Source organism: Pseudomonas sp. Colony2 (genome assembly GCF_019382755.1).
Classification (GTDB): Bacteria; Pseudomonadota; Gammaproteobacteria; order Pseudomonadales; family Pseudomonadaceae; genus Aquipseudomonas.
Genome location: NZ_CP080030.1, coordinates 1,200,173 through 1,252,630 on the forward strand (window position 1 = coordinate 1,200,173; position 52,458 = coordinate 1,252,630).

Here is a 52,458-nt window from a genome sequence, read left to right on the forward strand (position 1 = left end):
GCTTGGCCCTGTTCCCGCTGGTCCATCCCGTCCCGCCCTGCTATGATTCGCGCGCCCTTTTTACGGGTATTCCTGACTAAAGTACTAGGTCTTATAGTTGACTTAAATACTCGGGAATCGCATACTTGCTCCCATTCTGAAACACCTTGGTACTTGTCCATGAGACTGACTACAAAAGGCCGATACGCGGTGACCGCCATGCTTGACCTGGCCTTGCACGCGCAAAATGGGCCGGTGTCCCTGGCCGATATCTCCGAGCGCCAAGGCATTTCCCTGTCCTACCTCGAGCAGTTGTTCGCCAAGTTGCGCCGCAGCAATCTGGTTTCCAGCGTTCGTGGTCCAGGCGGCGGCTATCAATTGTCCCGCGAGATGCAGGGCATCCAGGTCGCCCAGGTGATCGACGCGGTGAACGAATCCGTCGATGCCACCAAATGCCAGGGCCTGGGTGATTGCCACGCAGGCGACACCTGCCTTACGCACCACTTGTGGTGTGACCTGAGCCTGCAGATCCATGAGTTTTTGAGTGGTATCAGCTTGGCTGATCTTGTGACTCGCCGTGAGGTGCAAGAAGTAGCCCAGCGTCAGGACCAGCGCCGTTGCAACACCAAGGCGCCGCGTCTGGACAAGATTGAAGCGTCCGCCGTCGAGTGACAGCCGAAGAGCTAACGGCGCGCCAGCCAGCCTGATTTAGGAGAAAGTCCATGAAATTGCCGATTTACCTTGATTACTCAGCGACCACCCCGGTTGATCCGCGTGTCGCGCAAAAGATGAGCGAATGCCTGCTGGTTGACGGAAACTTCGGTAACCCGGCGTCCCGTTCCCACGTTTTCGGCTGGAAAGCTGAAGAGGCAGTGGAAAACGCTCGTCGCCAGGTCGCTGACCTGGTGAATGCCGACCCACGTGAAATCGTCTGGACCTCCGGTGCAACCGAGTCCGACAACCTGGCAATCAAGGGTGCGGCGCATTTCTACGCGACCAAAGGCAAACACCTGATCACCACCAAGATTGAGCACAAGGCTGTCCTCGACACCATGCGCCAACTGGAGCGTGAAGGTTTTGAGGTTACCTACCTTGAGCCAACCACCGACGGTATCGTGACCCCTGCGATGATCGAAGCCGCGATGCGTGAAGACACCATCCTGGTTTCCGTGATCCACGTGAACAACGAAATCGGCACCATCAACGACATCGCCGCCATCGGCGAGCTGACCCGCTCCAAGGGCGTGTTGCTGCACGTCGACGCTGCTCAGTCCACCGGCAAGGTCGATATCGACCTGTCGAAACTGAAAGTCGACCTGATGTCGTTCTCTGCCCACAAGACCTACGGCCCTAAAGGCATCGGCGCCCTCTACGTGAGTCGCAAGCCTCGCGTACGTATCGAAGCCACCATGCACGGCGGCGGTCACGAGCGCGGCATGCGTTCGGGCACCCTGGCGACCCACCAGATCGTCGGCATCGGCGAAGCGTTCCGTGTGGCCAAGGAAGACATGGCTGCCGAAAACGTGCGCATCAAGGCCCTGAGCGATCGCTTCTACAAGCAGGTCGAGCACCTTGAAGAGCTGTACATCAACGGCAGCATGACCGCCCGTGTACCGCACAACCTGAATTTGAGCTTCAACTACGTCGAAGGCGAGTCGCTGATCATGGCGCTCAAGGACCTGGCGGTTTCGTCCGGTTCGGCCTGCACCTCGGCTTCCCTTGAGCCGTCTTACGTCCTGCGCGCCCTGGGCCGCAACGACGAACTGGCTCACAGCTCGATCCGCTTTACATTCGGCCGTTTCACCACCGAAGAAGAAGTCGACTACGCCGCGCAGAAAGTCTGCGAGGCCGTCACCAAGCTGCGTACCTTGTCCCCGCTGTGGGACATGTACAAGGACGGTGTCGACATTTCCAAGATCGAGTGGGCGGCACACTAAATATAGAAGCCGCCACCCAAAAGGCTCTGTAAAGACGTGGCGGAAAACGCAGGCGTATTTGCAGGGTTCCAGAGCGGCCCTGATGAGTGAGGATTCAGTACCATGGCTTACAGCGAAAAGGTCATCGACCACTACGAAAACCCGCGCAACGTCGGCAAGATGAACGCGGAAGACCCTGATGTCGGCACCGGCATGGTCGGCGCTCCGGCGTGCGGCGACGTTATGCGCCTGCAGATCAAGGTCAACGAAGCTGGCGTTATCGAAGACGCCAAGTTCAAGACCTACGGTTGCGGTTCGGCCATCGCCTCCAGCTCCCTGGCGACCGAATGGATGAAAGGCAAGACCCTGGATGAGGCTGTGACTATCAGCAACACCCAGCTGGCCGAAGAACTGGCCTTGCCGCCAGTGAAAATCCACTGCTCGGTACTCGCAGAAGACGCTATCAAGGCGGCCGTTCGCGACTACAAGCAGAAGAAAGGCTTGATCTAAGCAATTTGGCGACGAGTAAGGAGTCACGATGGCTATCAGCATGACAGAAGCGGCTGCGCAGCACATTCGCCGCTCCCTGAATGGGCGCGGTAAAGGTGAGGGGATTCGTCTGGGTGTTCGCACCACGGGCTGTTCCGGCCTTGCCTACGTGCTGGAGTTTGTCGACGAGGTGGTCGAGGAAGATCAGGTGTTCGAGAGTCACGGCGAAAAAGTGATCATCGACCCGAAAAGCCTGACCTACCTGGACGGCACCGAACTCGATTTCGTCAAGGAAGGGTTGAACGAAGGCTTCAAGTTCAACAACCCCAACGTACGCGGTGAATGTGGCTGCGGCGAAAGCTTCAACATCTGAGGCTGATCGTGGGTACTCCTTGTCATTTCGCTTTGTTCGAGCTGCAGCCGAGTTTTCGACTGGACCTTGAACAGCTTGCCACGCGCTACCGTGAATTGGCGCGTGGGGTGCATCCGGACCGCTTCGCTGACGCTTCCGAGCGTGAGCAACGCCTGGCGCTGGAGCAATCAGCCAGCCTCAACGAAGCCTATCAGACGCTCAAGAACCCTCCCAAACGCGCGCGCTACCTGCTCGCGATGGGCGGTCGCGAGCTGCCGCTTGAAGTCACGGTCCAGGACCCTGATTTCCTGATGCAGCAGATGCAATGGCGCGAGGAGCTTGAAGAACTGCAGGACGAGGCTGATCTGGCCGGAGTCGCAGTGTTCAAGCGCCGTCTGAAAGTGGCCCAGGATGAACTCAACGAAAGCTTCGCAGCCTGTTGGGATGATGCAGCGCAACGTGAACAGGCCGAACGCCTGATGCGGCGCATGCAGTTCCTCGACAAGCTCACCTACGAAGTGCGCCAGTTAGAAGAGCGCCTCGACGATTAACCCAGTGCCGCCCAGGTTGCACGCCTGATATACAGATAAGTCCTGATTACCATGGCCCTACTGCAGATCGCCGAACCCGGTCAAAGTCCTCAACCGCACCAGCGTCGTCTGGCGGTCGGGATTGACTTGGGCACTACCAATTCGCTGGTCGCTGCATTGCGCAGCGGTCTTTCCGAGCCGCTGCCCGACGCGGATGGCCAGGTCATCCTGCCGTCTGCCGTGCGTTATCACGCTGACCGCACCGAAGTGGGCGAGTCGGCCAAGCTGGCGGCGTCTACCGATCCTTTGAATACCGTGCTGTCGGTCAAGCGCTTGATGGGTCGTGGTTTGTCCGACGTCAAGCAGCTGGGCGACCAGCTTCCATACCGCTTTGTCGGCGGCGAATCACATATGCCGTTCATCGACACGATCCAGGGCCCGAAAAGCCCGGTGGAAGTGTCGGCCGATATCCTCAAGGTCTTGCGCCAGCGCGCCGAGACCACCTTGGGTGGCGAACTGGTAGGTGCGGTGATTACTGTTCCTGCATATTTCGATGACGCTCAGCGCCAGGCCACCAAGGATGCGGCGAAACTTGCCGGCCTGAACGTGCTGCGCCTGCTCAACGAGCCGACCGCAGCCGCTGTGGCTTACGGCCTGGATCAGCACGCCGAAGGCCTGGTGGCTATTTACGACCTGGGCGGCGGTACCTTTGATATTTCGATCCTGCGCCTGACCGGCGGTGTCTTCGAAGTGCTGGCTACCGGTGGCGATACCGCCCTGGGTGGCGATGACTTCGATCACGCCATTGCTGGCTGGATCATCACCAGCGCCGGCTTGTCTGCCGACCTGGACCCGGGTGCGCAACGTAATTTGCTGCAAACTGCCTGTGCCGCCAAAGAAGCGCTGACTGACGCTGCGTCGGTTGAAGTTTCCTACGGTAGCTGGTCGGCTCAACTGACCCGCGAAGCGTTCGATTCGTTGATCGAACCGATGGTCGCCCGCAGCCTGAAAGCCTGCCGCCGCGCCGTGCGTGATTCCGGTGTCGAGCTGGAAGACGTGGTCGCCGTGGTCATGGTGGGTGGTTCGACCCGCGTGCCGCGTGTTCGTGAGGCGGTCGCTGAAGCCTTCGGCCGTCAGCCGCTGACTGAAATCGACCCGGATCAAGTGGTGGCTATCGGTGCCGCGATCCAGGCCGATACCCTCGCCGGTAACAAGCGTGATGGTGGCGAACTGCTTCTGCTTGACGTGATCCCGTTGTCCCTGGGGCTGGAAACCATGGGCGGCCTGATGGAGAAGGTGATTCCACGCAACACCACCATCCCCGTTGCCCGCGCCCAGGACTTCACCACGTACAAAGATGGTCAGACGGCCATGATGATTCATGTGCTGCAGGGCGAGCGTGAGCTGATCAGCGACTGCCGTTCCCTGGCGCGCTTCGAATTGCGCGGCATTCCGGCGATGGTGGCTGGTGCGGCGAAGATTCGCGTGACCTTCCAGGTCGACGCCGACGGCTTGCTCAGCGTTGCCGCTCGCGAACTGGCCTCCGGCGTTGAAGCCAGCATCCAGGTCAAGCCGTCCTACGGCCTGACCGACGGTGAAATCGCCAAGATGCTCAAGGATTCGTTCCAGTACGCCGGTGACGACAAGGTCGCCCGCGTGCTGCGTGAGCAGCAAGTCGACGCCCAGCGCCTGCTCGAAGCGGTGCAGGGCGCCCTGGAAGCTGACGGCGAACGTCTGCTGGATGCCGAAGAGCGCATGGTCATCGACCTGCAAATGCAGGAACTGGCTGAATTGATGAAAGGCACCGATGGTTACGCCATCGAGCAACAGACCAAGCGCCTGTCGCAAGTGACCGATGCCTTTGCCGCCCGTCGTATGGACCAGACGGTAAAAGCCGCCCTGGCGGGCCGCAACTTGAATGAACTTGAGGATTAACTGATGCCGCAGATCATTTTTCTGCCACACGCCGAGCATTGCCCGGACGGTATGGTTGTGGAGGCTGAGACCGGCAAGTCCATTCTCGAAGTCGCTCACGATAACCACATCGAGATCGAAAGCGCCTGCGGCGGCGTTAACGCCTGTACCACGTGCCATTGCATCATCCGCGAAGGTTTCAATAGCCTGGAAGAGGCTGATGAGCTGGAAGAGGACTATCTTGATAGGGCGTGGGGCCTTGAGCCGACGTCGCGATTGAGCTGTCAGGCAAAAGTGGGAACAGAAGACCTCACCGTCGAGATTCCGAAGTATTCGCTCAACCATGCCGCCGAAGCGCCGCATTGATTCAAGGAAATGTCATGAGCCTGAAATGGGTTGATGTACAAGAAATCGCTATACAACTTGCTGAAGCTCACCCGGATGTCGATCCTCTGTCGGTGAACTTCGTCAAGTTGCGCAACCTGGTGATGCAGCTGCCGGAATTTGACGACATCCCGGATCGGGGTGGCGAAAAGGTTCTTGAGGCGATACAAGGCCTGTGGATCGAAGAAGCAGACTGAATCGCCTTTTTACGCAGTTAGGCAATACCCAAGAACCCGCGTATAATTCGCGGGTTTAATTTTTCGCAAATTACCGTTTCTGGAGTTACACCATGGCTGTTCAACGTACTTTCTCCATCATCAAGCCTGACGCTGTTGCAAAAAACGTCATCGGCGAGATCACCACTCGTTTCGAAAAAGCCGGCCTGAAGGTTGTAGCTTCGAAACTCAAGCAACTGTCCAAGGCTGAAGCTGAAGGCTTCTACGCTGAGCACAGCGCTCGTGGTTTCTTCGGCGACCTGGTTGCCTTCATGATCTCCGGCCCTGTTGTTGTTCAGGTTCTGGAAGGCGAAAACGCTATCGCTCTGAACCGTGAGCTGATGGGCGCTACCAACCCTAAAGAAGCTGCTGCCGGCACCATCCGTGCTGACTTCGCTGAATCGATCGACGCCAACGCCGTTCACGGTTCGGACTCCGAAGCCGCTGCTGCCCGCGAAATCTCGTACTTTTTCGCTGCTACTGAAGTAACCGCTCGCTAAGCATTGGCTTAAAAGAGCGAAGGTGAATCCATGACTACATTGACTGCAAAAACCAACCTGCTGGGTCTGACTCAACAGGAAATGGAAAAATTCTTCGACTCAATCGGGGAGAAGCGTTTTCGTGCCGCTCAGGTAATGAAGTGGATTCACCATCTTGGCGTCGATGATTTCGACGCCATGACGAACGTCAGCAAGGCCCTGCGCGACAAGCTCAAGGCCATTGCCGAAGTTCGCGGCCCCGAAGTGGTCAGCGAGGACATTTCCACCGACGGCACCCGTAAGTGGGTGGTGCGCGTGGCGTCCGGCAGCTGCGTCGAGACCGTGTACATTCCCCAGGGCAAACGCGGCACTCTGTGCGTTTCGTCCCAGGCAGGCTGTGCCCTGGACTGCAGTTTCTGCTCCACCGGCAAGCAAGGTTTCAACAGCAACCTCACCGCCGCCGAAGTCATCGGCCAGGTGTGGATTGCCAATAAATCGTTCGGCAGCATCCCGGCGACCGCCGACCGTGCCATCACCAACGTGGTGATGATGGGCATGGGCGAGCCGCTGCTGAACTTCGACAACGTTGTCGCGGCCATGCACCTGATGATGGACGACCTGGGCTACGGTATCTCCAAGCGCCGCGTGACCCTGTCGACCTCCGGCGTGGTACCGATGATCGATGAGCTGGCCAAGCACATCGACGTCTCCCTGGCGTTGTCGCTGCACGCACCGAATGACGCATTGCGTAACCAATTGGTGCCGATCAACAAGAAGTATCCGCTTAAGATGTTGCTCGAATCTTGCCAGCGCTACATGGCGACCTTGGGCGAAAAGCGTGTGTTGACCATTGAGTACACCATGCTCAAGGACATCAACGACAAGGTCGAGCACGCGGTCGAGATGATCGAGTTGCTCAAGAACGTACCGTGCAAGATCAACCTGATTCCGTTTAACCCGTTTCCCCATTCTGGCTATGAGCGGCCGAGCAACAACGCCATCCGCCGTTTCCAGGATCAACTGCACCATGCAGGCTTCAATGTCACCGTGCGCACCACCCGCGGCGAAGACATCGATGCGGCATGTGGCCAATTGGTAGGACAGGTGCTGGATCGCACCCGTCGCAGCGAACGTTATATCGCCGTGCGTGAATTGAGTGCCGCCGACGATATGCCGCAAAGCGCCGCGACTCGAACCTGAGAGAGGATCTCTATGCCCTTGCGCCTTGCGCTGCTTTTGCTTGTTGCCAGCCTCGCGGCTGGCTGTGTTTCATCGGGCCATGACAGCCCGTTGCAAACCGGCAAGGGCCGTGACGAAGCGCGAGCTGCCTATGTGCAGCTGGGCTTGGGGTACTTGCAGCAAGGGATGACCGAACAGGCCAAGGTGCCGCTGAAAAAAGCCCTCGAGCTGGATGGCAGCGACGCCGACGCCAATGCTGCGCTGGCCTTGGTGTTCCAGGCCCAGGCCGAGCCCGAATTGGCCGATCAATATTTCCAAAAGGCCCTGGCCACACGCCCTGGCGACCCAAGACTGCTGAATAACTACGGCAGTTTTTTGTTTGCGCAGAAACGTTATGCCCAGGCATCCGAATATTTCCAGCAGGCTGCGGCCGATACCCTCTATCCTGAGCGTTCGCGGGTTTTCGAGAACCTGGGGGTGACCTCAATGCTTCTCGGCCAGCGCGACACCGCACGCCAGCAACTGGAAAAAGCCCTGCACCTGAACCAGCGCCAGCCACGGGCCTTGCTCGAAATGGCTGAGTTGTCCTTCGAAGACAGGCATTATGTGCCGGCACGTGACTATTACGAGCGTTTTAGCCTGCTGAGCGGGCAAAATGCACGTAGTCTATTGCTCGGTGTGCGCCTGGCGACGGTTCATGAAGAACGCGACAAGGCCGCACGTTTTGGCCAGCAACTCGAACGACTCTATCCCGGTACGCCGGAATATCAGCAATACCTGTCGGAGCAATGATGAAAGCGGCGCACCCGGAAGTTGTAGCAGCTAATCGTGGAAACCCAGGCGAGACCTTGCGTCAGGCCCGCGAAAGCAATGGTTGGTCGCTGGCAGAAGTGGCCCTCAAGCTCAATTTGACCACGACTTCATTGGGCAACCTTGAAGCTGGCGCATTCGACAAGCTGCCAGGGCATACCTTTGCCCGCGGCTATATCCGCGCCTACGCGAAGTTGCTGGGTATCGACCAGGCTGCATTGGTCCAGGAATTCGACCAAATCACCGGTACCGATTCCCAGGGCAGCAATGTCCATGGTCTTGGCCGCATTGAAGAGCCTGTGCGGGTTTCCCACACCATTTTGCGCATTGTCAGCCTGTTGCTGCTCATCGCCGTGATCGGCGGTGGTTTTGTATGGTGGCAGGATCAGACCGCCCAGCGTGGCAAGGACTTGTCCAGCAACGCCATGGAGCACGTCGAAGTCGAAAGCGCCGACGGCACCACCCAGATTCATCCGTTGGATGAGCCGGAAGACCAGGCCGTGGCCCAGGGTCAGGCGGCGCCTGAGGCAGAGCCAAGCGCCGAGCAGCCTGCGCCCGAAGCAGGTACTGCCGCCGCAGTGGCACCCGTCGCACCCGCTCCAGCGGTTGCAGTGACGCCTGCTGCTCCAGCTCATACGCCAGCAACGCCAGCAGTACCGGCGCAGGCTCCGGCAACAACGGCTCCCGTCGCCCCGGCGATTTCCGCGCCAACCACCCCGGTACTGATCGCCGGTGATGGCCGAGTACAAATTACCTACGTCGCTGACTGCTGGACGCAAGTCTCCGATGGCAACGGCAAGGTGCTGTTCAGTGGTCTGAAGCGTAAGGGAGATACACTTGACCAGGGCGGCAAGCCTCCTTTGACGCTGCGTCTGGGCTTTGCCCGTGGCGCGCAAGTGGCCTACAACGGCCAGCCTGTGGACGTGGCGCCGTTCACCAGTGGCGAGACTGCTCGCCTCAAGTTGGGACAATAAAGTCATGCACGGCGAATCTCCAATCAAACGTCGCGTATCGCGCAAGATCTGGGTCGGCTCGGTGCCGGTGGGCGGCGATGCCCCCATCGCAGTACAAAGCATGACCAACAGCGACACCAATGATGTGGCGGCCACTGTCGCCCAGATCAACCGCCTGGAAGCGGCGGGCGTCGACATCGTGCGGGTTTCCGTACCGGATATGGACGCTGCCGAAGCCTTTGGCCGCATCAAGCAACTGGTCAAGGTGCCGCTGGTCGCCGATATTCACTTCGACTACAAGATCGCGTTGCGCGTGGCCGAGTTGGGCGTCGATTGCCTGCGGATCAACCCGGGCAACATCGGTCGTGAAGACCGGGTTCGCGCCGTGGTGGATGCCGCCCGTGATCGCGGGATTCCAATTCGCATCGGCGTCAACGCCGGCTCGCTGGAAAAAGACCTGCAAAAGAAGTACGGCGAGCCGACGCCGGCCGCACTGGTCGAGTCCGCGCTGCGCCACGTAGAACACCTTGAACGCCTGAATTTCCAGGACTTCAAGGTCAGCGTAAAGGCTTCCGACGTGTTCATGGCGGTAGAAGCGTACCGCCTGCTGGCCAAGGAAATCGTCCAGCCGCTGCACCTGGGTATCACCGAAGCCGGCGGTTTACGCTCAGGCACAGTGAAATCTGCGGTGGGTCTCGGTATGCTGCTGGCCGACGGGATTGGCGATACTATTCGCATCTCCCTCGCGGCAGACCCGGTAGAGGAAGTGAAAGTCGGTTACGACATTCTCAAATCCCTGCATTTGCGTTCCCGTGGCATCAACTTCATTGCCTGCCCGAGCTGCTCGCGGCAGAACTTCGACGTGGTGAAAACCATGAACGAACTGGAAGTACGCCTCGAAGACCTGCTGGTGCCGCTGGATGTCGCGGTGATCGGCTGTGTGGTCAACGGGCCGGGTGAGGCCAAAGAGGCCCATGTGGGCCTGACCGGTGGTACGCCAAACCTGATTTACATCGACGGCAAGCCGTCGCAGAAATTGACGAATGACAATCTGGTGGATGAGCTGGAACGGCTGATCCGCCAGAAAGCGGCCGAAAAGGTCGAAGCTGACGCAGCGGTTATCGCGCGCGGCTGATCGAACGAATTTAAGGATTTGATGTGAGCAAGTCTCTGCAAGCCATTCGTGGCATGAACGACATCCTGCCTGAGCAGACGCCCCTGTGGCGCTACTTCGAGGGCACTGTCGCGCGCCTGCTGGATAACTACGGTTACAAGCAGATCCGCATGCCGATCGTCGAGTTCACCGAGCTGTTCAAGCGCTCCATCGGTGAAGTGACCGACATCGTCGAAAAAGAGATGTACACCTTCGAAGACCGCAACGGTGACTCCCTGACCCTGCGTCCGGAAGGTACTGCCGCGTGTGTGCGTGCGGTGCTCGAACATGGCCTCACCGGCGGTGGCCAGCCGCAGAAGCTCTGGTACATCGGCCCGATGTTCCGCCACGAGCGTCCGCAGAAAGGCCGTTATCGCCAGTTTCACCAGATCGGCCTGGAAGTCTTCAACCTCGACGGTCCGGACATCGACGCCGAGCTGATCGTGCTGACCTGGCGCCTGTGGGGCATGCTGGGCATCCGCGATGCGGTCAAGCTTGAACTCAACAGCCTGGGCACCAGCGAATCCCGGGGCCGCTACCGCGAAGCCCTGGTGGAATTCCTGTCGGCCCACCTGGACAAGCTGGACGAAGACAGCCAGCGTCGCCTGAAAACCAACCCGCTGCGGGTACTGGACACCAAGAACGCCGAGACCCAGGCCGTACTGGTGGACGCGCCGAAAATGGCCGACTACCTGGACGACGAGTCCCGTATCCACTTCGAGGGCCTCAAGGCTCGCCTGGATGCAGCCGGTATTCCTTACGTCATCAACCCGAAACTGGTGCGTGGCCTCGATTACTACAGCAAGACCGTGTTCGAGTGGGTCACCGACAAGCTCGGCGCCCAGGGCACGGTGTGTGCCGGTGGTCGTTACGACGGCCTGGTCGAGCAGATGGGCGGCAAGCCGACCACCGGCGTAGGTTTTGCCATGGGCATCGAGCGGCTGATCCTGCTGCTGGAAACCCTGGAGCAGGTTCCCGAAGAAATCTCCCGTCAGGTGGACGTGTACTTCTGTGCCTTTGGCGAGGCGGCCGAACTGGCTGCCCTGGCCCTGAGCGAGAAACTGCGCGACCAACTGCCGAACCTGCGCCTGCAAGTCAATGCCGGCGCCGGCAGCTTCAAAAGCCAGTTCAAGAAAGCCGACAAGAGCGGTGCGTTGTATGCACTGATCCTGGGTGATGATGAGTTGGCCCAGCAAGTGGTAAGTTTCAAACCCCTGCGTGGTCAGGGTGAACAACAAAGCATTGCCTTTGATGCGCTTGCAGCGCACCTGGCCACCTGCATCGTGCAGGGTTGAAGCTGTCAAACAGCCGATTTAGCGATTAAGGAGTATTGGGGTGTCGAGTACTGATGATGACCAGCTGGCCGAGTTCAAAGACTGGTGGCAGCGCAACGGCAAGCCCCTGGTCACTGGCGGCTTGCTGGCTTTAGTAGTGGTGTTCGGCTGGCAAGCCTGGCACAAGTATCAGGCTAACCAGTCGCAAGGCGCCTCGATTATCTATCAGCAACTGCTGGAAACCACGCTGACGCCAAACGGCAAGCCTGACCTGGCCCAGGTTGCAGACCTGGCCGGCAAGCTGAAGAGCGAATTCGGCGGTAGCACCTACGCGCAATACGGCAGCCTGTTCGTCGCAAAAGTTGCGGTCGACAACGGCAAGCTGGATGACGCCGCCTCCGAGCTGAAAGCCATCACCGACAAGCCGGCCAACCCGACACTGGGTGAAATCGCACGTCAGCGTCTGGCTCAGGTACTGGCGGCACAGAACAAGGCCGACGAAGCACTGAAACTGCTCGACGGCGATGCTGACAAGGCATTCCTGGCCACTCGTGAAGAGCTCAAGGGCGACCTCCTGGTCCAATTGGGTCGTACCGACGAAGCCAATGCTGCGTACCAAAAAGCCAAGGCGGCGCTGTCTGATGAAGCGGCGGTCGGTGGCTTACAAATCAAGCTCGACGACTTGGCCAAAGGGGATGCGTGACGTGATCCGTTGGAAACATGCAGCATTGCTGGCTCTGGCCGTTTTGGCCGCGGGTTGCAGCAGCAACAGCAAAAAAGAACTGCCTCCGGCCGAGCTGACCAGCTTCAAGGAAGAAGTGGTCCTGCAAAAGCAGTGGAGCCGCTCCATTGGTGACGGTCAGGGCGATCTGTACAACCTGATGGTCCCGGCGATCGACGGTGACACTATCTACGCCGCTGATTCCACCGGTGTTGTGGTCTCCATGGATCGCATGAACGGCGACGTCAAGTGGAAGAAAGACCTCGAACTGCCTGTGTCCGGTGCCGTTGGCGTGGGTTCTGGCCTGGTGATGCTCGGCACGCTGAAAGGCGACGTCGTGGCACTGGATTCGAGCACCGGTGAAGAGAAATGGCGCGCTCGCGTGACCAGTGAAGTGCTCTCGCCACCGGCTACCAACGGTGACGTGGTTGTCGTGCAGACCCAGGATGACCGTGTGATCGGCCTCGACGCCGCCACCGGTAACCAGCGCTGGTTGTATGACAGCACGCCGGCGGTCCTGACCTTGCGCGGTACCAGCGGTCCGGTTGTGACCAGCAACCTGGCACTGGCAGGCCTGTCGACCGGTAAAGTGGTCGCCCTGGACACCCAGAACGGCGTGCCGGCCTGGGAAACCCGGGTCGCGATTCCTCAAGGTCGTTCGGAACTGGACCGCGTAGTGGACATCGACGGTGGCTTGCTGCTGTCGGGTGATACCCTTTACGTCGCTACTTATCAGGGCCGTGTTGCGGCGCTGGACGTGCAGAGCGGCCGGATCAACTGGCAGCGTGATGCTTCCAGCTACGCCGGTGTCGCCCAAGGGTTTGGCAGCGTCTACGTAAGCCTGGCGTCCGGCACCGTTGAAAGTGTCGACGAGCGTTCCACCACTGCATTGTGGAGCAACGACTCCCTGGCCCGCCGTCAGTTGTCGGCACCGGAAGTGTTCTCCAGCTACGTAGCGGTAGGCGACTTTGAAGGTTACCTGCACCTGCTGAGCCAGGTGGACGGTCGCTTCGTGGGTCGCGAACGTATCGACAGCGACGGCCTGCGTGCCCGTCCGCTGGTGGTAGGTAACATGCTTTACGTGTATGGCAACAGCGGCAAACTGGAAGCGCTGACCATCAAGTAATGGTTTGACTATGCTTGGGGTAATTCCCAGGCGGCCCTGCTTCGGCAGGGCATGCGGCGCTTTCGAGCGCTGCCCCGAGCACCAGCCGCTGCCTTGCAGCGGCTTTTGTATTTTCTGAAATAACGAAGTGGAGAGCCGCATGGTTCCCGTAATCGCCCTGGTGGGCCGACCGAACGTCGGCAAGTCCACCTTGTTCAACCGCCTGACCAGGACTCGCGACGCCATCGTCGGCGACTTGTCCGGTCTGACCCGTGATCGCCAATACGGTGAGGCAAAGTGGCAAGGGCGCTCCTACATTATTGTCGACACCGGTGGTATCTCCGGTGACGAGCATGGCATGGACGAAAAGATGGCCGAGCAGTCGCTGCTGGCCATTGAAGAAGCTGATGTCGTGTTGTTCCTGGTGGACGCCCGCGCGGGCTACACCGCTGCAGACCAGATGATTGGCGAGCACCTGCGCAAGCGCAACAAGCGTTCCTACGTGGTGGCCAACAAGATCGACAATATCGATCCTGAAATGGCCCGCGCCGAGTTCAGCCCGATGGGCCTGGGCGATGCGATCCCGATCGCCGGTGCCCACGGTCGCGGCATCACCCAGATGCTGGAAATCGCCCTGCGCGACTTCCCGCGTGATGACGTGGATGAAGTCGAAGGCGAAGAAGAAATCGTTGCCGAAGGCGAGGAAGCCAAGCGCATTCCTGGCCCAAGCGAAAAAGACGGTATCAAGATCGCGATCATCGGCCGTCCGAACGTCGGCAAGTCGACCCTGGTCAACCGCATGCTCGGTGAAGACCGGGTAATCGTCTATGACGAGCCGGGCACCACTCGCGACAGCATCTACATCCCGTTCGAGCGTAACGACGAGAAGTACACGCTGATCGACACTGCCGGTGTGCGCAAGCGCGGCAAGATCCACGAAGAAGTTGAAAAGTTCTCCGTGGTGAAAACCCTGCAGGCGATCAAAGACGCCAACGTAGTGATCTTCGTCATGGACGCCCGCGAAGGCGTGGTAGACCACGACCTGAACTTGCTGGGCTTTGCCCTGGAAGCCGGTCGCGCCCTGGTGATTGCGATCAACAAGTGGGACGGCATGACGCCGAGCGAGCGCGACTACGTCAAGGTCGAGCTGCAGCGTCGCCTGTTCTTCGTCGAGTTTGCCGATATCCACTTTATATCGGCACTGCACGGTACCGGCGTGGGTAACCTCTACGCCTCGGTGCAGAACTCGTTCAAGTCCGCGGTTACCCGCTGGCCGACCAACCGCCTGACCCAGATTCTTGAAGATGCGGTCAGCGAGCACGCGCCGCCGATGGTCAACAACCGTCGGATCAAGCTGCGCTACGCTCACTTGGGTGGTGCCAACCCGCCGATTATCGTGATTCACGGTAACCAGCTGGAGAAGGTGCCGAAGTCCTACGTGCGTTACCTGGAAAATACCTACCGCCGCGTCTTGAAACTGGTCGGTACGCCGATCCGTATCGAGTTCAAGGGTGGCGAGAACCCGTACGAAGGTAACAAGAACAGCCTCACCGACCGCCAGGTAAACAAAAAGCGCCGGATGATGACGCACCACAAGAAGGCCGACAAAAAGCGCCGCGACAAGCGCTGATCCTGATCGGTTGAAAAAGGGCTCTTTCGGAGCCCTTTTTTGTGCTTGGCGGTTGACCCTTCGCGGCATGCAGCTTAAAACTTGGGGCTCACCGCAAGGGGCGCACCGATGATCACCAGCAAGCTGCCGAATGTCGGCACCACCATCTTCACCACCATGTCGCAACTCGCTGCCGAAACCGGTGCGCTCAACCTGTCCCAGGGCTTTCCCGACTTTAACGGGCCCCAGGAGTTGCTCGATGGAGTGGGCAGACACATTGCCCTGGGCCATAACCAATACGCCCCGATGACCGGCCTGCCGGTACTGCGCCAGCAAGTGGCGGCCAAGATCGCCCGCAGCTATGGCGCAACGGTGAATGCCGACAGCGAAGTGACCATCACCCCAGGCGCCACTGAAGCGATCTTCTGTGCGATCCAGGCGGTGATCCGCAGCGGTGATGAAGTCATCGTGTTCGATCCGGCCTACGACAGCTACGAGCCTTCTGTGGAACTGGCAGGCGGTCGCTGCGTACACGTGCAACTGGGCCTGGATGATTTCGCCCTGGACTTCGAGCAACTGCGCGCTGCGCTGTCGCCGCGCACCCGCATGATCATCCTCAACAGCCCGCATAACCCCACCGGTGCCCTGATCAGCCGTGCCGAGCTGGACCAGTTGGCCGAGTTGATCCGCGACCGCGACATCTACCTGGTCAGCGACGAGGTCTACGAGCACCTGGTGTTCGACGGTGTGCCCCACGTCAGCGTGTTGGCCCACGAAGAGCTGTATCAGCGTGCGTTTGTGGTCAGTTCGTTCGGCAAGACCTACCACGTCACCGGCTGGAAAACCGGCTACGTAGTCGCGCCGCCAGCCCTCAGCGCCGAGCTGCGCAAGGTGCATCAATATGTCAACTTTTGCGGCGTGACCCCGTTGCAGTACGCTTTGGCAGACTTCATGGCCGAACACCCGGAACACGTCGAGGAGCTGCCGGCTTTTTATCAAGCCAAGCGCGACCTGTTCTGCGACCTGCTGGAACCGTCGCGTTTCAGCTTTACCCGGGTGGCCGGTACCTACTTTCAATTGGTGGATTACTCACAGATTCGCCCGGACCTGGATGACGTCGCCATGTCGCTGTGGATGACCCGCGAACACGGCGTTGCGACCATCCCGGTCTCGGTGTTCTACCGGAACCCACCGCAAGGCCAGCGCCTGGTGCGACTGTGCTTTGCCAAACGCGAGGAGACGCTGCGTCAAGCAGCCGAGAAACTATGCGTGATCTGAGTGCACTGCCCAACCTGAACATCGCCCTGGTGCAAACCACCCTGGCCTGGCACGACCGCCAGGCCAACCTGGAGCATTTTGAACTGTTGCTGGAACAGGCCAAGGGTGCCGACCTGATCGTGCTACCGGAGATGTTCACCACCGGTTTCTCGATGGAATCGGAAACCCTCGCCGAGCCTGAAAACGGCCCCACCCATCAATGGCTGCAGGCCCAGGCGAAGAAGTACAACGCGGTGATCACCGGCAGCGTGATCATCCAGGCCGCCGACCGCAGTCACCGCAACCGCCTGCTGTGGGCGCGACCGGATGGTGAGGTGTTGCACTACGACAAGCGTCACCTGTTCCGTATGGCCGGTGAACACGACCACTACACCCCCGGCGAGCGCCAGGTGCAGTTCGAACTCAAGGGGTGGCGGATTCGTCCGTTGATCTGCTACGACCTGCGATTCCCGGTGTGGAGTCGTGACGCCCAGGACACTGACTTGCTGCTGTACACCGCCAACTGGCCGGGCGCACGTCGCCAGCACTGGAACCGTCTGCTGCCGGCACGGGCCATTGAAAACCTGTGCTACGTGGCGGCGGTGAATCGGGTGGGCACGGACGGCAAGGGCTTTGCCTACACCGGCGACAGCCAGGTCGTGGACTTCCAGGGCGAAAGCCTGCTGAGCGCAGGGGAGGCGGACGGGGTGTTCCAGGTGTGCCTGGACGCAGCGGAATTGGCGGAGTACCGCACACGCTTCCCGGCGAACCTGGATGCGGACAGCTTCGAGTTCACCTGAAGGATTTTCGCCGCCTTATAGATTGCCTTCGCGAGCAAGCCCGCTCCCACATTCGACCTGCGCCACCTGAAAGAACGCGGTCAAAATGTGGGAGCGGGCTTGCTCGCGAAGAGGCCCTGAAAATCACCACAAATTCCAATAAAAAGGCCCCTGGATTCTCATCCCGGGGCCTTTCGCATTTCAGCGGTCAGTGCTTACGCCGCTTTCGCTTCCAGCTGGCTCAACGAGCGGTTCAGCGCGCTGAACACCGCCTTGAAGCTCGCCGTGGTGATGTTTTCATCAATGCCCACGCCATGCACCGGACGCTCACCGTTCACCCGCAGCTCGATGTAGGCCGCTGCCTTGGCATTGGTGCCGGCACCAATCGCATGTTCGTTGTAATCCATGATCTCCACACCAATCGGCAGCCCGGCCACCAGCGCTTCCAGGGCGCCGTTGCCCTTGCCGTGCCAGCGCAGGTTGGTTTCGCCCTGGCCTTTGCCGGAGACTTCAACTTCCACCGAGCTGTTGCCGTTCTCTTCCTGCAAGCGATGGCTGACCAGCGCGTAAGGAATGTTGGCTTGCAGGTATTCACGCTGCAACAAGCTGTAGATCTGCGCGGCCGTCATCTCCAGGCCCACTCGGTCGGTTTCGGCCTGTACCACCTGGCTGAACTCGATCTGCATGCGGCGCGGCAAGCTGATGCCGTATTCCTGCTCCAGCAGGTAGGCGATGCCGCCTTTGCCCGACTGGCTGTTGACGCGGATCACCGCCTCGTAGCTGCGGCCGATGTCGGCCGGGTCGATCGGCAAGTACGGCACTTCCCACAAGGCGTCGTCTTTCTGCTGGGTGAAGCCCTTGCGGATCGCGTCCTGGTGGGAGCCGGAGAAGGCGGTGTGAACCAGGTCGCCGACGTACGGGTGACGCGGGTGAACCGGGATCTGGTTGCACTCTTCGACAACTTTGCGGATGCCGTCGATGTCGGAGAAGTCCAGCTGAGGGTCGAGGCCCTGGGTGTACATGTTCAGGGCCACGGTGACCAGGTCGACGTTACCGGTACGCTCGCCGTTGCCGAACAGGCAGCCTTCGACACGGTCGGCGCCGGCCATCAGGCCCAACTCGGTGGCGGCTACGCCGGTGCCACGGTCGTTGTGGGTGTGCAGGCTGATGATCACGCTGTCGCGACGGTTGATATGACGACCGAACCACTCGATCTGGTCGGCATAGATGTTCGGGGTGGCGCACTCGACGGTGGCTGGCAGGTTGAGGATCACCTTGTGCTCAGGCGTCGGGTTCCAGACCTCGATCACCGCGTCACAGACTTCCTTGGCGAACTCAAGCTCAGTGGCGCTGAACGTCTCTGGCGAGTATTCGAAGGTCCACTGGGTTTCCGGCTGCTGGGCGGCGTATTTGACGAACAGCTTGGCCGCGTTGACCGCGATCGCCTTGATGCCATCCTTGTCCTGGTTGAACACGATGCGGCGGAACGACGGCGAGGTGGCGTTGTACAAGTGAACGATGGCTTTCTTCGCCCCGCGCAGGGATTCGAAGGTGCGTGCGATCAAGTCTTCACGGCCCTGGGTCAGCACCTGGATGGTGGTGTCCTCGGGGATGTGATTGTCTTCGATCAGGGTGCGCACGAAGTCGAAATCGGTTTGCGACGCAGCCGGGAAGGAGGCTTCGATTTCCTTCACACCGACGGCCACCAGGGTCTTCCAGAAACGCAGCTTTTTCACCGCGTCCATCGGTTCGATCAGCGACTGGTTGCCGTCGCGCAGGTCGGAACTGCACCAGATCGGCGCGGTGGTGATGGTTTTCGAAGGCCAGGTGCGGTCCGGGATATCAATGGTCGGGAACGCGCGGTACTTCGAAGACGGGTCTTTGAGCATGCTCATCGGGAAATCCTTTGTCTAGGGGCCGAGAAAAGGCGGCCTGCCGTAAAACTGTTATTGGGGATAAAGCAGAAGACGAGGCAGATCGATTCAGCCTGGCAGTCGTGCGCTGACTAGGCACAGGCTGCGGTGCTGGCGGAGCTGAATGAGGGTGTGAGAGGTTTTCATAGGTCCAACCCTAACCGCCGGGGTGAAAGATGGCAAGCAGTCGGAAAAAATTGAGAGAAGTTCTGCTATTGCTGAGGAAAACGAGATTTTATGGTTGAGAATTGTGCGCGGGGTTGTTTTGTTTGCGCACCCGTTGCCGGGTGCGCAATTGAGCATCAGGGCTGAAACGCGCCGATAAAGATCGCCGGATCCACCCGTGCGTCGTTCAGGCTGATGTTCCAATGCATATGCGGCCCGGTCGCCCGGCCGGTGGAACCGACCTTGCCCACCACCGCACCACGAGCCAGTTGCTGGCCCACGCTCACATCAATCTTCGACATATGGCAGAACATGCTGATAAAGCCCTGGCCATGGTCGACAAACACGGTGTTGCCGTTGAAGAAGTAGTTGCCGGTCAGGATCACCTTGCCCGCTGCCGGGGTCTTGATCGGCGTGCCGGCGCCCACGGCAAAGTCCAGGCCGGAATGCGGATTCCGCTCCTCGCCATTGAAGAAACGTCGCACGCCGAACTTGCTCGACAGCGGCCCGTTCACCGGCTTGTCCAGCAGCAGGTTGCTCGGCGTGTTCGGGCTGAAACTGCGATAGGCCTTGAGCTGGACTGCCAGCTCGCCTTCGATGCGCTTGAGTTGCGCCGGGTCCGGGTTCACCTGGCTCTTGTTCTTCAGGGTGATGTGCTGCTCGGGGTATTTCTTGAAGCCCACGACAAACGGCAGGTTCTGGCTGCCGCTGGTGATGCGTTGGGTGCCGGGCTTGACCGTCAGCGGGATGCCCACAATCGCCAGCCAGTTGTTTTGCTCCTTCACCACCAGCACCGGGCGGTTCATGTAGGTGGCTTTGGGCGCCGTGGCCGAAGTGCCGAGGTCGACCACCGCCACGCCACCGGGCACCGGCTTGTTCAGCAGGCGGGTGATGTAGCTGTCGGCATGGGCGTTAAAGGTCAGGCACAGCAGCATCAACAAACTTAAAAAGCGTGGCATCAATCAGTCCAGTAACGAGAGGGTGACGGGCGTCAGGTGGTTGTCTTCCACCCGTACCTGCAATTGGCCTTCACCGAGGCGCGCGGTCAGGCGCTGGCCGGTGTGGGTTTGCGCGGCGTTGCGAATCGCCTGGCCGCGTTCGTCGAGCAAGATGCTGTAGCCGCGTCCAAGCGTCGCCAGCGGGCTGACCACGTGCAGCGTCTGCACCTGGCTTTGCAGTTGCAGGCGACGGGCCTTGAGGCCTTCGCGCATGGCGCGGGGCAGGCGTTCGGCAAGGCTGTCCAGGCGTTGGCGCAACAGCGCCAGTTGGCGGCCGGGGTGTTGGCCGGCGAGGCGGGTTTCCAGGCGGATCAAACGCTCGCGACGGGTGTTGAGGCTGCGCTCGAAGGCACGCCGCAGGCGCATGTCCAGGTCATCCAGGCGCTGGGCCTGTTGGCGCAGGCGCTCGCCCGGGTGACGCAGGCGACGAGCCATGCCTTCCAGGCGCAGGCGGTCGTGGGTCAGGCGGTTGCGCATCAGCATCACCAGGCGGCGGTGCAGGTTCTCTACCTGGCGAGTCAGGTGGCTGGAGTCCGGCGCCAACAGCTCGGCAGCGGCGGAAGGCGTTGGGGCGCGTACGTCGGCGACAAAGTCGCTGATCGACACATCGGTCTCATGGCCAACGGCGCTGACGATGGGCGTCACGCAGGCGTCCACCGCACGCGCCACGGCTTCTTCGTTGAAGCACCAGAGGTCTTCCAGCGACCCGCCGCCACGGGCCAGGATCAGCGCGTCGAAGCCGCGTGCGTCGGCCAGCTTCAGTGCGCGGACGATCTGCGCCACGGCTTCACGACCTTGTACGGCTGTCGGGATCAACGTCAGTTCCACGTTGGGCGCCCGGCGGCGGAACACGCTGATGATGTCGCGAATCACCGCACCGGTGGGCGAGCTGATAATCCCGATGCGCCGTGGGTGTGCGGGCAGCGGCACCTTGCGCTCGGCACTGAACAGGCCTTCGGCGCTGAGTTTTTCTTTCAGCGCGTCGAAGGCCAGGCGCAGTGCGCCGTCACCGGCCGGCTCCACCGTGTCGAGAATCAGCTGATAGTCGCCACGGCCCTCAAACAGCGAGACCTTGCCCCGCACCTTCACCGCCAGGCCGTCTTTCAACGCCTGGCGCACCCGTGCGGCGTTCTGCCGGAACAGCGCACAACGCACCTGGGCGCCACTGTCCTTGAGGGTGAAATACACGTGGCCGGAGGCCGGGCGGGCGAGGTTGGAGATCTCGCCTTCGACCCAGATATTGGTGAACACGTCTTCCAGCAACACCCGCGCGCGGCCGTTGAGCTGGCTGACAGTCAGGACTTCGCGGTCCAGGCCCAGACGGGCAAAGGGATCTTTAATCATGGGCGGCAGTTTATAGGCATTCGTGCAGGGTTTGACAGAATTGCTCCACCAGCGCGTTCGGCGTTTGCTGGCAGGCGAGGGCGACGGTGCTTTGGCAATCGGGATCGGCCAGGGGTAAAAAATGGATGTTGGCCGGCGCAATGTCCTGCATCGACTCCGGCAGCAAGGCGATCCCGAATCCGGCCTGGATCAGCTGTAGCTGCGTGGTCTTGCGCGACATCACCCGCGCCGCCTTGGGGAAAAATCCTGCACGCATGCACAACTCGGCTGACAGGTAACTCAGCCCTCCGCGCTGGGGGTGAGGGATCGAGATAAACGCTTCGTTCTTCAGTTGCGCCAAATCGATACCGGATGTGTGCCCGGCCAACCGGTGGTTCGGCGGCACGGCCAGCAACAGCCTTTCGCTATATAAAGGCACGATGCGCACGCCTTCGCGCTGGCGCAACACCGGTAAGCGCAACAGCCCGACCTCCAGTCGGCCGTCGGCGATTTCTTCCAACTGGGCTTCGGAGGACAGTTTGGCGATGTCCATCGATACGCCCGGGCATCGTTCCAGCCAGGCACCGATGCCGCGCAGCAGGCGGCCACTCATCGGCACCGTGCTCGAATGGCTCATCCGCAGCGTGCCGAGCTGTCCATTGCCCACTTGCGTCGCCATCTCACTGGCCTTGAGCAGTTCGCCCAGCAGGTTGCGTGCCCGCGGATAAAAAGCCTCGCCCGCAGCCGTCAGCCGTGGCTGGCGCGCAGTGCGTTCAAACAGCGGCGTTTGCAGCAGGTTTTCCAGCTCCTTGATCTGCCGGCTCAGTGCCGATTGCGCCACAAACAGCCGCTCGGCCGCTGCGCTGAAGCTGCCGCTCTCGGCGATTTCGACGAAGTAACGCAATTGCCGGGTGGAAATCACAAGTCATGCCTTTTCGAGATGAGTGATGGGCTTTGAAGATATTAGTCGCAACGCTTGCCAATGGCTAAAGTGATGGCCATCTCTAATAAGGAATACGTCATGAGTCCGGTCGAGTTGTTGAGTCATTGGTCGTTTGGCGGTGTGGACTGGCTGGTGATAGGCGTGGCGATTGCCCTGGCGTATATCGTGTTCGGCATTGCAGGCTTTGGTACCGCATTGGTGGCGGGGCCGATCCTGATTCTGTTCATGCCGCTGTCGAAGATCATCCCCTTGCTGGTGCTGCTGGATTTTGTCGCGGCCTTCGGCAACCTTCTGCAATCGCGCCGGGATGTGGTGAAACCGGAGTTGTTCAGGCTACTGCCGTGCATGGCGATTGGCTGCACCCTTGGGGTGATCTTCCTGCTCAACTTGCACTCCGATTTATTGCTGCTGTTGATGGGGCTGTTTATCAGCGCCTATGCGATCTACAGCCTGGCGGTGAAGGCCAAGCCCACGCAGATGGCAGCCGGCTGGGCGATTCCCATGGGGGTTGTCGGCGGGCTGTTTGGCGCGTTGTTTGGCAGTGGCGGCTTTCTGTATGCGATCTACCTCAACAGCCGATTGCCCAAGGATGGCGCGCGGGCGACCCAGAGTGCGTTGATCAGTTGCAGCACGGTGGTGCGCCTGAGCCTGTTTCTGATCGCGGGCGTGTATGCCGAGCTACCCTTGTTGATGTTGGCGGTGTGCCTGTTGCCGGCCATGGCGCTCGGGCTGTGGGCGGGGCGGCGGTTGACCCTGCGCATGTCCCGCGAGGCGTTTGTGCGGTTGGTGACCTGGCTGGTGCTGGCCAGTGGCATTGCCTTGATTGCCCGTTACTTGAGTACTTGACCTGATTGTTTCAGGGATTAAGCTGCCAGCCTTCAGGGCCTCTTCGCGAGCAAGCCCGCTCCCACATTTGGAACGCATTCCCCCTGTGGGAGCGGGCTTGCTCGCGAAGGCGCCAGTAGCCACGCCGCAGGACTCCCATGAATTCCCAAAGCATCCTTGTCCCGAAAATCTCCACGCTACCCGTCCACGAACCCCGCGCCCGGGCGATCGTGCGCTGGCTGGTGCGCAAGAACATCGTCAAGGAAGAACTCACCACCTGCGGGCGCACCGGCAACCGCATGGGCTATGCCCTGGCCGACGGTGCCCGCGCCGTGGTGCTGCACCCCGACGCGCTGCCGTTCAACGAGCCGATCAACGGCCTGGAGATCATCTACAAGCGCTGCATCTACACCCCGGCCAAAGGCTTCCTGGAAGAGGCCGGCTGTCCCGAGTGCCTCAAGGAAGTCGGCGAAGCCCTGTTCGAAAGCCTGGAAGACTGGATGCCCGGCCACACCGATAACTTCACCTGCCCGCTGTGTGGGCATGAGGACGACATCAACGGTTTCCTGTTCCTGCAGGAATGCGGCTTTTCCAACCTGGGATTCATCTTCAATAACTGGGCGGAGGCGGGGTTCAAGCAGAGTTTTATCGACGAATTTGCCGACTGGCTGGACCAGAAGATGAGTTGGGTCAAAGTCGAACTTTAATCCGATGTGAGCGTTCCCACGCAGAGCGTGGGAACGCTCAGTGCTGCAAAAATCATCCATCTATCAGTATTACCAAGTTTGTCAGAGTTTTACATTGAACCCGAGGGGGTGTCTGACTATAATGGCGCGCTTCCATTTTCCCGCTCGGGAGCCCCCGCGATGCTGCGTATCAGCCAAGAAGCTCTGACATTCGACGACATTCTCCTAGTGCCCGGTTATTCCGAGGTGCTTCCTAACGAAGTCAGTCTCAAGACCCGCCTAACCCGTGGCATCGAGCTGAATATTCCTCTGGTTTCCGCTGCCATGGACACCGTCACTGAAGCCCGTTTGGCAATCGCCATGGCTCAGGAAGGCGGCATCGGCATCATCCACAAGAACATGACCATCGAGCAGCAAGCTGCCGAAGTTCGCAAGGTCAAGCGTTACGAAGCCGGTGTGGTCAAGGACCCGATCACCATCGAGGCCGATGCCACCGTTCGTGACCTGTTCGACCTGACCCGCCTGCACAACATCTCCGGCGTTCCGGTACTGCACGATGGCGACCTGGTCGGCATCGTCACTTCCCGTGACGTGCGTTTCGAGAACCGCCTTGAAGTCACCGTCCGTGAAGTGATGACGCCTAAAGAGCGCCTCGTTACTGTCAAGGAAGGCGCCGACAAGAACGATGTGCGCGAGCTGCTGCACAAGCACCGCATCGAACGCGTACTGATCGTCGACGACAAATTCGCCCTCAAGGGCATGATGACCGTCAACGACATCGAAAAAGCCAAGGCTTACCCGCTGGCCAGCAAGGACGATCAAGGTCGTCTGCGCGTAGGCGCTGCGGTCGGTACCGGCAAAGACACCGGTGACCGTGTAGCGGCCCTGGTGGCTGCCGGTGTTGACGTGGTGGTGGTCGACACTGCCCACGGTCACTCCAAAGGCGTGATCGACCGCGTTCGCTGGGTCAAACAGAATTTCCCTGACGTGCAAGTGATCGGCGGCAACATTGCCACCGGCGCTGCCGCCAAGGCCCTGGCCGAAGCCGGTGCTGATGCGGTCAAGGTCGGTATCGGCCCTGGCTCGATCTGCACCACCCGTATCGTGGCCGGTGTAGGCGTACCGCAAATCAGCGCCATCGCCAACGTCGCCGCGGCCCTTGAAGGCACTGGCGTACCGTTGATCGCCGACGGCGGCATCCGTTTCTCCGGTGACCTGTCCAAGGCCATCGTCGCCGGTGCTTCCTGCGTGATGATGGGCTCGATGTTCGCCGGTACTGAAGAAGCGCCGGGCGAGATCGAACTGTTCCAGGGTCGTTCGTACAAGGCTTACCGTGGCATGGGTTCCCTGGGTGCCATGTCCCAGGCTCAAGGCTCTTCCGACCGCTACTTCCAGGACTCCTCCGCGGGCGCCGAGAAGCTGGTACCGGAAGGCATTGAAGGGCGTGTTCCGTACAAGGGCACCCTGAGCGCCATCATCCATCAACTGATGGGCGGCCTGCGTTCCTCGATGGGCTACACCGGCAGCGCCGACATCGAAGAAATGCGCACCAAGCCTGAGTTCGTGCGGATCACCGGTGCCGGCATGGCCGAGTCCCACGTCCACGACGTACAGATCACCAAGGAAGCGCCAAACTACCGCGTAGGTTGATGCTTCCAGCAAATAGTTAAGTAACCGGGGCTGTCTTATTCAGCCCCGAGTTGTTTCTGATTCATTAGACGAGACTGATCTCATGGCCCTCGACATTCACGCCCACCGCATCCTGATCCTCGACTTCGGTTCCCAGTACACTCAGCTGATCGCCCGCCGCGTGCGTGAAATCGGCGTGTACTGCGAACTGCATCCGTTCGACATGGACGACGAAGCGATTCGCGAATTCGCTCCAAAAGGCGTCATTCTCGCCGGCGGCCCCGAGTCCGTGCACGAAGCCAACAGCCCGCGTTGCCCGCAGGCGGTGTTTGACCTGGGCGTGCCGGTCTTCGGTATCTGCTACGGCATGCAGACCATGGCCGAGCAACTGGGCGGCAAGGTTGAAGGTTCCGAGCTGCGTGAATTCGGTTACGCCCGTGTCGACGTGGTCGGCAAGAGCCGCCTGCTGGACGGTATCGAAGACCACATCGACGCCGACGGCCTGTTTGGCCTCGACGTATGGATGAGCCACGGTGACAAGGTCACCCGGATGCCGGAAGACTTCCACATCCTGGCCAGCACCCCGAGCTGCCCGATTGCCGGCATGTTCAACGACGAGCGCGGCTACTACGGCGTGCAGTTCCACCCGGAAGTGACCCACACCAAGCAAGGCGGTCGCATCCTGTCGCGCTTTATCCTCGACATCTGCCAGTGCGAAGCCCTGTGGACCCCGTCGAAGATCGCTGAAGACGCCATCGCCAACGTACGTGCCCAGGTCGGCACCGACAACGTCCTGCTGGGCCTGTCCGGCGGCGTTGACTCCTCCGTGGTTGCGGCGCTGCTGCACAAGGCCATCGGCGACCAACTGACCTGCGTCTTCGTCGACAACGGCCTGCTGCGCCTGCACGAAGGCGAGCAAGTGATGGCCATGTTCGCCGAGAACATGGGCGTCAAGGTGATCCGCGCCAACGCTGAAGATCAGTTCCTGAACAACCTGGCCGGCGAGTCCGACCCTGAGAAGAAGCGCAAGATCATCGGTCGCACCTTCATCGACGTATTCGATGCCCAGTCCAACAAACTGGACAACATCAAGTACCTCGCCCAGGGCACCATCTACCCGGACGTGATCGAATCGGCCGGCGCCAAGAGCGGCAAGGCCCACGTGATCAAGTCCCACCACAACGTGGGCGGCCTGCCTGAGGAAATGAACCTCAAGCTGGTAGAGCCACTGCGCGAACTGTTCAAGGACGAAGTCCGTCGTCTGGGCCTCGAACTCGGCCTGCCGTACGACATGGTCTACCGCCACCCATTCCCGGGCCCGGGCCTGGGCGTGCGGATCCTCGGTGAAGTGAAGAAGGAATACGCCGACCTGCTGCGCCGCGCCGACCACATCTTCATCGAAGAACTGCGCAAGGCCGACTGGTACCACAAGGTCAGCCAGGCGTTCGTAGTGTTCCAGCCGGTGAAGTCGGTTGGCGTGGTCGGCGATGGCCGTCGTTACGCCTGGGTTGTGGCCCTGCGTGCGGTGGAAACCATCGACTTCATGACCGCCCGTTGGGCACACCTGCCGTACGAACTGCTGGAGACGGTCAGCGGGCGTATCATCAATGAGATCGAAGGTATTTCGCGCGTGACTTATGACGTGTCGAGCAAGCCGCCGGCGACCATTGAGTGGGAGTGAACCTGCGGTAGCAGGTGAGCGCTGAATAACAAAACCCCGGCCTGGTGCCGGGGTTTTGTGTTTCTGGAGTTTGTCTACCGCCGCGCAATATCCGAAAAGTAAAACTTATCCAGCGTATGCCGCGACTCGGTGTACTCGAACTGCCGTCCATCCTGCAAAAACGTCTGGTTGCTCACCACGATCACATGGCTCTGGCCTTCGAGGTCCAGGTGTGTCTGGTCGTCCTTCCCCCGCGGCAGCGCTTCGATGGTGCGCTGGGCATAGCTGATCTGCAGCTGCAAGGTCTGTTCGATAAACGCATAGATCGACTGCTCGGCAATCTCCCGATCCAGCCCCGGTATCAGGTCGGCGACGAAGTGGTTGATGTCGAGGATCACCCGTTTGCCGTCGATCCGCCGCACCCGTTTGACCCGGGTAATCAGGCTGCCAGCTTCGGCCTCAATGTGTTGCATCAACGGGCCTTCCAGCGGGAATTGGCTGAACTCCACCACTTCGGTACTGACGTCGTCGCCGAGGGCGGCATGGGTCTCGCGAAAGCTGACGATACCGCCGAGCTGGAACTCGATGGGGTTGGGTGACAACACGAAGGTGCCCTTGCCGTGGATCTTTTGCGCGAAGCCGCGCTCCTGCAATTGCTCGATCGCCCGGCGTACCGTGCCACGGCTGGCCTGGTAGGCGTCCATCAGTTCGGTTTCGGAGGGCAGGCGCGTGCCGCGTTGCAGGCGTTCGGTGGTGATGCTGGCAAGCAGATCGGTATAGATCTGGTTGTATTTACTCATGGGGAAGGGCTCTGTGCCACGTTGGCGTTCAAGGCAGGAACCTTAGTGGCAGCGATGGGGTTTGTCCATGCAACCCATTGTAGAACTCGGAAATTTCTGACTCAAAAAACAGAAAATTAATCATTTTCAAACTCGTACATACGAGTTATTGCTTTAACTCGTACAGACGAGTACTTTTGGCTTCGGCGTGCTGCCTATGACCGCCCAATAAAAAAAACCAGAGTGGATACCAAGCATGAGCCACGACTATCCGAATATTGCCCGCGAGATTCTCAAGAACCTCGGCGGCAGCGACAACCTTGAGCAAGCTGCCCACTGCGTCACCCGCTTGCGCCTAGCCCTCAAGGACCCGAGCCTGGCCAACAGCGGCGAGCTGAACCAGGTCGACCTGGTCAAGGGTTCGTTCTTCACCGGCGGTCTGTTCCAGATCGTGATCGGCCCCGGCGAAGTGGAAAAAGTCTACGCCGCCCTGCGTGAGCAAACGGGCCTCGCCGCGTCGACCATCGCGGACGTGAAACAGAAAAGCGCCGACAAAATAAACCCGATGCAGCGCCTGGTGCGGGTGTTCTCCGATGTGTTCATGCCGATTTTGCCGGCGCTGATCATTGCCGGTTTGCTCATGGGGGTGAACAACCTGATGGGCGCCAAGGGCATGTTCATCGCGGACAAGACCTTGCTCGACGCCTATCCGAACCTGGATGGCCTGTGGAGCCTGATCAACCTGATGGCCAACACCTCGTTCGTGTTCCTGCCGGCACTGGTGGGCTGGTCGGCGGCCAAGCGCTTTGGTGGCAGTGAAATCCTCGGCATTGTCCTCGGCCTGATGCTGGTGCACCCCGATCTGCTCAACGCCTGGAACTACGGCAAGGCGGTCGCCGGCCTCGACGGCCAGAGCCTGCCGTACTTCGATATTTTCGGCTGGTTCAAGATCGAGAAGGTCGGCTACCAGGGCCAGATCCTGCCGATCCTGCTGGCCGCCTACGTGATGAGCGTGATTGAGAAATGGCTGCGGGCACGGGTGCCGAATGCCATTCAGTTGCTGGTGGTGCCGATCACTACCATCGTCGTCACCGGCGTACTGGCGCTGGCGATCATCGGCCCGGTGACCCGTCACCTGGGCATCCTGATCACCGAAGGCGTGGTCACCCTGTTTGACCTGGCGCCGATGGTCGGCGGCGCAATCTTCGGCCTGCTGTATGCACCGCTGGTGATCACCGGCATGCACCACATGTTCCTCGCCGTGGACCTGCAACTGATCTCCACCCAAGGCGGCACCTTTATCTGGCCGATGATCGTCATGTCCAACCTGGCCCAGGGCAGCGCGGCGCTCGGCGTGTTCTACATGAGCCGCAATGCGCGGGACAAGAGCATGGCGTCCACCTCGGCGATTTCCGCCTACTTCGGCATCACCGAGCCGGCGATGTTCGGGGTCAACCTGCGCTTCAAGTTTCCGTTCTACGCGGCGCTGACCGGCTCGGCGCTGGGCAGTATTTTCCTGTCATTGAACAAGGTCCAGGCCTCGGCGATTGGCGTGGGTGGCTTGCCCGGGTTCATCTCGATCATCCCGCAGTACATCCCAAGTTTTGTCATCGGCATGGTCGTCGCGATTGTCGTGCCGTTTGTTTTGACCTGTGTGTTGAGCATGAAAATTGTCCGGCCCGGATACCGGGTCGCCTGATCTACCGCTATCGCAGGCAAGCCAGCTCCCACAGTTGATCGCATTTCCAGATTGAAGGAACCCGTCATGCAAAACTGGCAACATTCGGTGATCTACCAGATCTACCCCAAAAGCTTCCACAGCCACGCGGGTAACGCCACCGGTGACCTGCTGGGCATCGTGGACAAGCTCGATTACCTGAAGTGGCTGGGCGTCGACTGCCTGTGGATCACCCCGTTCCTGCGTTCGCCACAGCGCGACAACGGCTACGACATCAGTGACTACTACGCCATCGACCCGAGCTACGGGACCATGGCCGATTGCGACCTGCTGATCAGCGAAGCCGCCAAGCGCGGCATCACGCTGATGCTCGACATCGTGGTCAACCACACCTCCATCGAACACGAGTGGTTCCAGCAGGCCCGCAGCAGCCTCGACAACCCGTACCGCGACTTCTACATCTGGCGCGACCAGCCGAACAACTGGGAATCCAAGTTCGGCGGCTCGGCCTGGGAATACGAGGCGCAGACCGGCCAGTACTTCCTGCACCTGTTCGACCACACCCAGGCCGACCTGAACTGGGACAACCCCAAGGTGCGCGCCGAAGTGTTCAAGCTGATGCGCTTCTGGCGCGACAAGGGCGTGGGCGGTTTCCGCCTGGACGTGATCAACCTGATCTCCAAGCCGGCGGATTTTCCGGAAGACAACAGCGACGGTCGGCGCTTCTACACCGACGGCCCGAACGTGCATGAATACCTGAAGGAAATGCACCGCGAAGTGTTCGAGGGGCATGACCTGATCAACGTCGGCGAGATGTCGTCCACCAGCCTTGAGCACTGCATTCGTTATTCGAATCCACAGTCGAAAGAGCTGTCGATGACCTTCAACTTTCACCACCTGAAAGTCGATTATCCGAACCTGCAGAAGTGGGTCGCGGCCGACTTCGACTTCCTGCAACTCAAGCAGATTCTGTCCGACTGGCAACTCGGCATGCAGGCCGGTGGCGGCTGGAATGCGCTGTTCTGGTGTAACCACGACCAGCCGCGGGTGGTCTCGCGTTTTGGTGACGACGGCGAGCACCGCGTGGTCTCGGCGAAGATGCTCGCCACCGCGCTGCACTTCCTCCAGGGCACGCCTTTCGTGTACCAGGGCGAAGAGCTGGGGATGACCAATCCGGGCTTCGACACCATCGACCAATACCGGGATGTCGAGACGCTGAACATCTATCGGCTCAAGCGTGAGGCCGGTGAGTCCGAGGCATCGAGCATGGCGGCGATCATGCAGAAGTCCCGCGATAACAGCCGCACACCGATGCAATGGAATGCCGAGCAAAACGCTGGCTTCAGTCGCGGCGAACCGTGGATCGGCATCCCGGCCAACGCCGCGCAGATCAACGTGCAAAGCGAGCTGGATGACCCGCAATCGGTACTGCATCACTACCGTGCGCTGATCAAGCTGCGTCGGCATGAGCCGCTGATTCAGGAAGGCGTTTACCGCCAACTGCTGCCACAGCACACCCAGGTCTGGGCGTACCTGCGCGAAGGCCACGGCGAACGCCTGCTGGTGCTGAACAACTTCTACGGCACGCCATGCCAGATCGAACTGCCCGATGGCCTGCTGACGGCGGCGAGTGAGCAACGCCTGCTGATCAGCAACTACGACGACTGCCCACAGCGCTCGAGCCAGGTCTCGCTGCGCCCGTATGAATCGTTTGTGTTGCATCTCAAGGACTGAGACCCGCTTTACCTCCCCCGGCGTGGGAGAGCCGGGGCGCTTAAAAAAACATAATAAAAATATCGGAGTGCTTCATGAAAACAACAATAAAGCTGGGCCTCGTTGCATCCTGCCTGACCTTGCCGATGGCAGCCCAGGCGTTGGAATTTGCCGGCTACTTGCGTAGCGGTGCGGGGACTTCAACCGGCAGTGGCAAGCAGCAGTGCTTCCAGTTGCCGGGTGCACAATCCAAATACCGCCTGGGCAACGAGTGCGAGCAGTACGCCGAACTCGAATTGCGCCAGGACCTGCTGACCCTCGACGACGGCTCGGTGTTCAGCGTCGACGCCATGGCTTCGCTGTACAACAAGTACGACCGGGCGCTGAAGTTCCAGGGCGAAGACAACGGCTCGGCACGCATGCCGCAGATGTATGCGCAGTGGTCGAACATCCCCAGCCTCAACGGCGGTTCGCTGTGGGCCGGCCGGCGCTACTACAAACGAAACGACATCCATATCTCCGACTTCTACTACTGGAACCAGAGCGCCACGGGCGGCGGTATCGAGGACGTGAAAATCGGCGACCTGAAATACAGCTACGCGCTTTCCCGCAAGGACAACCTGTACCAGAAGGAATACGCCACCCGTCACGACTTTAACGTGGCCGGCTTCAAGACCAATCCCGGCGGCGAGCTGGAACTGGGCTTGAGCTACATCGAAAAAGCCGGTGGCCGTGACACCAACAGCGGCTGGGCCATTACCGCCCAGCATGTGCAGAAACCCTTCCTCGGCGGGCGCAACAAATTTGCCCTGCAGTACGGCGAAGGCCCCGGCACCGGCCTCGGCTACACCGGCGATACCTTCCTCGATAAAAGCAGCAAGAGCTACCGCGCAGTGGAGTTCTTCGACTGGCAAGTGACGCCACGGTTTGGCGGGCAGATCGAGGCCGTGTACCAGAAAGATATTCGCCCGGGCAGCCAGGATCAGACCTGGATGTCGCTGGGCGTGCGCCCGGCCTATGCGATTTCCGAACAGTTCAAGCTGGTCACCGAACTCGGTCATGATCAGGTCGAGGCCACCGGTGGCACGCGCAAGCTGAGCAAATTTACGTTCGCCCCGACCTGGTCGCCCAAAGGCCCGGATTTCTGGGCACGACCGGAAGTGCGCTTGTATTACACCTACGCGACCTGGAACGAAGCGGCCAAGCGTGCGGCCAATGAACTGGCCGCAGGTTCGGCGTTGTCCGACACCGGCAGTTATGGCACGGCGTTGCATGGCTCCAACTTTGGTGTGCAGGTTGAGTACTGGTGGAAATAAAGCCGTCGATGCCCAATGATTTTTACAGAACCAAACAGCAGGTGAAGTCATGACCACAACCCAATCCCTGGAATTGCTGGCGCCATTGTCCGGGGTGCTGCTCGCCCTGGACCAGGTGCCTGATCCGGTGTTCTCCAGTCGCCTGATCGGCGATGGCCTGTGCATCGATCCGACCTCGCAGACCCTCTGCGCGCCACTGGCCGGGGTGATCAGCAATATCCAGGACAGTGGTCATGCGGTGAGCATCACCGATGACAACGGCGTCCAGGTGCTGATGCACATCGGCCTGGACACCGTGAACCTGGCGGGCAAGGGTTTCACCCGATTGGTCGAGGAAGGCCAGCGGGTGGAAGCCGGGCAACCGCTGATTGAATTCGATGGCGACTACGTGGCGCTCAATGCCCGTAGTTTGCTGACCCTGATGCTGGTGGTCAGTGGCGAGCCCTTCAAGCTGCTGACGCCCGAGCAGGGCCTGGTGGACGTGGGGCAGCCACTGCTGCGAGTCACGCCGCAAGCCGTTGCCGACGAGGTGAAAGACGAGGAGGGTGACGCCCTGTTCTCCAGGCCACTGACCTTGCCCAACGCCAACGGCCTGCATGCGCGCCCGGCGGCGGTGCTGGCGCAGGCGGCCAAAGGCTTCAAGGCGAGTATTTACCTGCACAAGCAAACCGAGAGCGCCAACGCCAAGTCGCTGGTACGGATCATGGCGTTGCAAACGGTGCAGGGTGACACCTTGCAAGTCAGCGCGGCCGGCGAGGATGCCGAAGCGGCGATCCAGGCGCTGGTGACCTTGCTGGCCGAAGGCTGCGGCGAAACCGTCGCGGCTCCTCAACCTGACGCTGCACCCGTGGCGCCTGATTCATCGGCGACCTTGCTGCGCGGCGTGTGCGCCTCGCCCGGTTCGGCGTTTGGCCAAGTGGTGCAGGTCAAGGAGCCGGCACTGACGTTCGTAGAGACCGGCAAAGGTGAAGCGCTGGAACGTGCGGCCCTGACCCATGCCCTGAACAACGCCAATCAGGCGCTGCAAGCCCTGCAGGAAAAGGCCGTCGGCACTGCCCAGTCCGAGATCTTCCGCGCCCATCAGGAGTTGCTGGACGATCCGGCCCTGCTGGAACAAACCCGCGACCTGCTGGACCAGGGCAAGAGCGCGGCCTTCGCCTGGAACAGCGCCACCGAGGCCACCGCCACGCTCTTCCAGGGCCTGGGCAACGCCTTGCTTGCCGAGCGCGCTGCCGACCTGGCAGACGTTGGCCAGCGGGTGCTGAAATTGATCCTCGGGGTTCAGGACAGCGCCTGGGATTTGCCGGAGCAGGCAATCCTGATTGCCGAACAACTGACTCCCTCGCAAACCGCCAGCCTCGACACGCGCAAGGTGCTGGGTTTTGTGACGGTGGGCGGCGGCGCTACCAGCCACGTCGCCATTCTCGCCCGCGCCCTTGGCTTGCCGGCCATCTGCGGGGTGCCGGCGCAGGTGCTGGAACTGGCCAACGGCAAGCAAGTGCTGCTGGATGCCGACAAGGGCGAGTTGCACCTGGACCCGGACCTGGCCGAGATCGAACACTTGCAAGCCAGCCGCCAACAACAAGTGCTGCGCCGCCAGCGGGAAGTGGAGCAGGCGTCGTTGCCCGCTACGACCCGCGACGGTCATCACGTCGAAGTGACGGCCAACGTCGCATCGTTGCAGGAGGTGGAGCAGGCATTGTCCCTGGGGGGCGAAGGCGTTGGTTTGCTGCGTTCCGAGTTCCTCTACCTGGACCGCAACCGCGCGCCGAGCCCCGAGGAGCAGGCGGGCACCTACAGCGCCATCGCCCGTGCATTGGGCCCGCAGCGCAATCTGGTGGTGCGCACCCTCGACGTTGGTGGCGACAAGCCGTTGGCCTATGTGCCGATGGACAGCGAGACCAACCCGTTCCTTGGCCTGCGCGGGATTCGCCTGTGCCTGGAGCGCCCGGAACTGTTGCGTGAACAATTCCGTGCAATTCTCGCCAGTGCCGGTTTCGCCCGTTTGCACATCATGTTGCCGATGGTCAGCCTGCTCTCGGAGCTGCGCCTGGCGCGGCAGATTCTTGAAGAGGAAGCGCTGGCCCTGGGGCTGACGGAACTGCCGAAGCTGGGAATCATGATCGAAGTGCCATCGGCGGCATTGATGGCCGATCTGTTTGCGCCGGAGGTGGATTTCTTCTCCATCGGCACCAACGACCTGACCCAATACACCCTGGCCATGGATCGCGATCACCCGCGCCTCGCCAGCCAGGCCGACAGCTTTCACCCGGCGGTGCTGCGCCTGATCGCCACCACCGTCAAGGCGGCCCATGCCCATGGCAAGTGGGTCGGCGTGTGTGGGGCGTTGGCGTCTGAAGCGCTGGCGGTGCCGGTGCTGATCGGGCTGGGGGTGGATGAGTTGTCGGTCAGCGTGCCGCTGATCCCGACCATCAAGGCTACCGTGCGCGAGCTGGACCTGGCGGACTGCCAATCCATCGCCCGCCAGGTGCTCGGCCTGGAAGAAGCGGCGCAGGTTCGCGAGGCCTTGCGCCTGTACCACGCGGCTACCGTTGAAACCTCATTGGTTGTGGAGAACTGACATGTTCGAGAAATTTCAGCGGGCGTTCTGGAAGGCCCTGACGCCGGATCTGGTGCTTGAAACGCCGCAGGCAGCTCCAGTGAGCGAAACACTGTTGGCCCCGGCAGTGCTGAATGCGCTGGGCGGCGCGGAGAATCTCAAGTCGCAGCAGCGGGTAGCACTGACCCGGGTGCGGGTGCAGTTGCAGGATGCGGGGCGGTTGGATGCACAGGCGCTCAAGGCGGCAGGCGTGCCGGGCGTGATGGTGTTGGCGGGTGGGGTGGTGCACCTGCTTACCGGCCTGAACACCGCTCTATAAGACGACGAAGATCAAATGTGGGAGCGGGCTTGCTCGCGAAGGCGGTGTGTCAGTCAATCCATTTGCTGGCTGAACCACCGCCTTCGCGAGCAAGCCCGCTCCCACATTGGTTTTGTGGTGTTTGGATAATCGGGGGATTACAGCGGCGGGGTTTCTTCCGTCGGCTTGGTCTTGTCCACACCCGGGACATGCAGGTTGCCTTCGACCACCTGGTTGCCTTCCAGCTGCGGCTGCGTCACCCACGTCAGGATGTCGTAGTAACGCCGGATGTTCGCCACAAAATGCACGGGCTCACCGCCACGGGCATAGCCATACCGCGTCTTGCTGTACCACTGCTTCTGCGACAGGCGCGGCAGCATCTTCTTCACGTCCAGCCACTTGTTCGGGTTCAGGCCTTCTTTTTCGGCCAGCTTGCGCGCGTCGTCCAAATGGCCGGTGCCGACGTTGTACGCCGCCAGGGCAAACCAGGTGCGGTCCGGCTCGGCAATCTTGTCGTCCAGCTCATCCTTGATCTTGGCCAGGTACTTGGCGCCGCCCATGATGCTCTGCTTGGCGTCCAGGCGGTTGGACACGCCCATGGCCTGCGCCGTGTTCTGGGTCAGCATCATCAGGCCGCGCACGCCGGTCTTGGAGGTCACCGCCGGCTGCCAGAGTGATTCCTGGTAGCCGATGGCCGCCAGCAGGCGCCAGTCGACCTTTTCTTCCTTGGCATAGGCCCGGAAGTGTTTCTCGTATTTGGGCAGGCGCTGCTGCAGATGCTGGGCGAAGGTGTAGGCGCCCATGTAGCCGAGTACGTCGACGTGCCCGTAATAGCGATCTTTCAGGCGTTGCAGCGTGCCGTTCTTTTCCACCTTGTCGAGGTAGTTGTTGACCTCGTTGAGCAGGCTGTTGTCTTCACCGGCGGCGACCGCCCAGGCCTGATGGCTGGCGTCACCGAGGTCAAAGGCCACCCGCACGTTGGGGAAGTACACCTGGTTCATCGCCACTTCGTTGGAGTCCACCAGGGTCAGGTCGATCTGGCCCTCATCCACCATGCGCAGCAGGTCGACCACCTCAACGGCGTCGGACTCTTCGTAGTCAATCCCGGGAAACTGTTTTTTCAGCTGCGCCAGTTGCTCGGCGTGGGTGCTGCCCTTGAGCACCATGATCTTCTTGCCCACCAGGTCTGCCGCGGTGGTCGGCCGGGACTGGCCGTTGCGGTAGATGATCTGCGGGGTGACTTCCAGATAAGGGTGGGAGAAACGCACTTGCTGGCGACGTTGCTCACTGCTGACCAGGCCGGCGGCGGCCAGTACCGGGCCGTTGGGTTTGCCGATCTGCGAGAACAGGTCATCCAGGTTGTCGGCCGCCTCGATCTCGAGCTTTACCCCCAACTCGTCGGCAAAACGTTTCACCAGTTCGTATTCGAAGCCGGTTTCGCCGTTACGGTCCTGGAAATAAGTGGCCGGACTGTTTCGGGTGACCACCCGCAATACGCCATCCTCCTTGATTCGCTCGAGGGTGTTGGGTTTATCCACACACGCACTGAGCAGCAGGAAGAGTCCGGTAACGAAGAGCCATTTGGCGCATCGCGGGCGTAAAGCAGTAGGGGAGAACATCTGCGCAGTATACGCAAAGGACCCTCGGCGCCATATCTCGACAGCGGGGCACTTGTCTGCTAGCGCCCGTAAACCTTGGCTGCAGCCCGCAGAAACGGGGCTTGGCAGGCGATTGTGACGGTTAAAATAACTGCCCGGAATAGCCTGTATGGCCATATGATATCGTGCGATTTATGCCAACTGACGTCCGGCTGCGGCCACTGGTGCCGTTTCGGGTGCCGTTGGCGACGGTTTACGCTAGAATGCACGGCCTCAAAGCACACCCCCTTCCCGAGGCTGTCCCGAAGATGTTGATCCTGCGCGGCGCTCCTGCCCTTTCTGCCTTTCGCCACAGCAAACTCCTTGAGCAACTGAGCCAGAAGGTACCTTCTGTCAGTGGCTTGTATGCTGAATTTGCTCACTTCGCCGACGTTACTGGCGTTTTGACCGCCGACGAACAGCAAGTGCTGGCGCGCCTTCTGAAGTACGGTCCCAGCGTTCCTGTTCAAGAGCCTAACGGCCGCTTGTTCCTGGTCCTGCCACGGTTCGGCACCATCTCGCCCTGGTCGAGCAAGGCCAGCGACATCGCCCGCAACTGCGGCCTGGACAAAATCCAGCGCCTGGAACGCGGGATTGCCTTCTATGTAGCAGGCCAGTTCAGCGAGGCCGAGGCCGAGCTGATCGCCAGCAGCCTGCACGACCGCATGACCCAGATCATCGTCAGCCAGCTGGAACAGGCCGCCGGTCTGTTCAGCCACGCCGAGCCCAAGCCGCTGACCGCGATTGACGTGCTCGGTGGTGGCCGTGCCGCCCTGGAAACCGCCAACACCGAGCTGGGCCTGGCCCTGGCCGAAGACGAAATTGACTACCTGGTCAACGCCTTCATCGGCCTGAAGCGCAACCCCCACGACATCGAACTGATGATGTTCGCCCAGGCGAACTCCGAGCACTGCCGCCACAAGATCTTCAACGCCAGTTGGGACATCGACGGCCAGAGCCAGGAAAAAAGCCTGTTCGGCATGATCAAGAACACCTACGTGATGCACAGCGAAGGCGTTCTGTCGGCTTATAAGGACAACGCCTCGGTCATCGTCGGCTCTGTCGCCGGCCGTTTCTTCCCGGACCCTGAAACCCGCCAGTACGGCGCGGTGCAGGAGCCGGTGCACATCCTGATGAAAGTCGAGACCCACAACCACCCGACCGCGATTGCCCCGTTCCCGGGCGCAGCCACCGGTTCCGGCGGCGAGATTCGCGACGAAGGTGCAACCGGTCGTGGCGCCAAGCCAAAGGCTGGCCTCACCGGCTTCACCGTGTCCAACCTGCAGATCCCGGGCTTCGAACAGCCGTGGGAAGTGCCGTACGGCAAGCCTGAGCGCATCGTCACCGCGCTGGACATCATGATCGAAGGCCCGCTGGGCGGCGCCGCGTTCAACAACGAATTCGGGCGTCCGGCCCTGACCGGTTACTTCCGTACTTTCGAGCAATCCATCACCACCCCCCGTGGCGATGAAGTGCGCGGTTACCACAAGCCAATCATGTTGGCCGGCGGCATGGGCAACATCCGCGCCGAACACGTACAGAAAGGCGAGATTCTGGTCGGCTCCAAGCTGATCGTCCTCGGTGGCCCGGCGATGCTGATCGGCCTGGGCGGCGGCGCCGCTTCCTCCATGGCCACCGGCACCAGCTCGGCCGACCTGGACTTCGCTTCCGTACAGCGTGAAAACCCTGAGATGGAACGCCGTTGCCAGGAAGTAATCGACCGTTGCTGGCAACTGGGTGACAAGAACCCCATCAGCTTCATCCACGACGTCGGCGCAGGTGGCTTGTCCAACGCCTTCCCGGAACTGGTCAACGATGGCGATCGTGGCGGCCGTTTCGAACTGCGCAACATTCCAAACGACGAGCCGGGCATGGCTCCGCACGAAATCTGGAGCAACGAATCCCAGGAACGCTACGTGTTGGCGGTAGGTCCTGCAGACTTCGAACGCTTCCAGGCGATTTGCGAGCGCGAGCGCTGCCCGTTTGCGGTAGTCGGCGAAGCCACTGCCGAGCCGCAACTGACGGTCACCGACAGCCACTTCGGCAACAGCCCGGTGGACATGCCGCTGGAAGTGCTGCTGGGCAAAGCCCCGCGCATGCACCGTTCGGCCGTGCGTGAAAACGAACTGGGCGACGATTTCGATCCATCGACCCTGGCCATCGCCGACTGCGTGGAGCGCGTCCTGCACCACCCGGCCGTTGCCAGCAAAAGCTTCCTGATCACCATCGGCGACCGCACCATCACTGGTCTGGTTGCCCGTGATCAAATGGTCGGCCCGTGGCAGGTCCCGGTGGCTGACGTTGCCGTCACCGCCACCAGCTTCGACGTGTACACCGGTGAAGCCATGGCCATGGGCGAGCGCACTCCGCTGGCGCTGCTGGACGCTCCGGCGTCGGGCCGCATGGCCATCGGCGAAACCCTGACCAACATCGCGGCTTCGCGTATCGCCAAGATCTCCGACATCAAGCTGTCGGCCAACTGGATGTCCGCTGCCGGTCACCCGGGTGAAGATGCGCGCCTGTACGACACCGTGAAAGCGGTCGGCATGGAGCTGTGCCCTGAGCTGGGCATCACCATTCCGGTGGGCAAGGACTCCATGTCCATGGCCACCCGCTGGAACGATGAAGGCGTGGACAAGAGCGTCACCTCGCCGCTGTCGCTGATCGTTACCGGCTTTGCGCCAGTCACCGACATTCGCCAGACCCTGACCCCGCAACTGCGCATGGACAAGGGCACCACCGACCTGATCCTGATCGACCTCGGTCGCGGTCAGAACCGCATGGGCGCCTCGATCCTTGCCCAGGTGCACGGCAAGCTCGGCAAGCAGGCCCCGGACGTCGACGACGCCGAAGACCTGAAAGCTTTCTTCGCCGTGATCCAGGGCCTGAACGCCGACGGCCACCTGCTGGCTTACCACGACCGTTCCGACGGTGGTTTGCTGACCAGCGCCGTGGAAATGGCCTTCGCCGGTCACTGCGGCCTGAGCCTGAACCTCGATGGCCTGGCAGAAACTTCCGCTGACATCGCAGCAATCCTGTTCAACGAAGAGCTGGGCGCCGTTATCCAGGTTCGCCAGGACGCAACCCCGGACGTACTCGCACAGTTCAGCGCCGCTGGCCTGGGCGACTGCGTGGCCGTGATTGGCCAGCCGATCAACAACGGTGAAATCAACATCGTCTTCAACGGCGAAACCGTGTTTGAAGGCCAGCGCCGCCTGCTGCAACGCCAGTGGGCCGAGACCAGCTACCAGATCCAGCGCCTGCGCGACAACGCCGATTGCGCCGAGCAGGAATTCGACGTGATCCTGGAAGAAGACAACCCGGGCCTGAGCACCAAGCTCAGCTTCGACGTCAACCAGGACATCGCCGCGCCTTACATCAAGAAAGGCATCCGCCCACAAGTGGCCGTACTGCGTGAGCAGGGCGTCAACGGCCAGGTGGAAATGGCGGCGGCGTTCGACCGTGCCGGCTTCAATGCGATCGACGTGCACATGAGCGACATCCTCGCCGGTCGCGTCGACCTCAATGAGTTCAAAGGCCTGGTTGCCTGCGGTGGTTTCTCCTACGGCGACGTACTGGGTGCCGGTGAAGGCTGGGCCAAGTCGGCCCTGTTCAACAGCCGTGCCCGTGACGCGTTCCAGGGCTTCTTCGAGCGTAATGACAGCTTCACCCTGGGTGTGTGCAACGGTTGCCAGATGATGTCCAACCTCAGCGAACTGATCCCGGGCAGCGAGTTCTGGCCGCACTTTGTGCGTAACCGCTCCGAGCAGTTCGAAGCGCGGGTTGCGATGGTCCAAGTACAGGAATCCAACTCGATCTTCCTGCAAGGCATGGCCGGTTCGCGCATGCCAATCGCCATCGCCCACGGTGAAGGCCATGCGGAATTCGCCAGCGAAGAAGCACTGCTGGAAGCCGACCTGTCCGGTACTGTGGCCCTGCGTTTTGTCGACAACCACGGCAAGGTCACCGAAGGCTACCCGGCCAACCCGAACGGCTCGCCGCGCGGGATCACCGGGCTGACCAGCCGCGACGGTCGCGTCACCATCATGATGCCGCACCCGGAGCGTGTGTTCCGCGCCGTGCAGAACTCGTGGCGCCCGGAAGAGTGGAACGAAGACGGCGCGTGGATGCGCATGTTCCGTAACGCTCGCGTCTGGGTGAACTAAGTCGGTGTACAAGCTCAGCTTCTTTGTGCCCGACAGCCACGTGGAGACGGTGAAAACCGCCGTCTTCGCAGCCGGCGGCGGGCGCATCGGCAACTACGACAGCTGCGCCTGGCAGGTACTGGGCCAGGGCCAATTCCGCGCGATGGACGGCAGCCAGCCGTTTATCGGGCAGGTGGGGCAGGTTGAAGTGGTTGAAGAGTGGAAGGTTGAGTTGGTGGTGGCGGATGAGTTGATCGTGGCTGTGGTGGCTGCGTTGAAGCTTAGCCATCCGTACGAGACACCGGCGTATGAGGTGTGGCAGTTGGCGGATTTTTGATTCGCTGGTTGAAAAACAAGAAACCCGCTGGGCCAGTTTGGTCAGCGGGTTTTTTGTTGCCTGTAGGGCCTCATCGCGGGCAAGCCCGGCTCCCACATTGGACCGCGTTGCCATGTCTGGTGGCGATCAAATGTGGGAGCTGGCTTGTCGGAGCGACTCGGATTTTTCTGACAAGTCTTTCAGGTTGTCCCTCGGAACCTGCCTCTCTAACCTTCGCCAGTCGCTGCCAATTCAGTGACCGGGACTGCAAGCTCGTAAACATCACTAGGAGCATATTCTTCTCGGAGCTTCACGATGGTCAACGAAAACACTTCATCTTCCATAGCCTCGCTTCAAGCTGCAGCCCGTCAGGCGACGAGTCAACCTGCCGATCAGTTATTCACCCTTGTACCTAATCTGGATAGCGAAACCCTGCTGGCCAACGCCTCTCAGGACCTTGCCTCAGTGCAGGCGCTGACGGTTCATCTGGCGTTTGAAGTCGACGGTTCCCACCGTGATGTGGCGCTGGGGATTTGTCGGATGCTGGAGGGGATTCAAATGATGGTGGATCGGATGCTGGACTTGTATGAGGTGCCTGAGCCCGAGTAATTCGGCGCCTGTGAGGGCCATTCGCGAGCAAGCCCGCTCCCACATTTGACCGCGTTGCCATGACGGGCACCGATCAAAATGTGGGAGCGGGCTTGCTCGCGAAGAGGCCCTGATGCTCAGCAAAGATTCAGGCTTTTACCCCAACCTCACGGCCACTGACCAACCGCTCCAACGCCTCACCCAACCCCGAAGCCTTGTCACCAATCAGCAAGTGCCAAACCCCACTCTCAAGCTGGCTCACACCCTGGCAACCCAGCGCCGTCAGTTGAGATTCCGACAACACCGAACCATCCCCCAACTCCACCCGCAGCCGCGTCATCGCCACCGCATCCAATTGCAAAACATTGGCCCGACCGCCCAGCGCACTCAGCCATTTCTCGGCCTCATGCACGTTCACCGGCGTGCTCTTCTCAACCGGTGCAGCAGCGACCGGAGTGACTCCAACATACGAAGGCATCGCCAACCGAATCTCATCGGCAATGCTGTCCGCCATCGGCCCGACCACCACCTGCAAACTCCCGCCATTACCCGGTCGAACCACGGCCATCGCACCCAGCGCCTTCAACTCGGCATCCACCGCCTTGTTGCGGTCCACCATGTCCAGCCGCAGACGCGTCGTGCAAGCACCCACACTCAGCAGATTCTCTGCACCACCCAGCGCCCGAATGTAAGCGCCGGCCCGCTGGTTATCGGTCATGGCCTCAGCCTGCGCGACTTGAATATCCTCGCGCCCCGGCGTCTTCAAATTGAAGCGACGGATGCAGTAGTTGAACACGCTGTAGTAGATCACCGCATACGCCAGCCCAACCGGGAATACCAACCAGCCGTTGGTGGATTTACCCCAGCCCAGCACCATGTCGATAAACCCACCGGAGAAGGTAAAGCCCAGGTGAATGTTGAGCATGTTGGTGATCGCCATCGACAACCCGGTCAGCAGCGCATGCACCAGGTACAGGAACGGCGCGAGGAACATGAAGGCGAATTCGATCGGCTCGGTGACCCCGGTCAGGAACGAGGTCAGCGCCATCGACAGGAAAATCCCGCCCATGATCTTGCGCCGCTCCGGCAGTGCATTGCGGTACATCGCCAGGCACGCCGCCGGCAGGCCGAACAGCATTACCGGGAACATGCCGGTCATGAACTGCCCACCTTTCGGGTCGCCGGCAAAATAGCGAGTCAGGTCGCCGGTCACTACCGCGCCGGTCGTCGGGTCGGTGAAGGTGCCGAACACAAACCACGCCATGTTGTTGAGGATATGGTGCAAGCCGGTGACGATCAGCAGGCGGTTGAACACGCCAAACACGAACGCACCAAAACTGCCGCTTTCCATCAGCAGCACGCCGAAGCTGTTGATGCCTTGCTGCACGGGTGGCCAGATCAAACCAAAGATCACCCCCAGCGCCACCGCGGAGAACCCGGTGACGATCGGCACAAACCGTCGCCCACCAAAGAATGCGAGGTACTCCGGCAGCTTGATGTCCTTGAAGCGGTTATACAGCGCACCGGCCATCAAGCCGCTGGCGATGCCCGCGAGCATGCCCATGTTGATGCTGGCGTCCATCACCTTGAGGGTGGAGACCATCACCAGGTAACCGATGGCGCCTGCCAGGCCCGCCGTGCCGTTGTTGTCGCGGGCAAAACCCACGGCAATGCCGATGGCAAAGATCAGCGCCAGGTTGGCGAAGATCGCCTGCCCGGCGTCGTGCATCACCGCGATGTTCAGCAGGTCAGTGTCGCCCAGTCGCAGCAGGAGGCCGGCGATCGGCAAAATCGCGATCGGCAGCATCAGTGCACGGCCCAGGCGTTGCAGCCCTTCGATAAAATATTGGTACACGGCGTGTCTCCCTATTCTTGTTGTTTTCAGCTCAGCGGCCAGTGGTGTTGACAGGCTTGGCGAACGGCTTTGGCGCTGCTCAGGTTAAGCAGGCTTTGGCTCAGTTGCCGGCATTGGGCTGCGTCCAGGTGACGGACACGGTCCTTGATTTCTCCGATTTGCGGCGGGCTGACGGACAGCTCGCTGATGCCCAGACCGATCAGCACCGGCGTGGCCAGCGGGTCGGACGCCAGCGCCCCGCACACACCGACCCAGCGCCCATGCTTGGCTGCGCCGATGCACGTCTGGGCGATCAGCCGCAACAGCGCCGGGTGCATGGCATCGACCCGGGCGGCGAGGCCGGCGTGGTCGCGGTCCATGGCGAGGGTGTACTGGGACAGGTCATTGGTGCCGATGGACAGAAAGTCCGCGTGCTCGGCCAGTTGTTCGGCCATCAGCGCCGCCGCGGGCACTTCGATCATCACGCCCAGTTCCGGGCGTTGGGTCAGTTCCAACTCGGCGCACAGTTCATCGAGGCGCTGGCGAATGTGCAGCAGTTCGTCGACTTCGCTGACCATTGGCAGCAGGATGCGGCAACGTTCCAGCGGGCTGACCTGGAGAAGGGCACGCAGTTGCTGGTCCAGCACCTCCGGACGCACTTGCGCCATGCGAATGCCCCGCAGGCCCAGCACCGGGTTGGTCTCGAACGGCAGCGGCAGGTAGTCGAGTTGCTTGTCGCCGCCGACGTCGATGGTGCGGATGATCACGGATTTGTCGCCCATGGCATCCAGCACGGCTTGGTAGGCCTGGCGCTGCTCTTGCTCGTCGGGCGCAGTGCGGCGGTCGACGAAGAGAAATTCTGTGCGCAGCAGGCCGACTCCATCGGCGCCATTCTCGAAGGCCAGTTGGGCTTCGGCGCTGGAGGCGACATTCGCGGCCACTTCAATGCGCACGCCATCCTGAGTGCTGGCGGTGCCTTGAGCCTGCGCGTGCTGCTGTTGGCGCCGCAGTTTCTGTGCATCGCGCAACTGGTGAACCTGGGCGTGGCGTGCATCATCCGGCGTCAGCTCCAGGCGGCCGTTGGCGGCATCCAGCACCACGCGCTGGCCTTGGGGCACATCAAGCAATTCAGTGCCCAGTGCAACCACGCACGGCAAGCCTTTACCCCGCGCCAGAATCGCCACATGAGACGTCGCGCCGCCTTCGGCCATGCAGATACCGGCGGCGTGTTGATTGCTCAGTTGCAGCAGATCCGATGGGGTCAGCTCATGGGCCGAGACGATAGCGCCGGCCGGCAAATCAAAATTCCAGGCCTCGCCCAGCAACGCCCGCAGCACGCGTTGCTGCAAGTCGCGCAGGTCGTTGGCGCGTTCGGCGAACAGCGGTTTACCCAGTGCCAGCAGCACCGCGCATTGGGCCTGGATCGCATCACGCCAGGCGTGAGTGGCGGCGCTGCCCTGTTCGATGGCGGCGGTGGCGGCCTCCAGCAACGTAGGGTCTTCCAGCAGGGCCAGGTGGGCGGCGAAGATCTCTTCTTCCTCCACATCCTTGCGCTGACGGGCCTGGTCCAGGGTGTGGCGGATTTCGCTACGCACCTGTTCCAGGGCGCTGTCCAGGTGCTGCAATTGTTCATCCGGCACGTTGTTGCCCGGGTCCACCAGCAGCTCGATTCCGTTCAGGCGGAACAACGGGCCGCAGACCAACCCCGGCGCGGCACACACGCCTTGCAGTACTCCGGCTTCGGTATTCGCGCGGCGTGGGGCGACGGCCACTGGAGCGTGATGCGCTTCGCCAACTTCCACCGACAGCGCAGCGATCAGTGCTTGCAGCGCCGCTTCACAATCCTTGCCACGACAGGTGACCTGCACCTCGTCCTGCTCACCAATCCCCAGGCCCATCAAGCCGATCAGGCTGTCGCACGAAGCCGACTTGCCAGCGAAATGCAGCTGCGACTGGCTGCTGAATGCCTGTGCGGTCTTGCGGATCAAGGCAGCGGGGCGCGCGTGCAGGCCGCCACGATGGGTGATGCGAATAGTCGCGCTGGCTTCGGTGACCGACTCATCAATCACTTTCGCTGCACCGGCCAACCGTGCAACCACATGCAGCAGCGGCTCGCCGACCTTCACTGTTTTCAAGGTGATCGGCCGTAGCTCAAACAGCTCGCTGTTGGTCAGGATGATCAGGCTGACCAGGCTTTTGCACTGGCGCGCAATCAGGTCCAGGTCAAACTGGACCAGTGCCTGGCCCTTGCTGACCCGCGCACCTTGCTTGACCAGCAGCGCAAAGCCTTCGCCATTCAATTCCACCGTGTCGATGCCCACGTGCATCAGCAATTCAGCGCCGTTATCGGCGCGAATGGTCAGCGCATGCCCGGTGCGGGCGACGTGGATGATCACGCCATCACACGGCGCGTGCAGGCAATCGTTGAGCGGGTCGATGGCAATGCCGTCGCCCATGGCGCCACTGGCGAACACTTCGTCGGGAACGTCGCCCAGGGTCAGCACCGGCCCACTGAGGGGAGCGCTGAGGGTGAGGTCTTTATTATTGTGGGACATGGGCACGGTACTCATCAGGAAAACGCTGCAATCAACTCAGTGGGTGCGGGTCACTTTGCTCAAGTGACGCGGTTGGTCCGGGTCCATGCCCCGGGCCTCTGCCAAACCGGCGGCCATCACGTAGAAACTCTGGATCGCCAGGATCGGGTCCAGGGCCGGGTGTTCGGCGCGGCTCAGGGTCAGGTCGCGCTCGGCGATGTCATCGGGAGCGGCCAGCAGCACGCGGGCACCGCGCTGGCGCATATCGGCGGCCAGGCTCAGCAGGCCGGCTTGTTCGGCGCCGCGTGGGGCGAAGACCAGCAGCGGGTAGTTGTCATCGATCAGGGCCATCGGGCCATGGCGCACTTCGGCGCTGCTGAAGGCTTCGGCCTGGATCGCCGAGGTTTCCTTGAGYTTGAGCGCGGCTTCCTGGGCRATGGCAAAACCGGCGCCACGACCGATCACCATCAGTTGCTGGCAGTCGCGCAGGGCGTCGATGGCCAGGCTCCAGTCTTGCCTGGCGGCTTCACGCAAACCTTCGGGCAGTGCCTTACAGGCTTGCAGCAACTCGTCTTCCTGATTCCAGTGGCCGATCAGCTGGGCGCTGGCGCTCAGGGTGGCGATAAAGCTTTTGGTGGCGGCGACGCTGCGTTCCGGCCCGGCGCACAGCGGCACATGGAATTCGCAGGCGGCTTCCAGTGGCGAGTCTTCGGCGTTGACCATCGAGATGCTCAAGGCACCGCGCTTGCGCAACAGGCGCAGGCTGTTGACCAGGTCCGGGCTCTGTCCCGACTGGGAGAAACCGAACGCCACTTGCCCGCTGACCTTGAGCGGCGATTGCAGCATGGTCACCACCGACATCGGCAACGACGCCACCGGAATCCCCAGGTGTTGCATGGTCAGGTAGGCGAAGTAACTGGCGGCGTGGTCCGAGCTGCCACGGGCGATGGTCATCGCCACTTGCGGCGGCTGGCGACGCAGGCGGCCGGCGACTTCCTCCAGCAATGGGTCCAGGCGTTGCAGTTGAGCCTCGACGGCCTCGCAGGAGGCCAGGGCCTCTTCAAGCATTTTTGAAGTCAATGGTTTCTCCTTCGACCATTACGTCGGTGAGGTGCAGGGAGCGGTCCAGGCGCACGCAGTCGGCAAAGCTGCCGGGTTGCAGGCGACCGCGTTCTTCGAGGCCCAGGTAGTCCGCAGGAAATTGCGACAGGCGTTGTGAGGCTTCGCTGATCGGCAGGCCGATCTTCACCAGGTTGCGCAGCGCCTGGTCCATGGTCAGGGTGCTGCCGGCCAGCGTTCCATCGGCCAGGCGGACGCCGCCCAGGCACTTGGTCACGGTGTGGCTGCCCAGCTTGTATTCGCCGTCGGGCATGCCGGCAGCGGCGGTGGAATCGGTGACGCAATACAGGCACGGGATCGAGCGCAGCGCCACGCGCATGGCACCGGGGTGCACGTGCAGCAGGTCGGGAATCAACTCGGCGTATTTGGCGTGGGCCAGGGCCGCGCCGACGATGCCGGGCTCGCGGTGATGCAGCGGGCTCATGGCGTTGTACAAGTGGGTAAAGCTGGTGGCCCCGGCGGCGAGGGCGGCGACGCCTTCTTCGTAGCTGCCCAGGGTGTGGCCGATCTGCATGCGCACGCCACGTTCGCTGAGGGCGCGGATCAGGCCGTCATGGCCGGCGATTTCCGGAGCAATGGTGATCACCCGGATCGGCGCCAGGCGCAGGTATTCTTCGACTTCGGCCATCAAGGCGGTGTGGGCGAAGTTCGGTTGTGCGCCGAGTTTTCCCGGATTGATGTAGGGACCTTCCAGGTGCACGCCCAGGACACGAGCGGTGCCGGTCGGGCGGCTTTCGCAATAGGTGCCGATTTCGCCGAGCACGCGGGAAATCTCATCCACTGGCGCGGTCATGGTGGTGGCCAGCAGCGAGGTGGTGCCAAACCGCACGTGGGTGCGGGTGATGGTGTGGAAGGCGTCGGTGCCTTCCATGATGTCTTTGCCGCCACCGCCGTGCACGTGCAGGTCGATAAAGCCTGGCAGCAGGTACGGCAGGTCGTTGTCAGCCGGGTTGCACGGGCTGCCTTCTACGGCAGTGACCTTGCCGTGCTGGTGCACCAGGCGGCCGCGAATCCAGCCGTGTGGCGTGAGGATATTGTCTTCGGACATGGGCAGTTCTCTAAATTCGCAGTTCAGCGGAATAGTCGTGGCGGCGCAGTTCTGCGACGAAGTCGTAGTAGTCGTTGCGGCAGTAGGTGTCGGTGATTTCAATCGGGGTGTTGTCGGCGGTGTAGCCCACCCGGGTCATCAGCAGCATGGCGGTGCCGGGGGCGATGCCCACCAGGGCTGCGAACTCATCCGAGGCGTTGATCGCCTGGATGTGTTGCAGGGCGCGCACGATGGGTTTGCCGATGCTTTCCAGGTATTCGTAGAGCGAGTTGCCGATGGCCTGCGGGTGGGGGAGGACGGAGGCGGGCATGGCGGTCATTTCAATCGCCATCACCGTGTCGTCGGCCTTACGCAAACGCTTGAGCCGCGCGACTTTGTCGCTGGGTGACAGGCCCAGGCGAATCAATTCTTCATGGGTCGGCGGGGTGATGTCGCGCTCCAGCCACTGGGACGTCGGCACAAAGCCCTTGAGCCGGAGCATTTCGCTGAAGCCCGAGAGGCGCGACAGCGGTTGTTCCAGGCGTGGCGTGATGAAGGTTCCGGAGCCTTGGCTGCGACGGATCAGACCTTGTTCGAACAGCACTTCCAGCGCCTTGCGGGCGGTCACCCGGGAAATGCTCAGTTGCTCGCTGAGGGCACGTTCCGACGGCAAAGCCTGCTCGGATTTCCACTGGCCGGCATGAATCGCGGCTTCGAGGTTGCGGGCCAGTTGCAGGTACAGCGGCGTCGATTGTTTATCGTCGGGGCGCAGGGCCAGGATGGGGTTCATCGTGTCGGTTTCCGATGCGGTTATTGGAGTGTTGTCGCCCGGTAGTGATCGCAAGCTAATACCACTTAAATACCATGTCAATGCAGCGAAAACAGTGCAGGCGAGCGTTTGCGGGCGCCTTAATAGTGCGCCAGTTCAAGTGGTATTAGAGAGGTCTTTATTTCAGGCAGAAGCGCGCAGCTTGCCGAGGTGAACTGGTATTCACCGGCAGGCCACCCATGGGGCGGGAATTTTTTTTGAATTATTTTACGAGGGGCAGGAAATTACGGACGAATCTCGATCATCGTGCCGTCTTTCACCAGGTTCCAGACTTCGCGCATGTCGACATTGCGCATGCCGATGCAGCCGTCGGTCCAGTCCAGGGTGTGGAACAGCTCTTCGGGGTAGTCCTCGGCGTCGGGGGTGCCGTGGATCATGATCATGCTGCCGGGCTTGACCCCTTCGCGGCGGGCGCGCGCGGAATCGCTGATATTGGGGTAGGAGATGTGCATGGCCAGGTTGAAGCGGTCGCTGGTCTTGCGCCAGTCGATCCAGTAGAAACCTTCCGGGGTGCGGCGGTCGCCTTCCATCAGCTTGGTGCCCTTGGGGTTCTTCCCCAGGGAAATGCGGTAGGTCCTGAGGGGCTTGCCGTCATTAATCAGTTGCAACTGATGGGCAGACTTGAGCACCAGGATTTTCTCGACGGGTTTGCCCCCCAGGATCACTTGGGTGGAGGCTGGCGACAGCGTGGCAAACGACAGGCAGATCAGAGCAAGCAACCAACGCATTGAAACGGTATCCCCTGAAAAGACTACGTGCCGCCTGGATTGTTATTTGGCCAACTGGGTCAGCGGCGGCACCGATTCGCTGCGCACCGGATACGACTGTTGCCGGCGGTCAGCAAAAAAGCATTCTAAGGTACGCCCGACCGTGCGGAAAGCCAGCTCGGACCAAGGGATGTCGGCTTCATCGAATAAGCGCACTTCAAGGCTTTCGGGGCCGGCGGCAAAATCCAGGTCGATCAGTTCGGCCCGGTAGAAGATGTGCACCTGGCTGATGTGAGGCACGTCGATCAGGGTGTAGATGCTCAGGTTGCGCACCCGGGCGCAGGCTTCTTCGAGGGTTTCGCGCATCGCGGCCTGCTCGACGGTCTCGCCGTTCTCCATGAAGCCGGCGGGCAAGGTCCAGAAACCCAGGCGCGGCTCGATGGCGCGCCGGCACAGCAGCACCTGGTCGCCCCACACCGGTACGGTGCCCGCGACGATATTGGGGTTCTGGTAGTGAATGGTCTGACAGTGATCGCAGACATAACGCAGGCGTGCGTCGCCTTCGGGAATGCGCTGGGTGACCGGTTTACCGCACTGGCTGCAGAAGTTCATGCTGGGGTTCCTGGAGAGTGCGCCTATCTTGGCGTGACCGGGTATGGGCTGCAAGTTGTCGTTTAGCGACATGGCCAGGGTTTTGGGGTTGGGCGTGCGCAAGGTTTGGTGCATGATGCAAGGTAGCCAACAGACCGAGATGACTCATGCTGGACGAGCTACTTCGCCGGGTAAGCAATCATACGCCCCACACGCTGGAGACCGACGGTCGTTTCCCGGAAGCGGCAGTACTGGTGCCGATCACCCGCAGTGACGAACCCGAGCTGATCCTGACCTTGCGCGCCAGCGGGTTATCCACCCATGGCGGCGAAGTGGCGTTCCCTGGCGGGCGCCGCGACCCTGAAGATCCCGACCTGATATTCACCGCGCTGCGCGAAGCCGAAGAAGAAATCGGCCTGCCGCCGGGCCTGGTGGAAGTCATCGGCCCGTTGAGCCCGCTGATTTCCCTGCACGGTATCCGTGTCACGCCTTATGTAGGCGTTATCCCCGATTACGTCGAATACCTGGCCAATGACGCCGAGATCGCCGCTGTTTTCAGCGTGCCCCTGGAGTTTTTTCGCCAGGATCCCCGCGAACACACCCACCGTATCGATTACCAGGGCCGCAGTTGGTATGTGCCCAGTTATCGGTTTGGCGAATACAAGATCTGGGGCCTGACGGCGATCATGATCGTCGAGCTGATCAATCTGCTCTATGACGATGCCGACATCAGCCTGCATCGACCGCCGAAAAGCTTCATCAATACCTAAGAGCCAGATGGCCATCGTTCCTGCCGTGAGGATCCACCTATGAAATACCGCCTGGGCGACGCCCGAGTCGAAACCCATCCCAACAGCTGGGTGGCCCCCAATGCCACGCTGGTGGGCAAGGTCAAGCTGGAGGAGGGCGCCAACGTCTGGTTCAACGCGGTGTTGCGCGGCGACAACGAGCTGATCCTGATCGGCAAGAACAGCAACGTGCAGGACGGCAGCGTGATGCACACCGACATGGGTTACCCGCTGACCCTTGGCACCGGCGTGACCATCGGCCATAACGCCATGTTGCATGGCTGCACCGTCGACGATTACAGCCTGATTGGCATCAATGCGGTGATTCTTAACGGGGCGAAGATCGGCAAGCACTGCATCATCGGCGCCAATTCGCTGATCGGCGAGGGCAAGGAAATTCCCGATGGTTCGTTGGTGATGGGCTCGCCGGGCAAGGTGGTGCGGGAACTGACCGACGTGCAGAAGAAAATGCTCGAGGCCAGCGCTGCGCACTATGTGCATAACTCCCAGCGGTATGCCCGTGATCTGGTTGAGCAGGAAGAATGAACCCGGTAGAACGACCCGTCGCCTCGCCGTGCGTGAGCATTTGTGCGCTGGATGACGATGATATCTGCACGGGATGCCAGCGCACGGTGGAAGAGATTACCCGCTGGAGTCGCATGGACAATACCGAGCGCCGGGTAGTGCTGGGGTTGTGCCATGAGCGGGCGAAGGCGAGTGGGCTGGTGTGGATGATTCCCGGTAAATCCGGCGCCTGAT

The 52,458-nt window shown here is 61.1% G+C and carries 47 protein-coding genes; 34 read left to right on the forward strand and 13 right to left on the reverse strand.

Going from position 1 to position 52,458, the window contains the following annotated elements; translation table 11 throughout:
• Positions 1 to 159 precede the first annotated feature (159 nt).
• From iscR to JV201_RS05050, 19 genes are all read left to right on the forward strand, one after another.
• Positions 160 to 651 (forward strand): Fe-S cluster assembly transcriptional regulator IscR, encoded by a 492-nt coding sequence (gene iscR, locus JV201_RS04960; RefSeq protein WP_177027913.1) that lies wholly within the window; start codon positions 160 to 162, stop codon positions 649 to 651.
• 50 nt (positions 652 to 701) lie between these two features.
• Positions 702 to 1,916, forward strand: a complete 1,215-nt coding sequence (locus tag JV201_RS04965; protein ID WP_008438290.1) for an IscS subfamily cysteine desulfurase — start codon at positions 702 to 704, stop codon at positions 1,914 to 1,916.
• Between the two features lie 102 nt (positions 1,917 to 2,018).
• On the forward strand, positions 2,019 to 2,405 hold the full coding sequence (gene iscU, locus JV201_RS04970) for a Fe-S cluster assembly scaffold IscU (RefSeq protein WP_003209682.1): 387 nt from the start codon (positions 2,019 to 2,021) through the stop codon (positions 2,403 to 2,405).
• 28 nt (positions 2,406 to 2,433) lie between these two features.
• Positions 2,434 to 2,757 carry an iron-sulfur cluster assembly protein IscA gene (gene iscA, locus JV201_RS04975; RefSeq protein WP_003209680.1) on the forward strand — a complete coding sequence of 108 codons (324 nt, stop codon included), beginning with the start codon at positions 2,434 to 2,436 and terminating at the stop codon, positions 2,755 to 2,757.
• A gap of 8 nt (positions 2,758 to 2,765) precedes the next feature.
• Positions 2,766 to 3,287, forward strand: a complete 522-nt coding sequence (gene hscB / locus JV201_RS04980) for a co-chaperone HscB (protein WP_008438289.1) — start codon at positions 2,766 to 2,768, stop codon at positions 3,285 to 3,287.
• A gap of 51 nt (positions 3,288 to 3,338) precedes the next feature.
• Positions 3,339 to 5,201, forward strand: a complete 1,863-nt coding sequence (gene hscA, locus JV201_RS04985) for a Fe-S protein assembly chaperone HscA (protein ID WP_087695132.1) — start codon at positions 3,339 to 3,341, stop codon at positions 5,199 to 5,201.
• Between the two features lie 3 nt (positions 5,202 to 5,204).
• Positions 5,205 to 5,546 (forward strand): ISC system 2Fe-2S type ferredoxin, encoded by a 342-nt coding sequence (gene fdx / locus JV201_RS04990; protein ID WP_003209674.1) that lies wholly within the window; start codon positions 5,205 to 5,207, stop codon positions 5,544 to 5,546.
• Between the two features lie 14 nt (positions 5,547 to 5,560).
• Positions 5,561 to 5,761, forward strand: a complete 201-nt coding sequence (iscX, locus tag JV201_RS04995; protein WP_003209673.1) for a Fe-S cluster assembly protein IscX — start codon at positions 5,561 to 5,563, stop codon at positions 5,759 to 5,761.
• 92 nt (positions 5,762 to 5,853) lie between these two features.
• Positions 5,854 to 6,279 (forward strand): nucleoside-diphosphate kinase, encoded by a 426-nt coding sequence (gene ndk, locus JV201_RS05000; RefSeq protein ID WP_003175956.1) that lies wholly within the window; start codon positions 5,854 to 5,856, stop codon positions 6,277 to 6,279.
• A 30-nt stretch (positions 6,280 to 6,309) separates the two neighbouring features.
• Positions 6,310 to 7,458: a 23S rRNA (adenine(2503)-C(2))-methyltransferase RlmN gene (rlmN, locus tag JV201_RS05005; RefSeq protein WP_003209670.1), complete on the forward strand. Its 1,149-nt coding sequence runs from the start codon at positions 6,310 to 6,312 to the stop codon at positions 7,456 to 7,458.
• A gap of 12 nt (positions 7,459 to 7,470) precedes the next feature.
• Positions 7,471 to 8,229: a type IV pilus biogenesis/stability protein PilW gene (gene pilW, locus JV201_RS05010; RefSeq protein WP_003209669.1), complete on the forward strand. Its 759-nt coding sequence runs from the start codon at positions 7,471 to 7,473 to the stop codon at positions 8,227 to 8,229.
• Positions 8,229 to 9,221 (forward strand): RodZ family helix-turn-helix domain-containing protein, encoded by a 993-nt coding sequence (locus tag JV201_RS05015; protein ID WP_003209667.1) that lies wholly within the window; start codon positions 8,229 to 8,231, stop codon positions 9,219 to 9,221. The genes pilW and JV201_RS05015 overlap by 1 nt, the downstream gene beginning before the upstream one ends.
• A gap of 4 nt (positions 9,222 to 9,225) precedes the next feature.
• The gene (gene ispG, locus JV201_RS05020) at positions 9,226 to 10,335 is read left to right on the forward strand and encodes a flavodoxin-dependent (E)-4-hydroxy-3-methylbut-2-enyl-diphosphate synthase (protein WP_003209666.1); all 1,110 of its coding nucleotides are present in this window, start codon (positions 9,226 to 9,228) and stop codon (positions 10,333 to 10,335) included.
• Positions 10,336 to 10,358: 23 nt separating this feature from the next.
• Positions 10,359 to 11,648: a histidine--tRNA ligase gene (gene hisS / locus JV201_RS05025; protein WP_003209664.1), complete on the forward strand. Its 1,290-nt coding sequence runs from the start codon at positions 10,359 to 10,361 to the stop codon at positions 11,646 to 11,648.
• 40 nt (positions 11,649 to 11,688) lie between these two features.
• Positions 11,689 to 12,330, forward strand: coding sequence for a tetratricopeptide repeat protein (locus JV201_RS05030; protein ID WP_003209663.1), 642 nt, complete (start codon positions 11,689 to 11,691; stop codon positions 12,328 to 12,330).
• Complete coding sequence (gene bamB, locus JV201_RS05035; RefSeq protein WP_003209662.1) at positions 12,323 to 13,474, forward strand: outer membrane protein assembly factor BamB; 1,152 nt, start codon at positions 12,323 to 12,325, stop codon at positions 13,472 to 13,474. Before JV201_RS05030 ends, bamB begins: the two co-directional genes overlap by 8 nt.
• A 139-nt stretch (positions 13,475 to 13,613) precedes the next feature.
• A complete protein-coding gene (gene der, locus JV201_RS05040) occupies positions 13,614 to 15,083 on the forward strand; it encodes a ribosome biogenesis GTPase Der (RefSeq protein WP_003209661.1) in 1,470 nt (489 codons plus the stop codon).
• A 108-nt stretch (positions 15,084 to 15,191) separates the two neighbouring features.
• Positions 15,192 to 16,340 (forward strand): pyridoxal phosphate-dependent aminotransferase, encoded by a 1,149-nt coding sequence (locus JV201_RS05045; protein ID WP_003209660.1) that lies wholly within the window; start codon positions 15,192 to 15,194, stop codon positions 16,338 to 16,340.
• The gene (locus tag JV201_RS05050) at positions 16,328 to 17,119 is read left to right on the forward strand and encodes an amidohydrolase (RefSeq protein WP_008438274.1); all 792 of its coding nucleotides are present in this window, start codon (positions 16,328 to 16,330) and stop codon (positions 17,117 to 17,119) included. The genes JV201_RS05045 and JV201_RS05050 overlap by 13 nt, the downstream gene beginning before the upstream one ends.
• 194 nt (positions 17,120 to 17,313) lie before the next feature.
• Here JV201_RS05050 and leuA read toward each other — a convergent pair whose 3' ends face one another.
• The 4 genes from leuA to JV201_RS05070 form a co-directional block, all read right to left on the reverse strand.
• On the reverse strand, positions 17,314 to 18,993 hold the full coding sequence (gene leuA, locus JV201_RS05055) for a 2-isopropylmalate synthase (RefSeq protein ID WP_003209657.1): 1,680 nt from the start codon (positions 18,991 to 18,993) through the stop codon (positions 17,314 to 17,316).
• Positions 18,994 to 19,313: 320 nt separating this feature from the next.
• Positions 19,314 to 20,135, reverse strand: coding sequence for a peptidoglycan DD-metalloendopeptidase family protein (locus JV201_RS05060; protein ID WP_008438272.1), 822 nt, complete (start codon positions 20,133 to 20,135; stop codon positions 19,314 to 19,316).
• Positions 20,136 to 20,138: 3 nt separating this feature from the next.
• A complete protein-coding gene (gene xseA / locus JV201_RS05065) occupies positions 20,139 to 21,518 on the reverse strand; it encodes an exodeoxyribonuclease VII large subunit (protein ID WP_003209653.1) in 1,380 nt (459 codons plus the stop codon).
• A 10-nt stretch (positions 21,519 to 21,528) separates the two neighbouring features.
• A complete protein-coding gene (locus JV201_RS05070) occupies positions 21,529 to 22,419 on the reverse strand; it encodes a LysR family transcriptional regulator (RefSeq protein WP_087695128.1) in 891 nt (296 codons plus the stop codon).
• A gap of 99 nt (positions 22,420 to 22,518) precedes the next feature.
• On the opposite strand from JV201_RS05070, the gene JV201_RS05075 reads away from it, so the two are divergent.
• The 4 genes from JV201_RS05075 (at position 22,519) to guaA (ending at position 27,261) form a co-directional block, all read left to right on the forward strand.
• Entirely contained in the window at positions 22,519 to 23,286 is a 768-nt protein-coding gene (locus tag JV201_RS05075; protein ID WP_003209649.1) for a sulfite exporter TauE/SafE family protein, read from the forward strand.
• 137 nt (positions 23,287 to 23,423) lie between these two features.
• A complete protein-coding gene (locus tag JV201_RS05080) occupies positions 23,424 to 23,972 on the forward strand; it encodes a hypothetical protein (RefSeq protein ID WP_003209647.1) in 549 nt (182 codons plus the stop codon).
• Positions 23,973 to 24,131: 159 nt separating this feature from the next.
• Positions 24,132 to 25,601 (forward strand): IMP dehydrogenase, encoded by a 1,470-nt coding sequence (gene guaB, locus JV201_RS05085; RefSeq protein WP_003209646.1) that lies wholly within the window; start codon positions 24,132 to 24,134, stop codon positions 25,599 to 25,601.
• Between the two features lie 82 nt (positions 25,602 to 25,683).
• Entirely contained in the window at positions 25,684 to 27,261 is a 1,578-nt protein-coding gene (gene guaA / locus JV201_RS05090; protein WP_003209644.1) for a glutamine-hydrolyzing GMP synthase, read from the forward strand.
• 74 nt (positions 27,262 to 27,335) lie between these two features.
• Here the strand turns inward: guaA and treR are convergent, their stop codons facing one another.
• Positions 27,336 to 28,040: a trehalose operon repressor gene (gene treR, locus JV201_RS05095; protein WP_003209636.1), complete on the reverse strand. Its 705-nt coding sequence runs from the start codon at positions 28,038 to 28,040 to the stop codon at positions 27,336 to 27,338.
• A 235-nt stretch (positions 28,041 to 28,275) separates the two neighbouring features.
• On the opposite strand from treR, the gene treP reads away from it, so the two are divergent.
• From treP to JV201_RS05120, 5 genes are all read left to right on the forward strand, one after another.
• Positions 28,276 to 29,718, forward strand: a complete 1,443-nt coding sequence (gene treP / locus JV201_RS05100) for a PTS system trehalose-specific EIIBC component (RefSeq protein WP_008438268.1) — start codon at positions 28,276 to 28,278, stop codon at positions 29,716 to 29,718.
• A gap of 66 nt (positions 29,719 to 29,784) precedes the next feature.
• Positions 29,785 to 31,431 carry an alpha,alpha-phosphotrehalase gene (gene treC / locus JV201_RS05105; RefSeq protein ID WP_003209630.1) on the forward strand — a complete coding sequence of 549 codons (1,647 nt, stop codon included), beginning with the start codon at positions 29,785 to 29,787 and terminating at the stop codon, positions 31,429 to 31,431.
• Between the two features lie 74 nt (positions 31,432 to 31,505).
• On the forward strand, positions 31,506 to 32,726 hold the full coding sequence (locus tag JV201_RS05110) for a carbohydrate porin (RefSeq protein WP_177025477.1): 1,221 nt from the start codon (positions 31,506 to 31,508) through the stop codon (positions 32,724 to 32,726).
• A 49-nt stretch (positions 32,727 to 32,775) separates the two neighbouring features.
• The gene (gene ptsP, locus JV201_RS05115; protein ID WP_219406594.1) at positions 32,776 to 35,307 is read left to right on the forward strand and encodes a phosphoenolpyruvate--protein phosphotransferase; all 2,532 of its coding nucleotides are present in this window, start codon (positions 32,776 to 32,778) and stop codon (positions 35,305 to 35,307) included.
• A gap of 1 nt (position 35,308) precedes the next feature.
• The gene (locus JV201_RS05120) at positions 35,309 to 35,605 is read left to right on the forward strand and encodes a PTS transporter subunit EIIB (RefSeq protein ID WP_003209625.1); all 297 of its coding nucleotides are present in this window, start codon (positions 35,309 to 35,311) and stop codon (positions 35,603 to 35,605) included.
• 137 nt (positions 35,606 to 35,742) lie between these two features.
• Here the strand turns inward: JV201_RS05120 and mltF are convergent, their stop codons facing one another.
• Entirely contained in the window at positions 35,743 to 37,203 is a 1,461-nt protein-coding gene (gene mltF / locus JV201_RS05125; protein ID WP_177008154.1) for a membrane-bound lytic murein transglycosylase MltF, read from the reverse strand.
• A gap of 287 nt (positions 37,204 to 37,490) precedes the next feature.
• On the opposite strand from mltF, the gene purL reads away from it, so the two are divergent.
• The 3 genes from purL (at position 37,491) to JV201_RS05140 (ending at position 42,291) form a co-directional block, all read left to right on the forward strand.
• The gene (gene purL / locus JV201_RS05130) at positions 37,491 to 41,387 is read left to right on the forward strand and encodes a phosphoribosylformylglycinamidine synthase (protein WP_008438262.1); all 3,897 of its coding nucleotides are present in this window, start codon (positions 37,491 to 37,493) and stop codon (positions 41,385 to 41,387) included.
• Between the two features lie 4 nt (positions 41,388 to 41,391).
• Positions 41,392 to 41,703: an NGG1p interacting factor NIF3 gene (locus JV201_RS05135; protein ID WP_087695123.1), complete on the forward strand. Its 312-nt coding sequence runs from the start codon at positions 41,392 to 41,394 to the stop codon at positions 41,701 to 41,703.
• 294 nt (positions 41,704 to 41,997) lie between these two features.
• Entirely contained in the window at positions 41,998 to 42,291 is a 294-nt protein-coding gene (locus JV201_RS05140) for a DUF6124 family protein (RefSeq protein WP_177020415.1), read from the forward strand.
• A 127-nt stretch (positions 42,292 to 42,418) separates the two neighbouring features.
• Here JV201_RS05140 and nagE read toward each other — a convergent pair whose 3' ends face one another.
• The 7 genes from nagE to JV201_RS05175 form a co-directional block, all read right to left on the reverse strand.
• A complete protein-coding gene (gene nagE, locus JV201_RS05145; protein ID WP_218170368.1) occupies positions 42,419 to 44,077 on the reverse strand; it encodes an N-acetylglucosamine-specific PTS transporter subunit IIBC in 1,659 nt (552 codons plus the stop codon).
• A 74-nt stretch (positions 44,078 to 44,151) separates the two neighbouring features.
• Entirely contained in the window at positions 44,152 to 46,659 is a 2,508-nt protein-coding gene (gene ptsP / locus JV201_RS05150) for a phosphoenolpyruvate--protein phosphotransferase (RefSeq protein ID WP_219406595.1), read from the reverse strand.
• A gap of 36 nt (positions 46,660 to 46,695) precedes the next feature.
• Complete coding sequence (locus JV201_RS05155) at positions 46,696 to 47,718, reverse strand: SIS domain-containing protein (protein WP_177040149.1); 1,023 nt, start codon at positions 47,716 to 47,718, stop codon at positions 46,696 to 46,698.
• Entirely contained in the window at positions 47,699 to 48,805 is a 1,107-nt protein-coding gene (gene nagA, locus JV201_RS05160) for an N-acetylglucosamine-6-phosphate deacetylase (RefSeq protein WP_087695120.1), read from the reverse strand. Before nagA ends, JV201_RS05155 begins: the two co-directional genes overlap by 20 nt.
• 10 nt (positions 48,806 to 48,815) lie before the next feature.
• Positions 48,816 to 49,574: a GntR family transcriptional regulator gene (locus tag JV201_RS05165; RefSeq protein ID WP_003209609.1), complete on the reverse strand. Its 759-nt coding sequence runs from the start codon at positions 49,572 to 49,574 to the stop codon at positions 48,816 to 48,818.
• 263 nt (positions 49,575 to 49,837) lie between these two features.
• On the reverse strand, positions 49,838 to 50,341 hold the full coding sequence (locus JV201_RS05170; protein ID WP_003209608.1) for a murein L,D-transpeptidase family protein: 504 nt from the start codon (positions 50,339 to 50,341) through the stop codon (positions 49,838 to 49,840).
• Positions 50,342 to 50,383: 42 nt separating this feature from the next.
• Positions 50,384 to 50,932, reverse strand: a complete 549-nt coding sequence (locus tag JV201_RS05175) for an NUDIX hydrolase (RefSeq protein ID WP_003209606.1) — start codon at positions 50,930 to 50,932, stop codon at positions 50,384 to 50,386.
• A gap of 146 nt (positions 50,933 to 51,078) precedes the next feature.
• Between JV201_RS05175 and JV201_RS05180 the strand changes: the two genes are divergently transcribed.
• The 3 genes from JV201_RS05180 to JV201_RS05190 are packed head-to-tail and all read left to right on the forward strand — an operon-like array spanning position 51,079 to position 52,457.
• Positions 51,079 to 51,681, forward strand: a complete 603-nt coding sequence (locus tag JV201_RS05180) for a CoA pyrophosphatase (protein ID WP_003209605.1) — start codon at positions 51,079 to 51,081, stop codon at positions 51,679 to 51,681.
• Between the two features lie 39 nt (positions 51,682 to 51,720).
• The gene (locus JV201_RS05185) at positions 51,721 to 52,245 is read left to right on the forward strand and encodes a gamma carbonic anhydrase family protein (protein ID WP_003209603.1); all 525 of its coding nucleotides are present in this window, start codon (positions 51,721 to 51,723) and stop codon (positions 52,243 to 52,245) included.
• Positions 52,242 to 52,457, forward strand: coding sequence for a DUF1289 domain-containing protein (locus JV201_RS05190; protein ID WP_003209601.1), 216 nt, complete (start codon positions 52,242 to 52,244; stop codon positions 52,455 to 52,457). Before JV201_RS05185 ends, JV201_RS05190 begins: the two co-directional genes overlap by 4 nt.
• Position 52,458: the final 1 nt, after the last annotated feature.

Coding starts and splice junctions, on each gene's coding strand:
- ndk (WP_003175956.1), top strand. CDS start 5,854: ATGGCTGTTCAACGTACTTTCTCCATCATCAAGCCTGACGCTGTTGCA.
- hscA (WP_087695132.1), top strand. CDS start 3,339: ATGGCCCTACTGCAGATCGCCGAACCCGGTCAAAGTCCTCAACCGCAC.
- JV201_RS05045 (WP_003209660.1), top strand. CDS start 15,192: ATGATCACCAGCAAGCTGCCGAATGTCGGCACCACCATCTTCACCACC.
- treC (WP_003209630.1), top strand. CDS start 29,785: ATGCAAAACTGGCAACATTCGGTGATCTACCAGATCTACCCCAAAAGC.
- bamB (WP_003209662.1), top strand. CDS start 12,323: ATGCGTGACGTGATCCGTTGGAAACATGCAGCATTGCTGGCTCTGGCC.
- JV201_RS05060 (WP_008438272.1), bottom strand. CDS start 20,135: ATGCCACGCTTTTTAAGTTTGTTGATGCTGCTGTGCCTGACCTTTAAC.
- purL (WP_008438262.1), top strand. CDS start 37,491: ATGTTGATCCTGCGCGGCGCTCCTGCCCTTTCTGCCTTTCGCCACAGC.
- JV201_RS05120 (WP_003209625.1), top strand. CDS start 35,309: ATGTTCGAGAAATTTCAGCGGGCGTTCTGGAAGGCCCTGACGCCGGAT.
- JV201_RS05180 (WP_003209605.1), top strand. CDS start 51,079: ATGCTGGACGAGCTACTTCGCCGGGTAAGCAATCATACGCCCCACACG.
- der (WP_003209661.1), top strand. CDS start 13,614: ATGGTTCCCGTAATCGCCCTGGTGGGCCGACCGAACGTCGGCAAGTCC.
- JV201_RS05175 (WP_003209606.1), bottom strand. CDS start 50,932: ATGAACTTCTGCAGCCAGTGCGGTAAACCGGTCACCCAGCGCATTCCC.
- fdx (WP_003209674.1), top strand. CDS start 5,205: ATGCCGCAGATCATTTTTCTGCCACACGCCGAGCATTGCCCGGACGGT.
- xseA (WP_003209653.1), bottom strand. CDS start 21,518: ATGATTAAAGATCCCTTTGCCCGTCTGGGCCTGGACCGCGAAGTCCTG.
- JV201_RS05110 (WP_177025477.1), top strand. CDS start 31,506: ATGAAAACAACAATAAAGCTGGGCCTCGTTGCATCCTGCCTGACCTTG.
- treP (WP_008438268.1), top strand. CDS start 28,276: ATGAGCCACGACTATCCGAATATTGCCCGCGAGATTCTCAAGAACCTC.
- iscU (WP_003209682.1), top strand. CDS start 2,019: ATGGCTTACAGCGAAAAGGTCATCGACCACTACGAAAACCCGCGCAAC.
- JV201_RS05140 (WP_177020415.1), top strand. CDS start 41,998: ATGGTCAACGAAAACACTTCATCTTCCATAGCCTCGCTTCAAGCTGCA.
- nagA (WP_087695120.1), bottom strand. CDS start 48,805: ATGTCCGAAGACAATATCCTCACGCCACACGGCTGGATTCGCGGCCGC.
- iscA (WP_003209680.1), top strand. CDS start 2,434: ATGGCTATCAGCATGACAGAAGCGGCTGCGCAGCACATTCGCCGCTCC.
- ptsP (WP_219406594.1), top strand. CDS start 32,776: ATGACCACAACCCAATCCCTGGAATTGCTGGCGCCATTGTCCGGGGTG.
- JV201_RS05015 (WP_003209667.1), top strand. CDS start 8,229: ATGAAAGCGGCGCACCCGGAAGTTGTAGCAGCTAATCGTGGAAACCCA.
- JV201_RS05165 (WP_003209609.1), bottom strand. CDS start 49,574: ATGAACCCCATCCTGGCCCTGCGCCCCGACGATAAACAATCGACGCCG.
- JV201_RS05050 (WP_008438274.1), top strand. CDS start 16,328: ATGCGTGATCTGAGTGCACTGCCCAACCTGAACATCGCCCTGGTGCAA.
- JV201_RS05185 (WP_003209603.1), top strand. CDS start 51,721: ATGAAATACCGCCTGGGCGACGCCCGAGTCGAAACCCATCCCAACAGC.
- JV201_RS05080 (WP_003209647.1), top strand. CDS start 23,424: ATGAATTCCCAAAGCATCCTTGTCCCGAAAATCTCCACGCTACCCGTC.
- rlmN (WP_003209670.1), top strand. CDS start 6,310: ATGACTACATTGACTGCAAAAACCAACCTGCTGGGTCTGACTCAACAG.
- leuA (WP_003209657.1), bottom strand. CDS start 18,993: ATGAGCATGCTCAAAGACCCGTCTTCGAAGTACCGCGCGTTCCCGACC.
- mltF (WP_177008154.1), bottom strand. CDS start 37,203: ATGTTCTCCCCTACTGCTTTACGCCCGCGATGCGCCAAATGGCTCTTC.
- JV201_RS05190 (WP_003209601.1), top strand. CDS start 52,242: ATGAACCCGGTAGAACGACCCGTCGCCTCGCCGTGCGTGAGCATTTGT.
- pilW (WP_003209669.1), top strand. CDS start 7,471: ATGCCCTTGCGCCTTGCGCTGCTTTTGCTTGTTGCCAGCCTCGCGGCT.
- guaA (WP_003209644.1), top strand. CDS start 25,684: ATGGCCCTCGACATTCACGCCCACCGCATCCTGATCCTCGACTTCGGT.
- iscR (WP_177027913.1), top strand. CDS start 160: ATGAGACTGACTACAAAAGGCCGATACGCGGTGACCGCCATGCTTGAC.
- ispG (WP_003209666.1), top strand. CDS start 9,226: ATGCACGGCGAATCTCCAATCAAACGTCGCGTATCGCGCAAGATCTGG.
- JV201_RS04965 (WP_008438290.1), top strand. CDS start 702: ATGAAATTGCCGATTTACCTTGATTACTCAGCGACCACCCCGGTTGAT.
- iscX (WP_003209673.1), top strand. CDS start 5,561: ATGAGCCTGAAATGGGTTGATGTACAAGAAATCGCTATACAACTTGCT.
- JV201_RS05170 (WP_003209608.1), bottom strand. CDS start 50,341: ATGCGTTGGTTGCTTGCTCTGATCTGCCTGTCGTTTGCCACGCTGTCG.
- ptsP (WP_219406595.1), bottom strand. CDS start 46,659: ATGTCCCACAATAATAAAGACCTCACCCTCAGCGCTCCCCTCAGTGGG.
- treR (WP_003209636.1), bottom strand. CDS start 28,040: ATGAGTAAATACAACCAGATCTATACCGATCTGCTTGCCAGCATCACC.
- nagE (WP_218170368.1), bottom strand. CDS start 44,077: ATGCTGCCGATCGCGATTTTGCCGATCGCCGGCCTCCTGCTGCGACTG.
- JV201_RS05075 (WP_003209649.1), top strand. CDS start 22,519: ATGAGTCCGGTCGAGTTGTTGAGTCATTGGTCGTTTGGCGGTGTGGAC.
- guaB (WP_003209646.1), top strand. CDS start 24,132: ATGCTGCGTATCAGCCAAGAAGCTCTGACATTCGACGACATTCTCCTA.